The 56,370-nt window shown below is 57.4% G+C and carries 54 protein-coding genes and 5 pseudogenes (1 of these 59 only partly in view); 27 read left to right on the top strand and 32 right to left on the bottom strand.

The features are described 5' to 3' along the window. The 3 genes from GGQ85_RS12700 to GGQ85_RS12690 form a co-directional block, all read right to left on the bottom strand. Positions 1-1,685 carry the 5' portion of a di-heme-cytochrome C peroxidase gene (locus GGQ85_RS12700; protein ID WP_309774823.1) on the bottom strand. It extends 229 nt beyond the left edge of the window, so only the first 1,685 of its 1,914 coding nucleotides appear in the window; its start codon is at positions 1,683-1,685; its stop codon lies off the left edge, out of view. Positions 1,686-1,936: 251 nt separating this feature from the next. After that, the gene (locus tag GGQ85_RS12695; RefSeq protein WP_309774822.1) at positions 1,937-3,190 is read right to left on the bottom strand and encodes a cytochrome P450; all 1,254 of its coding nucleotides are present in this window, start codon (positions 3,188-3,190) and stop codon (positions 1,937-1,939) included. 149 nt (positions 3,191-3,339) lie between these two features. Next, complete coding sequence (locus GGQ85_RS12690; RefSeq protein WP_309774821.1) at positions 3,340-3,948, bottom strand: hypothetical protein; 609 nt, start codon at positions 3,946-3,948, stop codon at positions 3,340-3,342. Between the two features lie 221 nt (positions 3,949-4,169). On the opposite strand from GGQ85_RS12690, the gene GGQ85_RS12685 reads away from it, so the two are divergent. The 3 genes from GGQ85_RS12685 to GGQ85_RS12675 all read left to right on the top strand — a co-directional run bounded on the left by GGQ85_RS12685 (position 4,170) and on the right by GGQ85_RS12675 (position 9,448). Continuing rightward, positions 4,170-7,013, top strand: a complete 2,844-nt coding sequence (locus GGQ85_RS12685; RefSeq protein ID WP_309774820.1) for a peroxidase family protein — start codon at positions 4,170-4,172, stop codon at positions 7,011-7,013. A 929-nt stretch (positions 7,014-7,942) separates the two neighbouring features. Then, positions 7,943-8,731 carry a nodulate formation efficiency C protein gene (locus GGQ85_RS12680; RefSeq protein WP_309774819.1) on the top strand — a complete coding sequence of 263 codons (789 nt, stop codon included), beginning with the start codon at positions 7,943-7,945 and terminating at the stop codon, positions 8,729-8,731. Between the two features lie 402 nt (positions 8,732-9,133). Then, entirely contained in the window at positions 9,134-9,448 is a 315-nt protein-coding gene (locus GGQ85_RS12675; protein ID WP_244553412.1) for a hypothetical protein, read from the top strand. Between the two features lie 52 nt (positions 9,449-9,500). Here the strand turns inward: GGQ85_RS12675 and GGQ85_RS12670 are convergent, their stop codons facing one another. Beyond that, positions 9,501-9,704 (bottom strand): hypothetical protein, encoded by a 204-nt coding sequence (locus GGQ85_RS12670; RefSeq protein WP_309774818.1) that lies wholly within the window; start codon positions 9,702-9,704, stop codon positions 9,501-9,503. A gap of 339 nt (positions 9,705-10,043) precedes the next feature. Between GGQ85_RS12670 and GGQ85_RS12665 the strand changes: the two genes are divergently transcribed. After that, the gene (locus GGQ85_RS12665) at positions 10,044-10,394 is read left to right on the top strand and encodes a hypothetical protein (protein WP_309774817.1); all 351 of its coding nucleotides are present in this window, start codon (positions 10,044-10,046) and stop codon (positions 10,392-10,394) included. Positions 10,395-10,703: 309 nt separating this feature from the next. On the opposite strand, the gene GGQ85_RS12660 is transcribed toward GGQ85_RS12665, so the two are convergent. Together GGQ85_RS12660 and GGQ85_RS12655 are read right to left on the bottom strand one after the other, a co-directional pair. Further along, complete coding sequence (locus GGQ85_RS12660; protein ID WP_309774816.1) at positions 10,704-11,150, bottom strand: NUDIX hydrolase; 447 nt, start codon at positions 11,148-11,150, stop codon at positions 10,704-10,706. 421 nt (positions 11,151-11,571) lie between these two features. After that, a complete protein-coding gene (locus tag GGQ85_RS12655) occupies positions 11,572-12,033 on the bottom strand; it encodes a hypothetical protein (protein ID WP_309774815.1) in 462 nt (153 codons plus the stop codon). Positions 12,034-12,386: 353 nt separating this feature from the next. Here GGQ85_RS12655 and GGQ85_RS12650 point away from each other — a divergent pair, with 353 nt between their 5' ends. Then, the gene (locus GGQ85_RS12650; RefSeq protein WP_309774814.1) at positions 12,387-12,605 is read left to right on the top strand and encodes a VOC family protein; all 219 of its coding nucleotides are present in this window, start codon (positions 12,387-12,389) and stop codon (positions 12,603-12,605) included. After that, the gene (locus GGQ85_RS12645; RefSeq protein ID WP_309774840.1) at positions 12,571-12,828 is read left to right on the top strand and encodes a VOC family protein; all 258 of its coding nucleotides are present in this window, start codon (positions 12,571-12,573) and stop codon (positions 12,826-12,828) included. Before GGQ85_RS12650 ends, GGQ85_RS12645 begins: the two co-directional genes overlap by 35 nt. Positions 12,829-13,627: 799 nt before the next feature. On the opposite strand, the gene GGQ85_RS12640 is transcribed toward GGQ85_RS12645, so the two are convergent. After that, on the bottom strand, positions 13,628-13,819 hold the full coding sequence (locus GGQ85_RS12640) for a hypothetical protein (protein ID WP_309774813.1): 192 nt from the start codon (positions 13,817-13,819) through the stop codon (positions 13,628-13,630). A gap of 677 nt (positions 13,820-14,496) precedes the next feature. Here GGQ85_RS12640 and GGQ85_RS12635 point away from each other — a divergent pair. The 4 genes and pseudogenes from GGQ85_RS12635 to GGQ85_RS12620 form a co-directional block, all read left to right on the top strand. After that, positions 14,497-14,751: a hypothetical protein gene (locus GGQ85_RS12635; protein ID WP_079448348.1), complete on the top strand. Its 255-nt coding sequence runs from the start codon at positions 14,497-14,499 to the stop codon at positions 14,749-14,751. Between the two features lie 191 nt (positions 14,752-14,942). Beyond that, complete coding sequence (locus GGQ85_RS12630) at positions 14,943-17,276, top strand: Tex family protein (protein ID WP_309774812.1); 2,334 nt, start codon at positions 14,943-14,945, stop codon at positions 17,274-17,276. A 227-nt stretch (positions 17,277-17,503) separates the two neighbouring features. Then, positions 17,504-17,608 (top strand): annotated as a pseudogene (locus tag GGQ85_RS12625) (phosphate acetyltransferase); the annotation flags it as partial. Positions 17,609-17,613: 5 nt separating this feature from the next. After that, positions 17,614-17,975: pseudogene (locus GGQ85_RS12620) on the top strand (hypothetical protein); the annotation flags it as partial. Positions 17,976-18,580: 605 nt separating this feature from the next. Here GGQ85_RS12620 and GGQ85_RS12615 read toward each other — a convergent pair. The 4 genes and pseudogenes from GGQ85_RS12615 to GGQ85_RS12600 form a co-directional block, all read right to left on the bottom strand. Then, entirely contained in the window at positions 18,581-18,787 is a 207-nt protein-coding gene (locus GGQ85_RS12615; protein WP_087881223.1) for a hypothetical protein, read from the bottom strand. Positions 18,788-18,801: 14 nt separating this feature from the next. After that, a complete protein-coding gene (glgP, locus tag GGQ85_RS12610; RefSeq protein WP_309774810.1) occupies positions 18,802-22,452 on the bottom strand; it encodes a glycogen/starch/alpha-glucan family phosphorylase in 3,651 nt (1,216 codons plus the stop codon). Further along, positions 22,452-23,357 (bottom strand): annotated as a pseudogene (locus GGQ85_RS12605) (hypothetical protein). The gene glgP and the pseudogene GGQ85_RS12605 overlap by 1 nt, the downstream one beginning before the upstream one ends. A 35-nt stretch (positions 23,358-23,392) precedes the next feature. Further along, a complete protein-coding gene (locus GGQ85_RS12600) occupies positions 23,393-25,798 on the bottom strand; it encodes a phosphoketolase family protein (RefSeq protein WP_079448353.1) in 2,406 nt (801 codons plus the stop codon). A gap of 564 nt (positions 25,799-26,362) precedes the next feature. Here GGQ85_RS12600 and GGQ85_RS12595 point away from each other — a divergent pair. The 3 genes from GGQ85_RS12595 to GGQ85_RS12585 all read left to right on the top strand — a co-directional run bounded on the left by GGQ85_RS12595 (position 26,363) and on the right by GGQ85_RS12585 (position 27,973). Continuing rightward, positions 26,363-26,566: a hypothetical protein gene (locus GGQ85_RS12595; protein WP_309774809.1), complete on the top strand. Its 204-nt coding sequence runs from the start codon at positions 26,363-26,365 to the stop codon at positions 26,564-26,566. A 789-nt stretch (positions 26,567-27,355) separates the two neighbouring features. Beyond that, a complete protein-coding gene (locus tag GGQ85_RS12590; protein ID WP_079448356.1) occupies positions 27,356-27,667 on the top strand; it encodes a hypothetical protein in 312 nt (103 codons plus the stop codon). 135 nt (positions 27,668-27,802) lie between these two features. Then, positions 27,803-27,973: a hypothetical protein gene (locus tag GGQ85_RS12585; RefSeq protein WP_158081565.1), complete on the top strand. Its 171-nt coding sequence runs from the start codon at positions 27,803-27,805 to the stop codon at positions 27,971-27,973. A 533-nt stretch (positions 27,974-28,506) separates the two neighbouring features. Here the strand turns inward: GGQ85_RS12585 and GGQ85_RS12580 are convergent. Next, the gene (locus GGQ85_RS12580) at positions 28,507-28,662 is read right to left on the bottom strand and encodes a hypothetical protein (protein ID WP_309774807.1); all 156 of its coding nucleotides are present in this window, start codon (positions 28,660-28,662) and stop codon (positions 28,507-28,509) included. Positions 28,663-28,873: 211 nt separating this feature from the next. On the opposite strand from GGQ85_RS12580, the gene GGQ85_RS12575 reads away from it, so the two are divergent. From GGQ85_RS12575 to GGQ85_RS12555, 5 genes and pseudogenes are all read left to right on the top strand, one after another. After that, positions 28,874-29,137, top strand: coding sequence for a hypothetical protein (locus GGQ85_RS12575; RefSeq protein ID WP_309774806.1), 264 nt, complete (start codon positions 28,874-28,876; stop codon positions 29,135-29,137). Continuing rightward, complete coding sequence (locus GGQ85_RS12570; RefSeq protein WP_309774805.1) at positions 29,134-29,409, top strand: hypothetical protein; 276 nt, start codon at positions 29,134-29,136, stop codon at positions 29,407-29,409. Before GGQ85_RS12575 ends, GGQ85_RS12570 begins: the two co-directional genes overlap by 4 nt. 333 nt (positions 29,410-29,742) lie before the next feature. Beyond that, complete coding sequence (locus GGQ85_RS12565) at positions 29,743-30,045, top strand: hypothetical protein (protein ID WP_309774803.1); 303 nt, start codon at positions 29,743-29,745, stop codon at positions 30,043-30,045. Positions 30,046-30,772: 727 nt separating this feature from the next. After that, the gene (locus GGQ85_RS12560; RefSeq protein ID WP_309774802.1) at positions 30,773-31,123 is read left to right on the top strand and encodes a cupin domain-containing protein; all 351 of its coding nucleotides are present in this window, start codon (positions 30,773-30,775) and stop codon (positions 31,121-31,123) included. A gap of 1 nt (position 31,124) precedes the next feature. Continuing rightward, positions 31,125-31,583: pseudogene (locus tag GGQ85_RS12555) on the top strand (integrase core domain-containing protein); the annotation flags it as partial. Positions 31,584-31,700: 117 nt separating this feature from the next. On the opposite strand, the pseudogene GGQ85_RS12550 reads toward GGQ85_RS12555, so the two are convergent. The 4 genes and pseudogenes from GGQ85_RS12550 to GGQ85_RS12535 all read right to left on the bottom strand — a co-directional run bounded on the left by GGQ85_RS12550 (position 31,701) and on the right by GGQ85_RS12535 (position 36,192). Continuing rightward, a pseudogene (locus tag GGQ85_RS12550) lies at positions 31,701-33,394 on the bottom strand (methyl-accepting chemotaxis protein). Between the two features lie 522 nt (positions 33,395-33,916). Then, positions 33,917-34,285 carry a GlsB/YeaQ/YmgE family stress response membrane protein gene (locus GGQ85_RS12545; protein ID WP_374708886.1) on the bottom strand — a complete coding sequence of 123 codons (369 nt, stop codon included), beginning with the start codon at positions 34,283-34,285 and terminating at the stop codon, positions 33,917-33,919. Positions 34,286-34,900: 615 nt separating this feature from the next. Continuing rightward, positions 34,901-35,887: a DUF5996 family protein gene (locus tag GGQ85_RS12540; protein WP_309774801.1), complete on the bottom strand. Its 987-nt coding sequence runs from the start codon at positions 35,885-35,887 to the stop codon at positions 34,901-34,903. Between the two features lie 101 nt (positions 35,888-35,988). Continuing rightward, positions 35,989-36,192, bottom strand: coding sequence for a DUF2171 domain-containing protein (locus GGQ85_RS12535; RefSeq protein ID WP_309774800.1), 204 nt, complete (start codon positions 36,190-36,192; stop codon positions 35,989-35,991). A 562-nt stretch (positions 36,193-36,754) separates the two neighbouring features. Between GGQ85_RS12535 and GGQ85_RS12530 the strand changes: the two genes are divergently transcribed. From GGQ85_RS12530 to GGQ85_RS12510, 5 genes are all read left to right on the top strand, one after another. After that, positions 36,755-37,006: a hypothetical protein gene (locus GGQ85_RS12530; RefSeq protein ID WP_309774799.1), complete on the top strand. Its 252-nt coding sequence runs from the start codon at positions 36,755-36,757 to the stop codon at positions 37,004-37,006. Between the two features lie 131 nt (positions 37,007-37,137). Continuing rightward, entirely contained in the window at positions 37,138-37,380 is a 243-nt protein-coding gene (locus tag GGQ85_RS12525; RefSeq protein ID WP_309774797.1) for a hypothetical protein, read from the top strand. Between the two features lie 42 nt (positions 37,381-37,422). Next, complete coding sequence (locus GGQ85_RS12520; protein ID WP_079445839.1) at positions 37,423-37,671, top strand: hypothetical protein; 249 nt, start codon at positions 37,423-37,425, stop codon at positions 37,669-37,671. Positions 37,672-37,684: 13 nt separating this feature from the next. Further along, entirely contained in the window at positions 37,685-38,071 is a 387-nt protein-coding gene (locus tag GGQ85_RS12515; protein ID WP_309774795.1) for a hypothetical protein, read from the top strand. 439 nt (positions 38,072-38,510) lie between these two features. Further along, the gene (locus GGQ85_RS12510; RefSeq protein ID WP_309774794.1) at positions 38,511-39,746 is read left to right on the top strand and encodes a tyrosine-type recombinase/integrase; all 1,236 of its coding nucleotides are present in this window, start codon (positions 38,511-38,513) and stop codon (positions 39,744-39,746) included. A gap of 79 nt (positions 39,747-39,825) precedes the next feature. Here the strand turns inward: GGQ85_RS12510 and GGQ85_RS20870 are convergent, their stop codons facing one another. Continuing rightward, complete coding sequence (locus tag GGQ85_RS20870; RefSeq protein WP_374708887.1) at positions 39,826-40,452, bottom strand: trypsin-like serine peptidase; 627 nt, start codon at positions 40,450-40,452, stop codon at positions 39,826-39,828. Positions 40,453-40,657: 205 nt separating this feature from the next. Then, the gene (locus GGQ85_RS12505; RefSeq protein WP_309774793.1) at positions 40,658-40,951 is read right to left on the bottom strand and encodes a hypothetical protein; all 294 of its coding nucleotides are present in this window, start codon (positions 40,949-40,951) and stop codon (positions 40,658-40,660) included. A 287-nt stretch (positions 40,952-41,238) separates the two neighbouring features. On the opposite strand from GGQ85_RS12505, the gene GGQ85_RS12500 reads away from it, so the two are divergent. The 3 genes from GGQ85_RS12500 (at position 41,239) to GGQ85_RS12490 (ending at position 42,154) form a co-directional block, all read left to right on the top strand. After that, positions 41,239-41,496: a hypothetical protein gene (locus GGQ85_RS12500; protein WP_309774792.1), complete on the top strand. Its 258-nt coding sequence runs from the start codon at positions 41,239-41,241 to the stop codon at positions 41,494-41,496. Positions 41,497-41,573: 77 nt separating this feature from the next. Next, positions 41,574-41,816 (top strand): hypothetical protein, encoded by a 243-nt coding sequence (locus GGQ85_RS12495; RefSeq protein WP_309774790.1) that lies wholly within the window; start codon positions 41,574-41,576, stop codon positions 41,814-41,816. A 26-nt stretch (positions 41,817-41,842) separates the two neighbouring features. Beyond that, the gene (locus tag GGQ85_RS12490) at positions 41,843-42,154 is read left to right on the top strand and encodes a hypothetical protein (RefSeq protein WP_309774789.1); all 312 of its coding nucleotides are present in this window, start codon (positions 41,843-41,845) and stop codon (positions 42,152-42,154) included. 964 nt (positions 42,155-43,118) lie between these two features. On the opposite strand, the gene GGQ85_RS12485 is transcribed toward GGQ85_RS12490, so the two are convergent. Further along, positions 43,119-43,499 (bottom strand): hypothetical protein, encoded by a 381-nt coding sequence (locus GGQ85_RS12485; RefSeq protein ID WP_309774787.1) that lies wholly within the window; start codon positions 43,497-43,499, stop codon positions 43,119-43,121. A 673-nt stretch (positions 43,500-44,172) separates the two neighbouring features. Here GGQ85_RS12485 and GGQ85_RS12480 point away from each other — a divergent pair. After that, complete coding sequence (locus GGQ85_RS12480; RefSeq protein WP_309774786.1) at positions 44,173-44,520, top strand: hypothetical protein; 348 nt, start codon at positions 44,173-44,175, stop codon at positions 44,518-44,520. 316 nt (positions 44,521-44,836) lie between these two features. Here GGQ85_RS12480 and GGQ85_RS12475 read toward each other — a convergent pair whose 3' ends face one another. From GGQ85_RS12475 to GGQ85_RS12415, 13 genes are all read right to left on the bottom strand, one after another. Further along, positions 44,837-45,442 (bottom strand): hypothetical protein, encoded by a 606-nt coding sequence (locus GGQ85_RS12475; RefSeq protein ID WP_309774785.1) that lies wholly within the window; start codon positions 45,440-45,442, stop codon positions 44,837-44,839. Between the two features lie 14 nt (positions 45,443-45,456). Further along, positions 45,457-46,092: an HK97 family phage prohead protease gene (locus tag GGQ85_RS12470; RefSeq protein WP_309774784.1), complete on the bottom strand. Its 636-nt coding sequence runs from the start codon at positions 46,090-46,092 to the stop codon at positions 45,457-45,459. After that, entirely contained in the window at positions 46,089-46,382 is a 294-nt protein-coding gene (locus GGQ85_RS12465; RefSeq protein WP_309774783.1) for a hypothetical protein, read from the bottom strand. Before GGQ85_RS12465 ends, GGQ85_RS12470 begins: the two co-directional genes overlap by 4 nt. Positions 46,383-47,057: 675 nt before the next feature. Further along, complete coding sequence (locus tag GGQ85_RS12460) at positions 47,058-49,013, bottom strand: phage tail tape measure protein (RefSeq protein ID WP_309774838.1); 1,956 nt, start codon at positions 49,011-49,013, stop codon at positions 47,058-47,060. Positions 49,014-49,197: 184 nt separating this feature from the next. Continuing rightward, positions 49,198-49,365: a hypothetical protein gene (locus GGQ85_RS12455; RefSeq protein ID WP_309774782.1), complete on the bottom strand. Its 168-nt coding sequence runs from the start codon at positions 49,363-49,365 to the stop codon at positions 49,198-49,200. Positions 49,366-49,397: 32 nt separating this feature from the next. After that, a complete protein-coding gene (locus GGQ85_RS12450) occupies positions 49,398-49,676 on the bottom strand; it encodes a phage tail assembly protein (RefSeq protein WP_309774781.1) in 279 nt (92 codons plus the stop codon). A 175-nt stretch (positions 49,677-49,851) separates the two neighbouring features. Continuing rightward, on the bottom strand, positions 49,852-50,361 hold the full coding sequence (locus tag GGQ85_RS12445) for a DUF4376 domain-containing protein (RefSeq protein ID WP_309774779.1): 510 nt from the start codon (positions 50,359-50,361) through the stop codon (positions 49,852-49,854). Then, complete coding sequence (locus tag GGQ85_RS12440) at positions 50,361-51,803, bottom strand: phage tail-collar fiber domain-containing protein (RefSeq protein WP_309774778.1); 1,443 nt, start codon at positions 51,801-51,803, stop codon at positions 50,361-50,363. The genes GGQ85_RS12445 and GGQ85_RS12440 overlap by 1 nt, the downstream gene beginning before the upstream one ends. Position 51,804: 1 nt before the next feature. Beyond that, a complete protein-coding gene (locus GGQ85_RS12435) occupies positions 51,805-52,341 on the bottom strand; it encodes a hypothetical protein (RefSeq protein WP_309774776.1) in 537 nt (178 codons plus the stop codon). Between the two features lie 475 nt (positions 52,342-52,816). Beyond that, positions 52,817-53,101 carry a hypothetical protein gene (locus tag GGQ85_RS12430; protein WP_309774775.1) on the bottom strand — a complete coding sequence of 95 codons (285 nt, stop codon included), beginning with the start codon at positions 53,099-53,101 and terminating at the stop codon, positions 52,817-52,819. Further along, complete coding sequence (locus tag GGQ85_RS12425; protein WP_309774774.1) at positions 53,079-53,816, bottom strand: hypothetical protein; 738 nt, start codon at positions 53,814-53,816, stop codon at positions 53,079-53,081. Before GGQ85_RS12425 ends, GGQ85_RS12430 begins: the two co-directional genes overlap by 23 nt. Before the next feature lie 136 nt (positions 53,817-53,952). Continuing rightward, positions 53,953-56,016, bottom strand: a complete 2,064-nt coding sequence (locus GGQ85_RS12420; RefSeq protein WP_309774772.1) for an AAA family ATPase — start codon at positions 56,014-56,016, stop codon at positions 53,953-53,955. Next, positions 55,997-56,242, bottom strand: coding sequence for a hypothetical protein (locus GGQ85_RS12415; protein WP_309774771.1), 246 nt, complete (start codon positions 56,240-56,242; stop codon positions 55,997-55,999). Before GGQ85_RS12415 ends, GGQ85_RS12420 begins: the two co-directional genes overlap by 20 nt. Positions 56,243-56,370 lie beyond the last annotated feature (128 nt).

Genomic DNA, 56,370 nt, shown 5'->3' with positions numbered 1-56,370 from the left:
ATCTGATAGCCCATGCAGACGGGATCGTACTCTCGCCGACCCAGGTAGAAGGTCTTTGGCCGTTCCGAAACCGGTGAAAGTAGCGCGTAGATATTGGGGACAGCACCGTTATGAATGAAAGGCGGCGTTGCCCACACTCCGTTAAGTGGCCGCATCTTGTAGGCGAGCGGATGTTGGATCAAGTTTGGCCGAAACCCATTCAACTCGGGACGCTCGGATTCGGAAACGTTGTGAGCGTCATACCAATGAGTCACGACCTTCTCGACCAGTTGGCCGAGGGCCGGTCCAAACTCGTTTGTGGCGATTCCTAAACTGTCCGGAATCACCACCTTCCGATTCCTCATGTCCTCCGCCTGCGCTGGATCGGTACCGAGGTCGGCGATCGTCTTTGTTTTAATTTCAAGATAGCGCTGGTTAAAACTGTTTGGCGGTAACCACGCCTTCGAGTCCCAGAATGCCTTGGTGCCAACCGGCGGCAGATGGCAACCCTTGCATAAATCGTCATAAAGTGCCCCGCCTCTCGCGGCGAGTGCGGTGTCGATGGGTCCCAGAATCTCCTCTGGCCATTTCGGCGCTGTCAGCCCCGTGAAGCCGTTCGTTTCGCTTGGCTGATTCCCCGCGATTGACTTCTCAATGTTGGCAAGCGCCTTCACCTGAACCTCGGAACTGAACAGTCCTTTCCCGGGGTCGGTTAGATTGATCAACGCAGAAACCCCCATCGCCTCGCCCGCGTTGCGCACCATCGGCTGCATAATCGACGCATTGTACTGCACCCAATCGAACCAGGGAGTGGTCCAGATGTGAGGAAAGTTCACTGGCGCCGTGGTGGCGGCGTAGTTTTTCTCTCTGGCTTCAGGACCCAGGGAGAGCCCGAACACCTGGTTCCCGATGCGGTTCAAGGCGTCCAGACGGCCGTAGCCTTCGTCAACGCTCGTCTCAGCGACTTTTTTGTCGAGCTTCCTGATGACATCGAGCTGGTCCCACACTGCGGTCAGCTGTTGGCGCAATTCCGCCTTGTCTTCTTGACTAGCGTCCTCCCCGAGAACGTTTTTCGCAAATCGATCGAAGCGGTCGGAGAAAAGGCTCAGAAAGCGACCGGAAGAAAGCTTCGTAAGCAGAACCGAAATCCCGAGTCCTTGTCGGAACTTGCCGAGGTCGGTCAGAGCCGGGCCACCCTCTACGAGTACGGTCGTGCCGCGATAGGCGAGCCGGCCGGTGTGGCAGGCGGCGCAGGTGAATCCGAGCCGTGTCATGGGCTCTTTGGTTCGCGGGTTGAGCCACGGCTGCCCTGTCGCCGTGCGCATCGTCCCTGCTCGTGCAAAACCTACCGGTAACTGGTTCTCGCCACCCCTGGTAGCACCCGGGATGAATCCATATCGGTCGAGATAGGCCGGGTCGCTTAAGCGACCGACATCGCCCACGAGCGACAACCGCGGCTGCTCCAGCGCGATGAACCACTCATAGGGTATGTTGAGCGTCTGGGTCCCCTGATCGGCGTGATGAAATTTTTCACGTTGATTCTGGTCCCAGCCTTGATCGAGCCACACGGCTTTCTTAATCGGCGCGTAGTCCGGCAAGCTGACGGTCAGCTTATCTCGATAAAGCTTGAAGCCAATAAGCGACACGGCAACGATCACGACCGCGACGATACCGATTCCGGTTTTCACCCCACGTTTCGTAATCACTCTCCCCTCCCGCTCCACCACTGAAAGCCAAAATTCGATTCGTTACGACAGAATGATCTTCTAATCGACAATTAGACCGACGTGCGAGCAAAACGCCCAACCGGTGGCTTTGGCGCGCTGATCATCACCACTGGCGATGGCCGCGTTGCACGGGGCTCGTCGGAACGTGCAGCCGCAAAGAAGAGCAGCGTCCAACGAACCGAAACGGTATTCACCGTGCATGCAGCTCCCGCTAAGGGCTCGCGCCCCGTTTAAGCCTGCGCGCGTGCCCCGTGCCCGATGACGAAATGCTCGGCGAAAGGGCCACCGGCCATGTCGATGTGCCCGGCATCGCCCTCGATCAGCCGGACGCCAGGCAGCAGGAGAATCTGCCGGATCGTCTCCGGAATGATCGCATAGGCGACGAATTGGCCGAGGCATTCGTGCGGTCCAAAGCCCGTATGCAGATAAGATGTGCGGCGGCGGACACGAAATTCGTTCGGCTCGGGGAAAACACCTGGATCGAACATGGCCGAGCCAATGCCGACCGCAATAACCGACCCGGCCGCCACCGTGGTCTCGTGTGGGCTGCCCGGAGCGAGCACCGCCCGTTCGGCGGCGACGCGGGCGACGAAGGTGGTCATCGGGTTAAACCGCAGCGCTTCCCAGACGATTGCGTCGAATGCTGCGTTATCCGAGGATCGAGCCGCTTCGATCGCACGCACGGTGACGTCGTGACGCAACAGGATCTGCTCGGTGGCGTTAACGATAGCTTGCGACGTCGTTTCGATCGCGCCGACCAGCAGGCCACAGATGTTGCTCACCACCTGCTCAGTATCGAGGCCAGAGAGACCGCGCGAGGTCATTCGCAGCAAACGCGAGACGCTATCCTCGCCTTGCGCGTCGCTCCAAGGCTCACGTTCAGCAAGAAACGTACGAATCCACGTCCGCATCTCGGCACCGGCCGCGTTGCAGGCGTCAAGCAGGGAGCGGTCGTTTGTCGGGTTGTGGAACATATCGGCCTGCGTCGCCCACGACCAGCGCAACATGTGCTCATCGTCCGGCCCCGGGAAACCGAAGCTTTGCTGCACGACGCGCAGCGGCACGAGTCGGGAGACGGTCTGCACGACGTCAACCGTAGGCGGCGGCACGGCGGCGAGGGCTTCGGCCGCCGTGACTGCCGCTAGCGCACGGATTGCCGGCACGTCCTCCCAACGGAGCAGCGCGCGCATCACTGATTTGTCGCGCCAATTCTCCACCGCTCCGTCGCGAGCCAGCATGAACGGACCGACTGAGTCGTCCATATGCGGCGCGTAGGGCACGCGGAACGTCTCGTTACGGGAAAGCGTATCGACGACGTCCGACCAGCGCGCCAGAACCGTGAAGGGCGGCAGTGTCATGACCGGTCGGTTCTCGCGCAATTCGCTGAACAGCGCCCTCCAGTCGCGTCTGAGCCACTGATAGAACAGTTCGGTGCGGGCGGGATCGTTTGCGGGCAGAGCATCGAGCGCTTCGAGGAATGGCATGACGTCGTCACCAATTGCTGTGGCCAGAAGGCAAAGCTTGTGCCGATCGATTGCACAAGGGCAGATCTCAGAACTAGATCATGGTGGGCGCGTAATGCTTTCAGGCCGAATCAAATATTCCATACCTGCTTCGGGCTTGTCCGCACAGTCTAGAACACCGGCTTGGTTGGTGGATTATGTGGATCCTGAGGCTCTATGTTCACCTCATAGGCCAAAGGCCGAGTGGTAATGATTTGGAATCTGCCGTTGACGATTCTCATGGAATAGAGACCGGCGCTGGCGCCCCTCGGCGGTATGCAAGATTTGGTTTCGCCGACGCGACGGGTGTTCAGATCGACGGTTCTGAAGGTGCTATGTTCGTAATCGATGTTGTCCTTGGTCATGCGCGCTGTGCCGACCGCTTTCCCGAAACCTGCATTAGAGTCCTTCACGCACGCGCCATGATTGCCGACCTTGCGCGACGTCACATCTTCATAATGGCACGATCCGTCTCGCGATTTAGACCACATCTTGTGGGCATATTGCAGTACGCCGCCATCATACTTGATAAACGCGAGCGCCAGGCATTGGTAATGGCCGCCGACCCGCTTGGAGCGCGCATCGACGTCTCTAACCTCGCCATAGTAGACCGGGTCGCCCGTCTCCTGCGACCAGAGCTTGAGATGCGATACAACCTCGGCAGGGTCGGTGATAGTCTGCGCAGCAACACTCGACGACGCACCGGCAATCGCAATGATCGAGATCAATGCTCTCCACATGATCTATCCTCTCTTATAAAATCATGCACTAAGTTCTCACGGTCTTCGGACTTGAGCAAGAACTTCGGTATCGCAAGCCTAGAGCGGTAAACAAAAGCTTGCCGAAGCGAAAACGCCGGTCGACGCAGTTGCTGTTCGAGAAGTTGCGCGGGCTCGGATATGACGGTACCGTCGTTGGCAGACAGTCGCTGTTTGCATCGGGGCCCGGTAGGAGAAAAAATATGCGCCGGTCATATCTCGTTATCGGAAGCATCATCTGCGCAACCGCGATGGTTGCGAGCGTGGGAACACCAGCGCCTGCGCAGGAGAATAGGCTGGATGATCTTGGGGTTCTGCGGGCGTGCATCGCCCTCGGCCTGCAAAGCCTGGATGAGGAGAAGCCGCTCCGCCCGATCGCGACGCAACGCAGCGAGCGCTTCCAGGGGAAGGTCGCGGAGACGAACCGCCTGATGTGCCGCGGCGGATCAAGTGCGGTTCAACAACGGCCGACCCCGTGGGTTGACTGGTCGAACTATTTCGGCACCGCCTCGAAGAGATCGATGCTCGACGTCCGCGACCAACGCGGCATCACCGGCGCCTTGATCGATCTCGAATATCAGCGGATGGAGCTGATTAAATTCAATTTGTTCGACAATAAGACCTTTGCGCAATATGCCGGTTCTCCGACCGGGCCGGTGCTAAAAAAGTGGAGCGAGATGCGGCTCGAGCCGACGCATCCAAGCTTCGCCAGCGTCGGCGGCACTGGACCGCAGCGCTGCGACGGAGACTTGATCCGCCATCGCACACTGACCGGCATCTGCAACGACATCGAGAATCCCGCAATGGGAGCCAGCGGGCAGCTTTTCGCCCGCAACGTGGAGTTCGAAAGCACGTTTCCTGATATCGGCGCCAACGAGCTCGCCAAGAATCGGCACGGCGACCGACTCGGGTTGCTAAAGCCAGATCCGCAGCTGATTAGCCGCAAGCTGTTCACGCGCGACCAGACCGGGGCGCGGAATTGCAATCAAGGGCATGGCGCGTCCGATTCGGTCGACGCCGACTGCCCATACCGCAAGGCGCCGTCCTTCAATGTGCTCGCTGCCTTCTGGATCCAGTTCATGACGCACGACTGGTTCTCGCACCTCGACGAGTCGCGGAACGATCAGTCGCACATCATGACAAGTCTCGGCTGCGCGACGCCGGAGGCGGTCCAACTCGGCTGCCGCCCCGGCGACAAGATGGACGCAGCACTGATCGCCGACTCCACCGCTCCCGCAATGTTCAAGGCCGCGGAGACTGGGACCGAACGACCCGCGCGGTCCTACAAGACGACGCGCAACACCGTCACGGCCTGGTGGGACGCGTCGCAGATCTATGGCTACGACGAGCGCTCGGAGCGGCGCGTCAAGCGTGATGCGGCTGATCGCGCGAAGTTCGACATGAGGCCAGGTCACACCGGTGAGAAACTTGGGTATTTGCCTGTGTTCGGGAGCGCGTGCCCGCCTGGGGCGACGACCGGACAGTGCGACCCGATTCAGCCCGAATGGGCCGGCCAGGAAGCTACGGCCTTTCCGGACAACTGGTCCATCGGCATGAGCTTCTATCACAATCTGTTCGTGCGCGAGCACAACAGCTTCGTGGATGAATTTCGCAAGCAAGCGGCACTCACGCCGAACGCCGACTCGGGTCTGCGCAACCCCGCCAATCCGCAGCAAGTCATCACCTATTCGCAAGTCACGCCCGAGGAGCTCTTCCAGGTGGCGCGGCTCGTGGTGTCGGCCGAGATCGCGAAGATCCACACAATCGAATGGACGACGCAGCTTCTCTATAACGAGCCGCTATACCGGGCGATGAACTCCAACTGGTCCGGCCTTATCGATCAGGACAAATATCCCGTGATGAACCGGATCGTCGAGCGCATCCGCGACAAGTTCAGGGCGTCAAGCGACCCCAGGGACGCCAACGTGCTCGCATCGGCGGTGTCGTCGGGACCTGGGATCATCGCGACCGGCGCGAACAAGAAACTGGTCGACGAGGGTACGGGAAAGTGGGACCCGAAGATCGTGAACGGAGGCACCAGCCATTTCGGTTCGCCGTTCAACTTCCCGGAGGAATTTCCGACGGTCTACCGCTTGCACCCCCTCGTGCCGGACCTGCTCGAATTCCGCCAGATTGAGAACGACCCGAACCAGATCCGTAAGAAGGTGGCGGTCATCGACACCTTCCGCGGCAAGGCGACCGCCCGTATGCACGACGGCGGACTGGCAAACTGGGCCCTGACGATGGGCCGCCAGCGCCTCGGTCTGCTGTTCTTGCGCAATCATCCCCAGTTCATGCAGAACCTCGATCTTCCCCCGCGCCTCGACACCAAGATCGACGTTGCCGCTCTCGACCTCATCCGCGACCGCGAGCGTGGCTTGCCACGCTTCAATGAACTGCGGCGGCAGATCGGTCTGCGCCAGTTGACCAGCTTTGAGGACTTCATCGACAAACGACCTGACGTCTCCGAGGCGGACAAAAAGCTTCAGCGGGAACTAGTGGATTCTCTGCGGGCGATCTACGGCACGCACAAATGCGACGTGAGCAAGCAGATCACCTCAGCGCAGCGCAATCCCGACGGCTCGCCGATCAACGACTGCCTCGGCAATGCGAATGGTAGCGAGGTCGACAACATCGAGGATGTCGACATGGTGGTCGGATGGCTCGCCGAGACGACCCGCCCGCATGGGTCCGCCATCTCAGAAACTCAGTTCCAACTGTTCATCCTGAACGCCTCGCGCCGCTTATTCAGCGACCGGTTCTTCACGTCGAGCTACCGCCCAGAGTTCTACACGACCTTCGGGCTCGATTGGGTCAATAACAATGGCCCCGGCGGCAAGCGGATGGAGCAAGGCGAGCCGAACGGCCACGAACAGGAGGTCGCTCCGCTTAAGCGCATCCTGCTACGCAACGCCCCCGAGCTAGAGCCCGAGCTCAGGCACGTGATCAATACGTTCGATCCGTGGGCGCGCGATCGCGGCGAATACTACTCCCTCGAGTGGAAAGCGCGCGTAGACGCAAAGAGCGATCCGTCATTCAAAAAGTGACCCAGATCGCAGTGCTCGTGAATGCTTGGCAGGTCCGGTCGCACCAATCGGACCTGCCTTTTCGTTGCGCGCGTGTCACTCGCGGGAAGCCGGCGCCATCCTGGATTGGCCGGACGACCTCGCTGGACGAGAGTGCTGCGTTGCGCTCGCTTTCTCGCTTGCACAGGACATGCTCGTTCACCCTCTGACTTTGTTTCGTTCTCAAAGAACGAATCAACATCGCCATACAACCCGGCGTAACTCCTAACAGTCAGTGAAGAAGCCATAGAACCATTATCGCCCACATTCGCGAAAGCGACCGTTGGCGAAGCCTCCAGCTCACCAACAGGACGGCTGAGACTCCCGTTGACCAAAAGCACGACCTTGATCGCACTTAAGGAGACGAGATCTCTCCACCGCGCCATTTTATCAAACACTTGTTGGCTAACTAGCTCGCGCGAGACACGCGTCGTTGCCTTGCGCAAAACGCGCGATCTGCTAAACCGCGCGTTTTGCGATTGAAGGAATGAAGATTTGCCCAGGAAGAAAACAGCTGTTCGCCGCGAGTGGACGAAGGACGACGTTCGCACTCTTAAGGCGCTTGCGAAGCAGAAGGCAGGCGTAGCCAAGATTGCAAGAATGTTGAAACGAACACCGGGCGCAACGGCAGCCAAGGCGCATACCATAGGTGTGTCGTTAAGCACTCGATAGTGGTGCCAGCACTGAGCAACGGCTTAGATACTCTTACTCGTCCTGTTCATTCTTACGGTTGGGCCGCTTGGCTTGCGTCCGACGTTTGGGCATCCAAATGCTGAGCGATTACTGGCATTCTCTGTGCTGGGGTTTGCCTTCTCTCCTGCTTATCCCCGTCGACTCATTGTCATCTTAATTCTGCTTGCGGGGATGAGGCACGGTCAGATTGATTGCAACTCGCTGGGCGCAAAAATCCCATGATTCATCGTTGGCTGTTACTCTTTGCTACGTTCGCCATAACAGGTGTCATTCTTGATCGTGCATACGCCGAAGATGACGTGTTGATAAAACGCGTCAAGACCACGTGGCGGGCGCAAGATGGAGCGACGATAGACGATATACTGTCCCGCGCAGCCAAGATTGCCCATTTTGTCCCGAGAGGTTGGGAAGTCGGTCAGAAACATGACTCTGAAACCCCCGTGGTCTTTTCGTGGGCCAGAAGCCAAGGCGACAAGCCTGACGACGCATATACAATCTCTTGGAATATATCGGCCAAGGGCGACATGTCACTTGGCCCACCTTACGCGAAGACAATGCAACTCGGCTGGCAACCGTTCGCATTGTCTCTCATTGCCAGAGAGATGGCAGACGAATACCCGCAGCCTAACGTTGCCTTTTTACATGACACGTCCAACTACGACTTTGTTGTTACGGCGCAGGGTGAACTAGGCGATCTTCTGAAGAAAGGACGCTGCACAATAGGCGATCCTGTATCTCTCGACTACGTCGTTCTACCCAAGGAGGCCCCCAAGGAGGATGTTTGGCGGCTACAGATTTCGGTAAATTGCGAGATCGCCGGCCCGTCATATTTTACGCGCGACGGCGTCATTATCTTCAAAAAGACGAATAGCGACCCATGGCAGCCGGCATCATTTTTTGCCCGTCGCATCGCGAAGTATCCTCCCGGCCATTGGTTCGAACAGGTCGAACCGGATGAGCAAAAAGCGTTTGATGCGGTCCGCAAAGCGCTCAAAGGACCACGGTAGCGGTGAGAATCGGCATGTGCCGGACTTTTTTCTTCTTCCGGATTGTCATGTTACTCAGACACCACTCCGCATCCGCTCGTTCCTGACGATTGTCGTTCCTCTATTTCCTTTAGGTCTTGCGGTTCTCGACGCCGACTGTGTGGCGTAGGTACCGAGATGCCGAGTGATTGGAGCGTGAAGATCATGGGCACGCTTGTGTTCCAGCGATCATTCAATCGCGCGTCACGAGGGTGATGCAACTTCCACTCACCCTTGCAGGAGATAATAACGCAATCCTGACTGCTTGCATCATAGTGCCGTGTTCACGCCACCGCGAAAACAAAGAAGCGGAGCACACTACCGGGCGGCGCCCCCGAACGCTGAAATTGATCCGGTTACCGAAAGACGAAGAGAGCGCTTCCAATGAGTACGACATCACTACACAAACAAATTGCCATCACGCTCGTTGATAACGCGGTCAACGACGGCTTTATCATCTCCATCAACAACGGGGACGAGACGATCGTGGACCAGTCACGGAATAGCGGCGAGATCATCGGCGCGATGTTTCATGCCGAAATGGACACGCTCACGCTAAACGTTGAAGAGCGGCGCGTTGGCTTCATCACTTTAATCTACGACAACGAAAGAAACGGGCTCGATGTGATCAGCGATCACACTGACATCCCCCACATTAATCGTCTGGTTGAGCACACCATGAGGGAGTTCGAGCGCTGACCTCTGCGCCGCGTATCTCGTCGGTGATTCCACGCGCGCCAGCGGCATTTTGTCAAAGTTCGCGACGAGCGGGCTTCTTGGTTTCGCTGGCCTTACGCTTGCGCGGCTGTCTTTGCTCGCCGATCTCGGCAAACGGATTTGGCAGCATTATTTTCATCTCGATCAGACGAGACGCGGGAAAATGACTGCGGTCGGCCCGCGATGTGTGGCGTCGCGCCGCCATCCGATCAGCTAGATCATTCGGGGTACTAAGCATCGCGATGCTCCACGTGCGACACTTGAAATGTAACTCTCGCGCCGGAGATTGGGAGTTCAGTATTGCGTGATCGATCGGTTCAGGCAGCACCAACACCACCCGGTCCGTCGGTGCCTGGCATCTTCCCGGACTAACCAACCCCGATCGCGCAACGCGCCGCAGGGACGTGAGATATCGTGCGCTTGGGTCATTCTAAGCACCCTGCGCAGGCCCGCCCTGTACGCCTCCATATTCGAATATGAACAGATGTTCAGCCACTTAGCGCAAATTCTGGGTGATGCGCCGGAACCCAAACCGTCCGGGTTGATTAGCTCTCCACACGTTGAAGGGAGTTTTCTTATGAAGAAGTTGATTGCGGCAATGGCGATCGGAGCAGCTGCATTGTTAAGTGTTTCCGCTGCAAACGCAGCAAATCAAAAGGGCCTGACCGAGGTCGCCCAGTTGTCAACCGGCAGCAAATCACAACATCGGCACTATGGACACTCTCATGGTCGTCAGCACTACGGCCACCGCCATCACCGGCACTATGGCCAATCTGGCCATCGTTATTACCGTCAGCAAAGGGGCTACGGCTACGCTCCTCAGTATTATGGCGGCGGCTATGGTGGGCCAGGTTACGGTGGAGGATATGGTTATGGTGGGCCGAGCATAACGTTTGGCTTCGGCGGAGGTGGATACAACGGCTGGTAAAACAAAAGCCCGCAGCGATGCGGGCTTTTTACATCAACGCCCTTAGGGACGTACAGGCGAGATCGCTATGAAAAGGATCATGGTCTCAGGCTTGACCACTTTCTTCTCAGCCATTCCGTTGCTTCCCGCTTCGTAGAAGCGGGCGTGGATGGCGACGTACAGAGGCAAGGACAACGCCAGCGATCACGCACCGGCCTGGATCAAGCTAAACTTATGAAGCCGAAAGGGTACACCAGAATCGATCGTCCAGTTACCACTGCTCATTGGTCATAATAGATAAATCCGAGATAGTTGCCGCCACGATCACTCTCATCGGCCGGCCGGAGAGATTTGACGACTCATGAAGGCATTCACTGCCAGTAGAGTTGTTGGTGTCAGCTTCGATTGCATTTTCCTAATGGCGTCTGGATAAACTATCAAAAGTTTGCCTTCGGTAATCACTAAGGCGTCGGTCGGAACATCATAAGCAACGAAAAATTCCCCTTTCAGGTGACCGCCCGCCCTCTCCGGATCAGCGCCGTCCAAGCTGAATAGATGTTGAAATCGTTCGGCAGGGATATGCTGGCTGATTTCTTCGGCGATCTCTCGGACAACACACTCCAAGAATGTTTCCTCGCCTTCCCTGTGCCCCCCGAAGAGGCCGACTTTTCCGGGTTGAATGATGTGGGGAATATTATCGCGCTGCTGCAGGAGCACGTTGCCGTTAACATCGATCAGGAGCGCCGCTGCGATTTCGCGGGTATAGGAATTGTTCATCGAAAACCTAAGGACAGGACTTTACGACTTCGGGCTATGTGAAAAGCTGCACACTGGGGCGACCGGCGAGTTCATGGACTGCAATATTGGGCGTGACAGACAAAGCCAATGCGGTTCATCAACAAGCCGCATCGCTCGGATATGCGAGTAAGGTTTCATCCAGACTTCATCCAGAAAATCCGTTTCATCTGGAGGGACGAATTTGGGAACATCCGAGTTTCGTCCAGAGGGTTTCTGGACGAAACTCGGTTCTAAAAACACCATAAAAATAATTCGAACGGTCACAACATGTTCTGCGTAAAGACTCGCAATATACAACGCTCGCAACGAGCGTGAGCCGGCAGGTCCCGCTGAGCTTGCATGGGCAATATCTCGCGTGAACCCATGGCTAAACTTCTACCCGCCGGCTCTCATGGCCGTATCAATACCAACCATAGGGCTGGTAACAGCCGTTCCACCCGTACCCGTAACCGCCCCAGCCACCACAACCATAGCCATACGGATAGCCACCGCCCCAGCCACCGTACGGATAGCCCCAGCCCCCGCCCCAGCCCCAGCCACCGAGGCCAACAGCAACAGGAAAGCCCCATCCCCAGCCGCCGCGCCGCCATCCCCAGCCTCCTCCGGCCCAATGTCTACCCCCCCAGCCCACGCGCCTGAACCCGCCGCCGGCGAACCCGCCTCTAAACCCGCCGGGCATCCCCATTCCAAATCCACCGCCCCGAAAACCGCCAAATCCGCCGCCGCGGAAACCACCGCCTCCAAATCCGCCGCCACCCCTGAAGCCCCCTCCTCTCTGCGCCGACGCCTGATCCGGCACCAGCGTGAGAACCGATGCGGCGATTGCTACGCCACTCAAGATGGTCAACACTTTCTTACGCATTGCACACTCCTTCGGGTTGAGCGTTTCGCACTTGCATCAGGCCGGCTTTGACTGCGTCAATGGCCCAGTACGATCCGCCCAGGACGAACACTCGACGTGCAGTCACACATCTCCCGGCCGCACCAATAACGTTAGCACTGTTTTCTCGTTCCTGCGCGGGTAGATCGCAGGTCGTGGTCCGATGGCGACTTCCGGTCTCGGCCCGCGACCTCGCGCACGAACCGGCGCAGTGAAACATTGAGCCAGCCTTGCCTACCGTGTGGTGGGGCGAGCTGATAGTCTCGCAAAAGCGGTGAGCCGGATGCCAGTGGTTCGCGCGCGGAGATGTGCGGCGCTAGTGACGCGGAGTGATGATGATACTCAATCCGGATCATATTGCGATTGCGGTAGCAGACGCTGGCCCGGCGATCGACTTCTTCGCTCTTCTTGGCTTCAGAAAGGATCACGTCGCGATAATCGACGGCGGACTCCCTGCCCGCTACATGGGCATGCCGGACATGAAGGCGCAGCACATCACCCCCGCTCTCGAAGGAGCCGATCCTCAAATTCGAGATTCAGCTTCTTCAGTTTGAACCCACCCCAGGGGCCGATCCGGGTGCGCACCCAACGAACCTGCGACGACGAGGCTTCAATCATCTCGCCTTCCGCGTCGACGACCTTGAGGCAACCACTGCACACCTCGTGGCTAGTAGCGTGACGGTGCTCAGCGACGAGATGAACTACGTCAACCGAAAGCTGCGGCTCTTTGAGGGTCCCGAGGGCATCACTGTCGAGTTGGTACAGCGGGACAGCTAGATGCTTCTAGCTTGGACCCCAAGGCACGTCGGGTACTGGCATGTCAAAATCGCGAGCGTCTAAGGGCGGAGCGGCTGGCTCGTGCGCCCGTCGAGCCACCCTCGTCTCCGAAGCGAGGCTGAAGGCGAAGCGGTAGCTTCGCGTCCCTTTTCTCGCGGTACAATCCGAGCTAGGTTCTGACGATCCGAAGACGTTACCGGCATCAAGAGAAACGCCCGATGCGAAGGAAGTTGATCGCTACGGCCCTGTTCGGGTTCACTGCTTGGGCGATCGTCACGTTTGCCATGATGGTAGCGAAGTGGACCAGCCAAGTGCAGTCCAGATCCAGCGTTACTCACACGAGCCCTAGGTGAGGGTCGCAGAGCCAGAATTAAACTCTCTGATCATGCCCTTCTTGAGTGCGTCGGATGCAACCTGGTCACAGCCTTGTGACCCATAAATTTGCAACCAGGGGTTCAAAAGCAACGATAGCAAATCGGAGAATGCGTATGTCAGACGCAACGGGAGTAGGCAGCATTTCGGGCGGAACGCTCGACGCCGATGCGAAGAAGAAGACGGGCAAGACCAAGGAGCAGCTCACCGAGGAGAAGTGAAAGGAGCTGGACGAAAAGATCGCGAAGAGCGGCGACGCGAACATGGCGACGCGAACATCAAGTACGCCAAGCCGGGCCGCAGCGACATCTGGCCGTAGGATTGCGCGCTAGGGACCCCGCCATCCCCCGAAGGCCCTCGACCCTAGTCGTGCACGCCGCCAGCTCCTTAACGGGCTGGCGGATTTCGTTTGGGGCGCAGCTCATCCCTAGGGCTGTGCTTGCGTTGCGGGGTGCGGCGGATTCTCGGCGGACTTATCGTGCGTGTTGTGGCCGGGGGAGATCAGCAGGAGGCCAAACAGCACCAGGATGACCACCCCCGCGATAGCCCAGCGGGTGGCTTTGGTGCGCTTCGCATCGCTTGTTGCCCTGGGAGGCTCGTCGTTATTGGGGAATGCCATGGCTGCGCTCCATGCCTGTTCGGGATAGCAACCTCACCGGGCCGTGACCGTTCCCGGAAGGCCGCACACGGGCGCGTGATAGTCGCCTCCTCTCGTTACAAGGCTGCTAGAGACATTCTGCGAGGAGATAAACGGCGGCGCGTCGATTTAGAAATACCCGCATGTCGGTTTGTCAAAGACGGGACACGATAGTAAGCCTCTCGATCGGAGAGATGTTATGTTGAAAGGATCAATGATCGCTGCGGCGACTGCCGTTTCTGCGCTGGTGACGTTTCTGGCCATGCCCGTTATTTGTCCTTTGGAAGGCGCTCCGTCTTGGCTGGGCGTGTTAGTCTCAAAGTGAGCCGGAGGGTTTGCCGCCCGTCCATTTCAATCCGAGCAACGATTCCGTGCGCCGTGCAAGTCGGTATCCTTCATAGCCTAGTCGGCTTATCCGGGGCCGCTGCGCGGCGACCTCATAGACCACGACGAGGATGTGCGCCTCACGACGCGGTACTTCGACCTCCTCATGCCGTGCGCCATCGCGTGGCCGATGCTCGGCTTCGGGACTCAGTCGTATTGGTGCTCCGCCTCCCGCAGCGAAAGCACGCAAGGGCCGCAGACACAGGATTTCGAGGTTTACTAGCCGGACTCAACGAGGTACGCGTTCTGCCTTGTTTAAACGGAGAACGGCTCCTATGAAGAGACTCGCGCTGAGCGCGCTTATTGCGTTTGCGGCCGCGCCGGCGTTCGCCGAGACGGTGGTCCATCACGAGGAATACTACGTCATCCGCGATGCCGCGACGAAGAAGTGCACCATCGTGGACAAGAGGCCAGCGACCACCACGAACATCCCGACAACCCCGTCGACTATCGTCGGCCTCGGCGTCTTCAAAACCCGGTCAGAAGCGGAGGCCGGCATGAAGAAGATGGAGGTTTGTGACGACGACTAATGCGCTTCGCTAGGATTTCGACGTATCGGATTCGCACTGAAATTGTGGCCACGCCCATCATTGCGATCGAAGTTCGTCCCCAGACTAATTTGTTTGTTCCAAGAGGTTGATCAGTCAGTCGACGGTAGTTCATAAGCGTCATTTCGCGGCGAGACATTTTTATTCGTCGCGATGGTTCAGGATGATGGCGCGTGGCAAACATCAATCGACGGATCGCGGACGAGCTCGGCGTTCACGAGCAGCAAGTTGAAGCGACGGTTGCGTTGCTCGATGGGGGCGCAACCGTTCCTTTCATTGCTCGTTACCGGAAGGAAATCACGGGTTCCCTGGATGATGCTCAATTGCGGGCACTCGAAGAGCGTTTGAATTATCTGCGTGAACTCGAAGACCGTCGTGCCGCGATTCTCAATTCGGTTCGCGAACAGGGAAAGCTCGACGCCATATTGGAAGCAGCAATTCTCGCTGCCGATAGCAAGGGGCGTCTGGAAGACATTTACCTTCCGTTCAAGCCGAAGCGCCGCACCAAGGCTGAGATCGCCAGAGAGCGCGGACTGGAGCCGCTGGCTCAATTGCTGTTGGCGGAACCGCAGAATGATCCGAAGACGGTAGCAGAGCCGTTCGTAAACGTCGACAACTCGATCGCCGATGTCGCGGCTGCGCTGGACGGCGCCCGCGCCATTTTGGTGGAACGTTTCGCGGAAGATGCCGACTTGATTGGCGTATTGCGGGAAAGGATGTGGTCGAACGGCCTGATGTCATCCGCCGTGCGGAGCGGCAAGAAGACCGAGGGCGGAAAATTCAAGGACTATTTCGAATTCAGCGAGCCGCTCACCAAGCTGCCGTCACATCGCATCCTTGCAATGTTTCGCGGTGAGAAGGAGGATATTCTCGACCTTCAGATATTGCCCGAACCAGCTACGGCTACGCCAGCTGCGGTCAGTACCTACGAATTGAAGATCATGCAGCGTTTCGCGATTTCCGATCGTGGACGGCCCGGCGACCAATGGCTAATAGAAACGGTGCGCTGGGCCTGGCGGACCAAGATTCAGGTTCATCTCAATATCGATTTGCGGATGCGGCTTTGGAACACAGCCGAACACGAGGCGGTACGTGTGTTCGCGTCGAATTTACGCGACCTGTTGCTCGCGGCGCCAGCGGGCGCACGCGTTACCATGGGGCTCGACCCCGGATTCCGCTCCGGAGTCAAGGTCGCTATTGTCGATGTGACGGGCAAGGTGGTGGCCACCACGGCGGTCTATCCGCACGAGCCTCAGCGGCAATGGGATGCGGCACTCGCCACGCTCGGCAAGCTCGCCGTTCAACATGGCGTTGACTTGATCGCGATCGGCAACGGTACGGCGTCGCGCGAGACCGACAGGCTCGCTACGGATCTGGTAAAATCCCTACCCGATATGAAGATGTCGAAGATCGTGGTGTCGGAAGCCGGCGCATCGGTTTATTCAGCGTCGGCTTTTGCGTCAGAGGAATTGCCCGACCTCGACGTCACGCTACGCGGGGCGGTATCGATTGCGCGGCGGCTACAGGATCCATTGGCCGAGCTGGTCAAGATCGATCCGAAGGCGATCGGCGTGGGCCAATATCAGCATGATCTTGGCGAGAGTAAACTGGCTCGCTCCCTTGATGCGGTGGTCGAGGATTGTGTTAACGCGGTCGGAGTCGATGCCAACACGGCGTCTGCACCGCTCCTCGCACGCGTATCAGGAATCGGCGCAGGGTTGGCGCAAGCCATTGTCCAATACCGTGATAACAACGGGCCGTTCAAGGCACGTAAAGGGCTAAAGCAGGTGCCTCGACTGGGGCCGAAAGCGTTCGAACAATGCGCCGGCTTCCTGCGGATCACTGGTGGCGATGATCCGCTCGATGCCTCGGGAGTCCACCCGGAGGCCTACCCCGTCGTACGCAAGATTCTTGCTGCCACCAAAAGCAACATCAAGGCGCTCATCGGAAACACGGATATCCTCCGCCAGATCAAGCCGCAGAGTTTCGTTGATGACACCTTCGGTCTGCCGACCGTGGTCGACATCCTCCGCGAGCTCGAAAAACCCGGCCGCGATCCTCGGCCGGCGTTTAAGGCCGCGGTCTTCAAAGAGGGAATCGAGACGCTCAAGGATGTCAAACCGGGCATGATCCTCGAAGGCGCCGTAACCAACGTGGCCGCCTTCGGCGCCTTCGTCGACATCGGCGTCCATCAAGATGGGCTGATACACATTTCGGCGATGTCGAAGTCTTTCATCAAAGACCCGCGCGATGTCGTCAAATCAGGTGACGTCGTCAGGGTGAAGGTGCTGGAGGTAGATGTCGCCCGTAAACGGATCGCATTGACTCTCCGCCTCGATGATGAGCCCGGCGGCATGAGCGAGCGGCCAGCGCAAGGCACCCCAAAAGACAAAAGCCGGCGGATGACGTCGACACCGAGCAAGCCGCATCAGCAATCCGGCGGCGGAGCGCTTGCTGAAGCTCTGAGGCGCGCTAACGAGAAGAGCGGAAACGGTAAGACTAAATAACCCTACTGCGCTCTCTGCTGTCCGCCGAAACCATGCATTTCATCTAGACAAATCGGAGCTAATGCTTCGAGATGACCGCTGCGCGCTGAAGCTTTCCTCCAAAGCGCAAGCAAATCATTTTCAAGAAATCGAGGCCGAACGCTCCGGACCTAGCTGACTTCAAAAGTGGAGAGCCGAGGCGTCGCCCGAAATCAATCCGTTACGGTCAGATGGATCGAGACAGATTCTTGACGTCTCGTGCAGACTCGGCGCGCGCTCGGATGGCCTCCTGCGCGGTCGCGGCTCTCTACGCGAATGCAAGGCATCAACGGGCTCCAACAGTTTCCGCGTGATCGCTATGGATACTATCCTCGTCGTCAATGCAGGCTCCTCAAGCGTCAAGTTCCAGATCTTTTCGGTCGAGGGAGAGGGAGATCTGCAACGCCAGATCAAGGGCCAGATCGATGGCATTAGCAGTCGTCCTCGCCTGCGGGCGAGCGGTTCCGACAACGAACCTTGGCTGACCGCGTCTATGCCGAGGGTGTGCGGCGTTACGGATTTCACGGTCTCTCATATGAGTATATCGCGAAGACTTTGCCGCACGTCGCGCCCGAGATCGCCAACGGGCGGGCAATCGTTGTCCATCTCGGTAGTGGAGCCTCGATGTGCGCGTTAAAGGGTGGACGCAGCATCGAGAGCACGATGGGATTCACGGCGATGATCGCCCAGCACACCCTGTCACTGTTGATGGAGAGGCCATCGCCGAATGCCAGACATAACAATGTGTCGTGATACCAGAACTCCGCGACACCAACGCTTTCCTTGAAGCGCAAGAAAGACCTGATCGTCGTTGATTTGAATCAAGGCTGGAGGTGCTGGCGCTTGTCACGGTTCCCGCGGAATTGTCACCATGGCAGCTACCTTATCTGTCGAGGGCCTGTGGGAGATTCACCATGAAGGCAGGTGCAGCCCGGAAAAAGGAAGCCAAGGCCGGAAATTGCTGGAACGATTTTCAGCCTGGCGATTGGCTCAGTTCCATCGACGTTCGTAATTTACGACGGGGCTCGACTACAAGCTGCACAACACCCCGCCCGCCAGCAAAGACCTTGTGAGCCGGGTCATCGAACAGTTCCGCGCGGCAGGTTGCCACGCGCGTTAACAGGCTCCGGTCTCGCAGAGCGTCCCAGCGATAGCCAAATCGTCATTGACATCATTCCACTTCTGAAACACTTCCTTCGAGCGCCCGCGCCAGAAGGACCATGGACCGTGGCTGCGCCAGATACGTCGCCGGCCTTACGACAGGTGCGCTCTCCCAAGGGGATATATCATCGGGCGAAGCGAGCGAGGTGCGTGCGATGTTTAATGGCGTCGAGGGGGATAATCCGTGACGGCTGGGCGGCATTCTCACTATCAAACAGAAGCAACTCGAGCATGACAGCATGCTTCGAGAATATGCTGAAATTAACGCCGCCCGGAAGAACCGTCGCACCGAGAGGAGCGCTCGTACCCGATGTGACATCACCGGCGCTCATCGTCCGCATCCTGCTCATCTCTCGTCAGGAACAATTGGCCTAACGTTCCAGATGTCGCGGCAGTACTCCCGGATCGAGCGGTCGGATGAGAAGCGACCGACTCGCGCGCAGTTCAGAATGGACATGCGCGTCCATGCGCTCTGATCGGAGTACGCTCGACTGACGCTTTGTTGGCATTCCACGTAGGCCTGATAGTCGGCTAGCAGCATGTAGTCGTCGCGGGTGATCAGCGATTCGACGAGGGGCTGGAAGAGTGCGCGATCACCGTTCGAAAAGAACCCCGAACTGATGAGATCGATCGCTTCGCGCAGCTCCGGATTTGACTCGTAGAATTCGCGCGGCGCGTAGCCCCCAGCCTTCAATCGCTCGACCTCTGCGGCCGTCAGACCGAACAGGAAGAAATTCTCGGGACCCACGGCGTCGCGGATCTCGACGTTGGCGCCGTCCAGGGTGCCAATTGTCAATGCCCCGTTCATGGCGAATTTCATATTGCCTGTGCCAGACGCCTCCTTGCCTGCCGTGGAGATCTGCTCCGACAGATCCGCGGCGGGGTATACGCGGTGACTGTTTTTGACGTTGAAGTCCGGCAGGAACACCACCTTGAGAACCTGAGAGACGACCGGGTCCTGATCGATGGCTGTCGCGACTGAGTTAATCAGCTTGATGATGAGCTTGGCCATGCGGTATCCGGGAGCAGCCTTGCCGCCAAAGATGACCGTTCGGGGAATTTCCGCGGCGCTGGTAGCACGCCTTAGTCTGTTGAAAAGAGTGATCAGGTACAAAACGTTCAGGTGCTGACGCTTGTACTCGTGCAGCCGCTTGACCTGAATGTCGAAGAGCGAGCGCGGATCAACGATGACGCCGGTTCGTTCCTTGATGAGAGCCGCCAGCACACGTTTGTTATCGGCCTTAACGGCTTGCCAATCTTTCTGGAAGTCGGCGTCTACAGCTAACGGCTCGAGGTGTTCGAGCTCCTTCTCCAAATCTGCTAACCATCGGTCACCAATCTTCCGGGTGATCAGAGCGCTCAGGTTCGGGTTGCTCAGAGCGATCCAGCGGCGCGGCGTCACACCATTAGTCACATTGAAAAATTTTTCCGGCGCCACTCTGTAGAAGTCGCTCAGCACCGTCTGCTTCAGAAGTTCGGTATGGAGGGCCGCGACACCGTTGATCGCGTGGCTGCCTACGCTGGCGAGATGCGCCATGCGTATATACTTTCCTCCCGTCTCGTCGATCAGCGAGAGCCGCCGGAGGAGCTGATCATCGCTCGGATAACGCAGCCGAATATCGTCCAGGAAACGACGATTGATCTCGTAAATGATCTCCAAATGGCGCGGCAGCAGTCGGGCAAACAACGGTAGCGGCCATCGCTCAAGCGCTTCGGAAAGAAGCGTGTGGTTCGTGTAGCCGCAGGTCTGCTGGGTGATCGCCCAGGCCTGATCCCATTCCATCGCGTGTTCGTCCACAAGGAGCCGCATCAACTCGGCGACGGCGATAGAGGGATGCGTATCATTCAACTGCGCGGCCCAGTATAAGTGGAACTCGTGGAGCGGCTTGCCGCGCAAGATGAGCAATCGGATCATGTCCTGGAGCGAACAAGACACAAAGAAGAACTGCTGCGCCAGCCGCAGCTGCTTCCCGGATTCGGGCTCGTCATTCGGATATAGAATCTTGGTGATGGTTTCCGATGCAATCTTCTCGTCAACCGCCCGGTAATAGTCGCCGACGTTGAATGCTTCAAAATCAAAAGATTCCGTAGCTTCGGCTTTCCATAAGCGCAGCAGATTTGTGGTGGGCGCACGATAGCCTGGGACCGGCGTGTCGTAGGCGACGCCCTTGACCACTTTCTCAGGAATCCAGCGTACGCGCCAGGATCCGACCTCGTCGCGATAGCGCTCCGTGCGCCCGCCAAGCTTCACATCGAACGCGATCTCGGAGCGAATGATCTCCCAGGGATTACCAAAGCGTAGCCACTTGTCCGTCAGTTCGATCTGCCAGCCGTCACGGATCGCTTGATCGAAGATCCCGAACTCGTAGCGAATGCCATAGCCGATCGCAGGAACGTTGAGCGTCGCGAGCGAGTCCATGTAACACGCGGCCAATCGGCCAAGACCCCCATTTCCTAACCCGGGTTCCTCCTCTTGATCCAAAAGGCTCGATAAATCGCCCTGCCCCACTCGCGACAGCGCATCCTCTACTGCTCGCCAAATACCAAGATTGACGAGGCTGTTTCCAAGATGCGGCCCGGTCAGAAATTCCGCAGAAAGATATGCAACGACCTTGGCGTCCGGATTCGTTTCGGTAATGGATTCTAACGTTGCTACGTAGCGCTCCATCATGCGATCGCGAACGGTGTAAGCGAGGCACATGTACCAGTCGTTCCGTGTCGCGTATCGTGGCAGTTTTCCAAGAAGGCAGTGCAAATTCTCGATTAAGGCTGCGGCGATCGCACCCGCACCGAGTCCGGTGCGAACGTTCGTGAGAGCGATCGGACTGGACGAGTTGACTCCGGAACGACTCGCGGTTGCAGATCCCATAGGTTCGTCCTCCATGCTGGCCCAATCGCATTCTGACTCACGAAACCGGATCGCCTTTCTGGTCATCTTGGCGCACATCGATTTTTGCCGACGGAGCTCGCCGATCCAACAATCTGAACTCTCAGTTGGAAAAGCATCACCCAGCAGGAACATCGCTAGAAGCACGTCCGCCTGTTTGATCACTCGTTTTCGATAAATGTTCAGTGGATGATAAAACAAGAGCAGCGGATAACGCTCGCGCGGCGTATTCTGAAGATCCCACGGCTCTCGGCCCAGAAAGCTGTCGTCCTGAGGAATGATATCCAGCTTCTCGTCATATGGGACATACATGTTTTCCGCCGCGCGAATCCATGCTGTCACCTCAGAGGGTTCGAGTGCCGTTTTGTGCACAAGAGTATTGTATGCGTCCGGTTCTATCTTGCGCATGGATTCGACGTAGCGCAAGTTTTCGCGGACCATCAAGTTCGTGTATGCATTGTTGTTTACGACTGCATTGTATTCGTCTGGCCCGGTGACGCCGTTGATACAGAACCTGTCGCCTTTAGTATCCGAGTAGAAGCCCAAGTCCGCCCACAGACGTGCGGTTTCGACGAGCATTTCGGCGCCGTAGTCCCGCAGAAACGATTCATCGCTCGTTGCCTGCACGTACTTGCGCAGCCCGTATATAATGTCTGCGTTGATGTGATATTGTGCGGTATCTGCGGCGTAATATGCCGATGCTTCTTCGCCGCTAATGGTGCGCCACGGAAACATCGCTCCCCGGTGGCCTAACTCCTTGGCGCGGGCCCGTGCCTGAGGCAGCATCTTGTAGCGGAGTGCCAGCAGGTTCCTGGCGATGCGGGGCGAGGTGTACGTCAGAAACGGCAGAAGGTAGATTTCGGTGTCCCAGAAGTAGTGCCCTTCATAGGCCTGTCCGGTTAGGCCCTTCGCCGGCACACCCCTGTCTTCGGTACACGCCGAGGCCTGCAGGATGTGAAAAAGATTGAACCTGATTGCCTGCTGGATCTCGGCGGTGCTGCGTTTTGTTCGATCTTCTCTGACGTCCTTGATCCGAACATCGCTTCTGCGCCAGAAATCGTCCATGTACTGCTCCTGGGAGGCGAGCAAATTCTGGAAGCCCTGGCTCATCACGCGATCCATTGTCCACCCAGCACGGCTGCAGATCTGTTCGGGAGAATCCGTCTGCGAGGCGTGATAGGCCATGAATTTGGTAAGCTGGATGGAGCAGCCCGGCCGCGCTTCGATTGTGAAGGCGACTTGGCCGGAGTCACCACTATGGGCGACTTTGTAGGAATACGGCAAACGCTCTCTATCGCATGGTCAGTCGCGCATGCGAGGACGAACCGGCTTCTTTCGGTCGAATGGCACAGCACGATGCGGCGGTCTTTGGAATAGGTGGACCGCTGATGCAGCACGCGGCCTGGATGGGCTTTCGCCAGTCGTGGATCGTCTTCCCTGCTGCGAGTGCCGCGTTCGTCTGCGGTCATCTCCGAAGAGATCACGACAAAAGCTTGTGCATTGAGTATTGTTACACGATAGGAGATGGCGGTCACATGCCTATTGACGAAGGAGACCAAACGTCGGGATATAATGGACACCTGTTTGCCAGATGGAGTTTCCCAAACAATCTCCCTGTCTAGTGTTCCCGTCTTCATATTGAGTCGTCGGTCGTAGTTCAAAAGGTGCGCATGGGGCAGCCAGAACGGCTCGTCGTCGACGAAAAGTTTGATGACTTTTCAGTCGGTCACGTTACAGATCGTCTGACCAGTCCTTGCGAAACCGTAAGCTTCTTCTCCGTAGATGATCGACCACGTTTCATAGAACCCATTAATGAAAGTGCCGTTTTCAGAGTTTGGGCCGCTCTCCTCCGGGCACCCCCGTATGCCGAGGTACCCGTTACCGAACGCTAGCATCGTTTCGAGCTGAGCCCGCAATTCGGGATGAAACGCTTTTTCGACGACGTTCCATTCGTCGGCCGGATAATCGTGGGATGGCCGGCCATTGAGGCTCCACGCTGTCTTCTCATGTCTCATCGCGCAAACGTTCATTTTCGGCTCCGCCGGCACCTTTAGACGTTGTCTGCCTCGGTCGAGTGAACGACCGCAGAAGACGCCTCCTGCCCCCATCTCCAGCCAGTGATCTCCGGCATGTCGTCTCCACACCGGGCGATGAAGGTCCTGTGGTCGATGAGCTTGTCGCGGATGGCCTGCTTGGCGTAGGCAGCGCGCGATCCAAGCTTCGGCACGCGATCGATTACGTCGCTGACGAGGTGGAAGCGATCTAGCTCGTTAAGCACGCACATATCGAACGGTGTCGTGGTGGTGCCCTCTTCCTTGTAACCCCGCACATGCACGTTGTTGTGGCTCGTGCGCCGGTAGGTCAGTCTGTGAATCAGCCACGGGTACCCGTGGAACGCAAAGATGATCGGCTTGTCAGTCGTGAAAAGCACGTCGAAATCATGATCAGTCAGACCATGCGGATGCTCGCTCGAAGGCTGCAGCTTCATCAGATTGACGACATTGATGACGCGGACTTTTAGATCGGGCGCGTACCTTCGAAGGAGGTCGACAGCGGCGAGCGTCTCCAGCGTTGGCACGTCACCACAGCAGGCCATTACGACATCGGGCTCGCCACCATGGTCGTTGCTGGCCCATTCCCAAATACCCAATCCAGCTTCGCAATGCTTGACAGCCTCGTCCATCGTCAACCATTGAGGAGCGGGCTGCTTCCCCGCGACGACGACGTTGACGTAGTTTCGGCTGCGCAGACAATGATCAGTGACCGAGAGCAAGCAATTAGCATCAGGGGGGAGATAGACGCGGATGACCTCAGCTTTTTTGTTGATGACGTGGTCGATAAACCCTGGGTCTTGATGGCTGAAGCCGTTGTGGTCCTGGCGCCAGACATGGCTCGACAATAAGTAGTTTAGCGAGCCAATAGGCCGCCGCCATGGAATGTGATTGCAAACCTTCAGCCACTTGGCGTGCTGATTGAACATCGAGTCAATGATGTGGATGAACGCCTCATAGCAGGAGAAAAAGCCGTGCCGGCCGGTCAGAAGATAGCCCTCGAGCCAGCCTTGGCATTGATGCTCGCTGAGCATTTCCATAATCCGCCCATCGGGTGCTAGATGATCATCCCAGGGGAAAGTATTTGCGGCCCAGGCACGATTGGTGACTTCCAGTACATCCTGCCAGCGGTTCGAGTTGTTCTCGTCCGGACTGAAGAGCCGGAAATTACGGGCCTCCATATTTAGCTTCATTACATCGCGAAGGAACCGACCCATGACTCTCGTAGATTCGGCGGTTTCGACGCCGGGTGCGGTCACGTCAACAGCGTAATCGCGAAAATTTGGCAGCCGCAGTTCGCGCAGGATCAACCCGCCATTGGTATGTGGGTTGGCGCTCATGCGACGTGCGCCTCGAGGGGCGAGGTCGGCCAACTCGGGGAGGAGCTGGCCGCTGTCATCGAACAGCTCTGAAGGTCGATAGCTCCTCATCCACTCTTCGAGGAGACGCACATGGGCCGCGTTCCGATGCATCTCACCCATCGGCACCTGGTGAGATCGCCAATAATCCTCTGTGCGCTTGCCATCAATTTCCTTCGGACATGTCCAGCCTTTGGGTGTGCGGAGTACAATCATCGGCCATAGTGGGCGCTCCTCAAATCCATCTTTGAGTGCGGCGGATTTAATGCGCTGAATTTCCCCGACAACCTTATCCATGGTTGCGGCCATCAGCTCGTGCATTTTTTCCGGCTCATCCCCCTCGACGAAATATGGCGTATAGCCGTAACCGCGAAATAGATGATCCAATTCATCATGACTGATGCGCGCGAGAATGCAGGGATTGGCGATCTTGTAGCCGTTCAAGTGAAGTATCGGCAAGACCACTCCATCGGTCGCCGGGTTCAAGAACTTATTGGAATGCCAGCTCGTTGCCAGCGGTCCAGTTTCCGCTTCGCCGTCGCCGACGACACAGGCCACGATTAAATTGGGGTTGTCGAAGGCCGCTCCGTAGGCATGTGAGAGGGCGTAGCCGAGTTCCCCGCCTTCGTGAATCGAGCCAGGGGTCTCCGGTGCAACGTGGCTCGGGATACCGCCCGGGAAGGAGAATTGGGTGAATAGTCGCTTCATTCCCTCTTCATCGGGAGAAATGTTCGGATAGACCTCGCTGTAGGTCCCCTCCAGGTAAGCGTTCGCGACCAGCCCGGGACCACCGTGTCCGGGGCCGGTGATGTAGATCACGTCGAGATCGTGCTTCTTAATCACCCGGTTAAGGTGGACATAGATGAAGTTCAGGCCTGGCGTCGTTCCCCAGTGGCCAAGAAGCCTCGGCTTGATGTGATCCTTTGTGAGCGATTGCTTAAGCAGCGGGTTGTCGTAGAGATAGATCTGGCCGACCGAAAGGTAATTGGCCGCCCGCCAGTACGCATCCATCATCGCCCGCTCTTTGCTAGAAAGCGTGCTTGCCATCCCTATCTCCCAGCGATACCTGCAACGTTAGAGATGTTGTCAGTCCTCACCTAGAAGCTCCGATCCGCATTTCCATCGGCCCGCCCTCCCCCAGCATCACTTCCGTTCCCGGAAGATTGTCGCTGTGAACTCGGATGCGAATTCCGCCAGCCTTCCATACCTTTCACCGTTCGATGGTCATCCCGAGACCGAACAGCCAGTTTGATCTAGATCAAGAGCTGCCGAGCGGACGCTGCAAAAGCGTAACCTGTATACGCTGTAGCATGAGTGCACAGACTGGCCGCCCGATCCCGTGAACAATTGGCGAAAGCAATCGAACCGCGCATCGTGGGGGCGCTTTGATCGGCTATCAGAGAAGGGAGCAATTCCCTTTGGTCACCAGGCTCGCGTAGGTTCCTCCGCGGGGTAATCAAGAGCGCTTCAAAACGATACTTGATGGCAATCGTGACGCTGCAGTCAAGTTGACTCACAGATTCGGTGATCCATCATGGCTCGGCGAATACTTGGCGAGTGAAAGCAAACCAATTTTGAACTGACAGTCTTTTTCAACGAGAAGGTTTTTTTATGAGTAATTTGAAACTTCAAGGTCCGAACTTCAACTTTGAAACCTTTAGTGAGGGATTACGCATTACGCGAATTGCGGACAGTGAGCAACGCGCTTCGAACAGCGCTGAAGCGGTCGCTATCTTTGCAAAGATGGTCACGACGGAAATGCCGGATGCGTATCGAGAAAGGCTGTTTGGATTGATGTTCGACGCTCTGGCGTAACCGCGCCGATCCAGACAGTGCCTTTTGAGGAAAGGGGGATTTTATGGTGGACGATTTGAAACTCGAAACACCTGATTTCATTTTTGAAGCTTCGAGTACGGGCATTCTCATGACGCGCGTCGCCGATGGCCGATGGGTAGCGGGCACAAGTGCAGTCGCGGCGGCGTTTTCGAAAATGTTGAAGGCCGCTGACCCAGCGCGGCGGCCGATGCTTTTGGATTTGATGTTTCGGGCGCTTGATCCGGACACCTAGACGCGACCCGGTTCAACCTATTCTCAGATTCGGGAAACCTATTCTCGGAAAAAGGCTACCTAAAAATCATTTAGGTTTTTGTTGGCTATATGCCTCGCTTATTGGCGCGCTTTCGAGCCCGGTGTTTCAGCCGCTGAGGCCGCGTGACGCGGCCGAAGCCGTCATCGTTTAGGCGGCGGAGAATGCGACGCAGGACGGCAACCGCGCTAGCGCAATGGCTGGTGCGGTCGCATCGGCAACGTGGTTGTAGCCATGATCGCTCCTAGACGGCGGTTGCGGTTAGAGCCGGACGCGAGGTCGCCACTTTGCTCCGGCCTGTTTTCGTGATATCATGGTTGCATGAATAATTCAATTCGTGATAACATGAAAACACCAAAAAAGAGGGCGCCTGCAACTGGCGATCTAATCGGCGTTCGCGTCCAGCCCGGTATGGCCAAGGCCCTCGACGACTGGCGTCGGAAACAAGACGACCTACCTGGCCGTCCGGAAGCGGTTCGGAGGCTGGTAGAGATTGGGCTGAAAGCGAGGAGGGATAGATGAGCGAACCTACGGATTCTGAGCTAACCACGATCTTCCTCGTTCTGAACGAGGGCAGCCCGGATGAGCATGGTGTGCGCGTAGGCACCGTAAACTTGTCGTCGGAAGACGAGCGTATGCAGGAATTGATCGGGACCCCAAAAGTGTATGGCCTGGTCCAGGAGGCGCTAACGGCAGCGGGCGAAACAGTGGGCGCTGAGAGTTGCTTTGCATTCATCCCGGCTACCGACGAGGAGCGTAAGGCTTGGGAACAGGAGCGCCTGGGCGCTCGCGAGGGTGTGTACTTTCTGCCCTACGAAGCGAGGAAGTGAAGGCAAGGTGCCGCCTACAGACCTAAGCCGGACGAATGCAAGGCAGGCCCGCCGCCGTCAAGGGGGATGCTTTTCATCTCGCAAACGGCGGGCATTTTTTCGTCCTTCAAATAGAGAACCTCGCCGGAGCGGCTCATGTTGACCAAGTCAGAACAGTACAGAGAAAATGCCCGCAACTGCGGTGAACTCGCCGACGATGCGAAGGACCTGCCTTCGAAGAACCGCTATAGACGCATGCAGGATGCCTGGCTCGCACTTGCCGAGGAGCAAGACTGGCTAGATGGACAGTTGCCAACTCACAAATAGAAAATCTCGCCCGAGCAATGCATTAAGCGTATGGCGGCACTTCGACGAGTGTCCCAATCAAACGGAGCAATGCCTGCTGTTCTGGGCCTTTCCCACTCCGTAGGAATTCTCCCAGTTCAATATGCGACAACCGTCCGCCGGATGGGGAATTAGGCTGGTGAATGATAAAGGCATGCCCGTCTGTCGGCTCGCGACCTAAGTACCAGGAATCGCCATTTGGGCTTCGATATAGTTCGCGGCGTTCTGTCATGACTTGCCTCCTCCTGTCTTGAGGTCAGTCTATCACAGGGGGCGCGGAGAAAGCCTTTCGGAATGGACTCTACAAGACCAAGCGACGGCCCCGGCAGCCTGCAAATGCCGGGACCGCCACAGGCGGGGTGTCATGGGCAAACACCCCAATAGCCAAACTCCCAACTGGCATAAGGTTGCTCTTCCAAACGAGGATTATTTACATCGTCCCTAAGAATATTGGTGTAGCCTTCCGCGACGGGGCGTCTGCCCACCAAACTCGGCCATAAAACCTTCTTTTCTTTCTAAGTTTGGTTGTCATCGTTGGAGCGTCGGAAAGTACCGCCGTCTTCGACGAGGGTCGTAGCCTTGTTTTTTGTCGTATCCAAGGCTTTCAATGCCGCGCGGTCAGCCGCAAGAGCGGCGGACTCTGTGGTGTTGATTTTCCAGAAACCACTCATTGATTTGAAAAACTCCGTTATTGAAAATTGCCGCGCGCGAGTTCATCCGAGGGCGCGGTGGTGATGGTAATGTGAATGGTCAATCACTTCGTCGTGTGACGATGTGACTCAACCTGTCCGAAGTTTAATTCGCTCGACTCATCATCGTCAGAGTTCCGCAGTACAGCCGTCACCGATGCATGGTACAGCGCTGCCAGAACGGAGATTCAAGATGTTTGATGCAGAGCTAGTTACGATAATGCGAGGCGCGCTTGCGCAAGCCACACTGGACGTTCGCCCTGATCCATCAACCAAAGCGTTGATGGCCGAGCGGATTCTACAGTCAGCCGCGAATGGCACCCGCTCGCAAGAAACATTTCGGATTATTGCGAACGAAGCCGCGGCAGACAGCGAGCGATTACGACTCCTTAACCCGCCTCACCCGAGCGAGGTTGCTGTTGACGACTTCGATGCAAACAATTTTAAGCATCGGTGAAAATTGGTCTCAGTAACTTTGAGTCACTTTCAGGCATCGGCTGGAGCCTGTTGGAAATGCCTACGCTGCTCGAAGATCACAAGTTGCCATTAGTTCAGTTGAAGGAACGGCGGCGTGACCTGATTGTCGGTCTCATGGGACACCAAGGACCGTTGTCAAAACAGCAGATTGCAGAAATCGCTGCCATCCAAACTGTCATCTCGGCTATCGAGGCGGTTCTCGACGACCTGGACGCTGAGGCGGAGGTCGCGTTACGAGACCGCGCGGCATAGCAGCAGCGTTGGTCTTACCCAGCAGCCTCATAGGCGGCGGCCGTGGCTGTAGGCTTGTTGTCGTTGGCGGGGACGACCGTGCAGGACCTCGCCACTCGTCCAACGCTTCGGTGGAATACACAATCGCGCGCTCGAACCGCATAAACCGCGGCCCGCCGCCGTAAATGCGCGCTTTATCCAAAAAAATTCTTCGACACGCCGAGATGCTCGGCCGCCTCCACTACCCTTACGTTTGCCATCAGCACCTCCCGTTTGCCGGTGTTGCTCCCTTAATTAGGGGTCTACGCGCAGTTCAGGGGCGGGTTGCTTTGCTGGGAATAAATTGGCCGGAGGATGCTCAGCCCGCGAGCGGGCAGACACGGCCGCTACCGCACCAATGTGTGGAGCTACGCCGGCGTGAACAGTTTCGGTAACGATCGTTCCGACCTTGCCCTTCATCCGACGGTCAAACCGGTCGCGCTGGTGGCGGATGCCATGATTGCGACCGAGCAGACGGGCCGCCGCGGTTACGGGATCGAAATCGACCCGCTCTATCGTGACGTCATTATCCGTAGCCTGCGCATAGCAGGCCGCCTTGAAGCCATCCTCGAAAGTGCAGGGAAGTCCTTTCAGCAGATCCAGGTCAAAACGCTCTGAAGGGACATGGATGGATTTTAAAGAAATTGTTCTGCACCAGGCGAGATACAGTTCACCGCACGACGGCAGATATCATACCGCGCGACCATGGACGTACTGGCGCGCGGTATGTGTGCTCTACTACGTTGTGCTCAGCGAAATATCCAAGGCGCACGCCTTCGCTGCCGTTGCACCGGGAGTACGGTTTAGCTTTTGAGCGATCTTGGCTACGTCAGCCCTCTGCTTCGCGAGCGCCTTGAGAGTGCGAACGTCGTCGTTCGTCCAGTAAAAGATATATCCTTGATATTTCTTTTTAGAGGTGTAGATTTTGACTCGTGACGAGGGTCCTAGTCCCTTCCTTCGCCGCAAACTCCGCGATCCGGTACAAGTACCGGTAGGTACCGGATCGCTCCACTCTTTTTCTGTATCCAAAACCACGAAGGTAGAACGGTCCTTGATTTTGGTTTTGTGCACTCACCAAACCAACGAGGGGCCGGGAAAGGTTTCCAATGACGACCGTAAAGCCAGTTCAAGAAGCAGCCCAATCGCAAAAGGACGCCGAAGACTTCGCCAACAGGCAGGCTGATCCACGTTCCAGTGAGAGCCTAGTGCCAATGCTTGTCGCCGGGGTTGCTCTAACTTTTGGAGGGATGATTGCCGCCTTGGCCTTTACTTCGGTGACTTAAAATATGGGTCAATATCGAGGTCGGTCACCTGTGACCTGCTCATGCGGAGGGAGACGAGTGCAATGGCCATGCACCACGCCAGCCCCGAAGAAGTTTTTGATCTCGCACCATTGGGGCCGAAGCTGAAGGACGCGCGGACAACCGCCGTCGTAAAATCGGAAGCGTTCGAGGTCGTGCGCCTCATCGTTCACGCTGGCACGGATATCAAGGCGCACCAAGTTGATGGTCCCATCACGCTGCATTGCCTGGAAGGTCGGGCTCTGCTCGGCTTACCTGAAACGTCACTTGAACTTTCGGCAGGTCAATGGGTGTATCTCGAAGGGGGCGTCCCGCACTCGCTCAGGGGAATCGAGGATACGTCGTTACTGCTCACGATTCTTTTCTTCTCCGGAAAGTTCCAACCCTCTCAGTGATCGCAAGCTCCGCCTGATGACCCTGATCGATGAGCTCACCCGGGAATGCCTGGCCATCCGTGTGGCGCGTCGTATCAACAGCTTCGGCGTCATCGAGACGATGGCCGACGTGATGCTCACCAGGGGTGTCCCCGAACACATCTGCTCCGACAACGGCGCGGAGATGACGGCCAAGGTGGTTCGCAACTGGCTTGGAAAACTCGGCGCCAGGACGCTCTACATCGAGCCGGGCAGCCCGTGGGAGAACGGTTATTGCGAGTCCTTCAACGGCAAATTGCGCGACGAATGCCTCAACCAGGAAATCTTTTACAGTCTGAAAGAAGCTCAGGTCGTGATCGAGCAATGGCGCAATCACTTCAACACGATACGTCCGCACTCATCGCTCGGCTATCGACCACCGGCGCCGCAGACATCCACAGCCCAACTGCTTCAACTGGATCAGTGTGCTGCCGTGCAGTAGTCTCTATCCCGCTGGTGCAAAATATCCGTCAGGTCACAATAGAACTGAGAGTCTGACGAGGGCACGCCGTATCGCGCACTGCTGGGTTTGAGGGGGAGATGGATCCGGGCGCGCCATCTATGCCACCCGGACGGAGTCCAGGAACTTGTTCACCTCCACCTTGAGCCGGGCGCTGTCGCGCGACAGCGTTTGCGCCGCAGACAGCACCTGGGACGAGGCGGTTCCGGTTTCCGCCGCGCCGCGCTGGAGGTTGCCGACATTCGAGGAGACTTCCTGCGCCCCCTGCGCAGCATGCTGCACGTTGCGAGCGACTTCGTGGGTGGTCGCGCCCTGTTCCTCAACAGCAGACGCGATCGCGGAGGAGATTCCCGAAAGCTTTTCGATGGAGTTACGAATATCGTTGATTGCCGCGACGGATTCCTGCGTGGCGGATTGGATGCCGCTGATCTGCTGACCGATCTCGCCGGTGGCCTTGCCGGTTTGCTCGGCGAGCGCCTTCACTTCCGAGGCAACGACCGAAAACCCGCGACCGGCTTCCCCGGCGCGCGCCGCCTCAATGGTGGCGTTCAGGGCAAGAAGGTTGGTCTGACCAGAGATATTGTTGATGATCTCGACGATGTCGCCGATGCGCGCCGCCGCGCTCGACAGCGCACTAACGCGCTCAGTCGCCGAATGCACCTGTTCGACGGCATCGCCCGCCATGCGCGCCGATTCCTGCACCCGCTGGCTAATTTCGCGAACCGAGGCGGTCATCTCCTCCGTGGCCGAGGCCACCGAATTGACGTTCGAGGAGGCTTCGTTCGAACCGTTGACGACGCGTGCCGCAAAATCCTTTGCATGGTCGGCGTTCGACGCGAGCGTGGTTGCGGAAGCTTCCAGTGCGGTCGCTGACGTCGCGACAGCCTGAACGATTTCGCCGATCGCCGCTTCGAAAGAATTGGCGATCTTTGTCATGTCCGTCTTGCGCTGAACCTCGGCCTGGCGTTGCATGGAGTTGACTTCTTCCCGGCTGAATCGAATCAGCGTCTGCACGTTCTGAAGGTTGCGAAGCGCCACGCCGATTTCGTCGTCGCGCTTGATTTCGATCCGATTGTCGAATTTGTCGTGAACGAGGTTCAGCATGGTCTCGTTCAGATGATGTATCGGCCCCTCAAACGCGCGAAGCGTCTGACTCCCGACGATCCATCCGACGGCGACCCGACAATGGCAAGAAGGCCGAGGACGAGCCCCCACGTCCCGCCAACCACGACTGTCCCCAGCACACCACAGGTGAGCAGAAAAGCAGCTTGCAGCGTGATCAGCGTCGTTATTCGCGCCCGCATGGTGCGGGTGAAAAATCCGAAACGGTCGAAGAACGATCGCTTCCGGATGATGCCGGCATCAATCCGGTACGGATGCGGCCGTTTTTCGCGGATGGCTGCATAAACTTCGTCTGCCAAGGCGCGCTGGTCGGCGGCAAGCTTGGTGCGGATCGAAGTATAGCCGGTGACTTGCCCGTTTGTGCGAATCGGCGAGGCGGTCGCCAGCACCCAGTAGAAGCCGCCGTTCTTGCGGCGATTCTTGATCGCGCCGACCCAGGGCTTCTCGGCCTTCAGCGTGTCCCAGAGATTTTCGAACGCCTCCGGCGGCATGTCCGGGTGGCGCACGATGTTGTGCGCCTTGCCTATCAATTCCTCGGGCGTAAATTCCGCTGCGTCGATGAAGTCCTCATTGACGTAGGTGAGACGACCTTTGAGGTCGGTCCTGGAAACGATCAGCGTTTCGTCGGAAACGGGATATTCGGCGTCGGTAACCGGAAAATTCTTGCGCACGGGGAAACTCGTTGATCTGTTGCGGTTGAAGCAAGCATCACGCCCGATGCGATACTATGACGCGCTTCGCTACGGGCCTCTCAGCCACGGCCCCCTGTGGGAGGGGGCCACTGCCGATGATAGAGTGAAAAGAATCATACACGGTATTTGTTTAAAATCGATTTAGGACACCGAGCTTGCTGACAGCCGTCGTCGAGCAGTTTTTTTCGCCGGCTGTGCTGGACGATCCAGGAGGAAATAGTGTCTCCGGATATTTTCAGATAATGGTCAGAGGGCCGGGAGACGTTCGGCTGGGGGTGTGCCTACCGCAAATTAAATCTGAAGATATTGATGGTGCAGTCCGCCAAGGGTTGGACGACAAAGAATGTGCCCGTCGAGATCGACGGCGCGCGAGATCGGTGAATCTTTCTCCAGGTTTGCGATAGGGACTAGTTGTGCTCTAGCCGCTGGTCACGGCGCCGGGCGGCGTCGAGCAATCCCGACTTTCTTCCCCACCGTGAACCTGATGTGAGATGATTGAACTCAGGCGACAAGCCGAGCAGCCAGTATCACCAGCACCGCACCGATAGTTGCCGTGACAATCCGGCTGGTGAGCGGGTTCCGGATGCCAAGTTCGATGCCTAGACGGTCTAACAGAAACGCGCCTACAAAGGAGCCGACAACTCCAGTGAGCGCGTATCGCAGCAGCCCACTACCGCCGACGATCCAGCTTGCCAGCCAGCCTGCGACGAGGCCGATGCCGAGTTGAGCGGCAAGGGCTTGCTTATCTAGGGCGGCAAGTGCCTCGCGGTTGACGGTGATCCGAACAAGCGGACGGTGACACGGCGGCTCAGGTGAGCCTCCCCCATTTGGACGCCGCTTGGTGCGACCGCCGCTCGAAGTAGTAGTCATGGCGGAGTTACGGTGCCTGCTTTGATGTTGTAAAGGCTCGCCTGAAACTTGGAAATGACGAAAGCAGCTGACTGCGGCGGTATTTGGTCGGGGAAAGCGAGCAGGTGCCAGGCATCGTGTAGAGGGGCGGCATCTGATATTCTCCTTCAGCGCTTGTGTTCTGGATGCGCGGGCTACGCCAGTCGGTCGTATGCCAGAGCCAAAAATCTAAACGAGGCCATTGCTGCGCGGTTACGCTAGCCCGTTTGAAAACCCAGCGACATCTTGCCTCTTAAGTTAACCACCGCATCCACGTGAATGGAAGGCGATACAGGACCGCTCCCGCCGGATGTTCGACATTGGTATTGTTGAGATTCCTGCAGAAAGGACTGGCATTCTCGGGCGAAGCGAGCATTGCTGTGGCGTGAGATGACCCTTGGATCGGCCTCGCAGCGCAACATCGCTGACGGGGCCTCGGATGGCGACACTGATGTCGTATCATTTGACGGACTCGACGACAGATAGAGTCTCCGCGTTCCCAGGAAGCGAGGCCCTCTCTCTATGTCAGATCCGGCTAAAAGTCGGCTCGGCCGTGAGGTCCTCCAAGGACAAAAATGAAAAGTCAGCAAGCGCAAACTAAATCTGATTTTTGGAGATCGGCGATGGATTGTGATGCGCTTCGGCATGACCAGTGGGAATCCGCGGGATGCCCAAGTCGCATTCGAGCGCCTGCCGGTCCCACCCGGCTAGGTCCGCCGCCGCTTCGTACGTCGATTGCAGGAAGCTCGTGAGGTCTTCCTGAGGATCGGCGCTGGTCCGCACCGACTCATAAGGCAGCAGGAACTCTCCAAGCTTCTGGTCGAAGCGGGCGGCCGCCGGCTTGACGGAGCGGCCGGCGAAGCCGTCGGGCACCGGATAGGCGTAGGAGTAGAACATCGCCTCATTCACTCCGCCGCCGCCGGGCCAGAAACCGGCCGAAGATACTTCGTGGCTATAGGCTTCCTGGGTAATCGAATCGGGAAGCGCGGGAATCCCGCCGGGATGGAGCGGCGCTTTGCGGCCCGAGAACCGCGTCACAGCCAGATCGAACGAACCCCAGAACAAATGCACCGGCGAGACCTTGCCAAGGTACCCAGTGCGGAAGCGTGCGAATACGCGATCGATCTGCACCAGCGCCCGATGAAACCGCTCGACCGCCTTACGGTCGTAGGGCCGAGACGCGGTGTCCTGCGCGAACGGCTTCGCATCGGGGATCTCGTTCGGCACACCATGAATGTCCATCCGGCCGCCAAGCCGTTCGACCAGCGTGGTCGTCCGGCTCAGGAAGTCGGCTACGCTCATCGCCTCCAGCGGAAAGCTCTCACGCATGTCGGCCGTTTCGGCGATCAGCGCATGGTCGTGGAAGTCAAAGGTCAAGGTGATGGCTGACTTGCCGTCGGGCACCATTCCCGTCGTCAGACCGCGCGGTGTCACATAAAGTGTGGCGTGCCAAGAGTGATTGACCCAGGGTGTGTGTGCGAGCCGGTACTTGCCGACGATCTGCGTCCACAAATGGAGCGCGGAGCATGTTTCGGCCCAATCGCCATAGGGCAAGGCCGGCCAGCCGGTTTCTTCCTCGCTCATCCGATCGGCTCCATGGCTTGCCGCGCGAGTACCTGTCACACCCTCGTCCGCTTCCATATACGCGCGGCTCGCCGCGCAAGTGGTCGCCCGGTCCCGCTCCGTTAGCGCCTCTTGACCTCTTTCGCTTCCACAGAAAGCTTTACCGTGCTGCCCGCGATCTCTGCGACCAGCTGCTTGTCGACGTAATGGTGCTGGTTGTCAGAACCCTGCTCCAGCTTGATGCGGTCACCCTCGACCTCGTCAACGATTCCGACTTCCGCGCCATGCTTGTCGACAACCTTCATACGCTCTCTGATTTCAGACATCGGCATTATTCTCCTTTGGACGAAAATAACTCCGATGCGCGTTGAATGGTTGCATCGACCGACGGAGCCGCTTGGAAGGAGAGCTGAGACGTGCTCGCGACCTCGTGCGACCCTCCGGGGCTCTTTTCTTTGCAGGTTGCATGGGACGTGGAGGTGTTCCATGGCCCACACGTGAAGCTTGAGGGCTTCATCGACAGCTTCTTCATCATCCAGCCCGCCTACAGCGGAGCGGAGTTCGGCCGGCTCACGACAAGCTGGCGCCCGCGGCGGGACCCAAGCGGGAGCTGGAACAAACACCGGAAGAGCTGGTACGGGAGAAAGATAAGGGGTCGGACAAGTGTCGCATCATCCCGTTCCGAAAGAACCGATGATGAGGCGTTAAGCGCCGGACTTGGCGCTCAGAGCTGAGTGGAGAAGAAGCCGCCATCGCCCGTGAAGGACTTGGCGGCTTCGTTTTTGCGAAACCAGCTCAACTCACTCAGATTGCGCTGCGGTAGTCCCGGCGGGCCGGTAATGCGTGCCCGTTCCGTTGTAAAAGGAGGAAAAGAGGACCAGCAGCACGATGACCGCGCCTCCGATAACCCAGCCTTGTCTTACGCTACTCATATGTTCGACCTCCGAGGGAATGCAGTCCGATACCATGGGCGCACGGCCAGGAATAGCAACCCGACAAGGCGCCCGTTCACGCGCGCGTGATAGCATTGTGAAGAGCCTGAGGGTTCGCTGCCCGTCCATTCTGACCGAAGCCGAGACCGGCATGAAGACCATGGAGGTCTGCGAGACGGACGAGCCGGCGCGGGACCACGACGATTGATTCAGTTCACTCTTATTTAATATTTAAGCCCCGCCGGAGACAGCCGCCGGGACTTTTCGCGCGTTCATTCCGCGGAGGAATGATAGGCGCGGCGCCCGGTTCTTGCCTGTCCAGACGGAGGAACGATTTCCATGAAGAGGTTCGCATTGAGCGCGCTCATTGCCCTTGCCGCTACATCGGCGTTCGCGCAAGCGGTGACGGTCGACGAATACTACGTCGTCCTTGATCCCGATTCGAAGAAGTGCACCATAGTGGAGCAGAAGCCGGCTGTTGCGACCAGCATCGTGGACCATGGCGTATTCAAGACGCGGACCGACGCGAAGGCCGGCGTTAAGACCATGGAGGCCTGCAAGTCGGACGTGGACGACGATTGATCCAGACAAAGCTTACTTCCCCTTCTGGCAAAGGAGCATTCTGTGAAGATATTTTCCTTAAGCGCGCTCATCGCACTCGCGGCCGCGCCGGCCCTGGCCCAGACTTCGGTTGACGGGGAATACTACGTGGTCCGAGATCCCGCGACCAGGAAATGCAGGGTCGTCGACGAGAGGCCGGCCGTCGCGGCGGACATGGTCGGCCGCGGATCCCTCAAGACTTGGGCCGAAGCCGAGAAGGGCATGAGGGACTCAAAGGTCTGCGCGGCAGCAGAACACGACAACGACGATTGATTCCGCGCGCCCGTTGCCGCCACCTGCTCTTCACCGTATTTCAGACCCTCTTCGCCGCGCCTACGACGACAGGCTCAGCGTCGAGTTCGAGGGCAAAGAGGAGGGCGATACCGACACGGCCGAGAACCTGACCGACCTCGCCGAGCACGACTACTGCGTCATGCAGAAGGACGAGGCGGACTACGAGTGGATATGGGACGCCTGCTTCTTCAGCCGCGGCCTCCAGCTCCTCAACGACAATAGGTTCGTGCACGGCACCGCCTTCGATGACGACGCGGTGCACCTCGAGAAGCACAAGGACGCCGCTCCGACGCCCGCCACGATTCTGGCATTTCCCCAAGGCACATTTCAAGAAGACGGGCAGACCACCACCGTCCAAACTCTAAATAAGGTAGCATAACGCCGGCTATGTCCCGTTGAACCGACTGGTTGCAGAGCGTTGAACTGGCTGCCTCACCCAGTCAACGAACCGGTCTCCGCCGCTCGGCCAGGAACGAGAATTTTCGATGCAGAGACAGAGCGCTCTTTGGCAAGATTTTTGAGGCCAGAGACGCGCGCAGAGACTCAACGCATCGCCAAAACCCCGCAATATGCGCGACAAATTGACGGATGTGCCACCGAGTTCGATCCCTACGAACTGGATGGTGGGCGATGTAGGGCTCGAACCTACGACCCGCTGATTAAGAGTCAGAAACAGCCTGTTTTATAGCCATTCCTGACGTTGGATGGCATTACTGTAATTACCGTAAATCCAATGCTATCTAACCCATGCCCTCTTGATTTATTTCGCTCGGTATCAAGAATGCTGGCTATATAGTGGCTATAAATCTCGGTAGGTCATGACTAAGCTAAAAATCACAGGGCCGGCGGTCGATACCTTGATGAGGTCGGCGGTGCCGAACAAAACGACCTATTACTTCGACGACGATCTTGCCGGTTTTGGCCTCTATCGGACGACCACCGGCACTGGCACCTATTTTGCCGAGTTTCGTCCCGTTGCAGGCGGCTCTAAGAAGCGGTTGAAGCTAGGCCGGGTTGGCACGCTCAAGCCAAGCGCCGCCCGTGAAGCTGCACGTAAGGCTATCGCCAATGCAGCCCTTGGCCGAGATCTTGCGAGCGAGCGCTCAGACGAGAGAGCCAGCATAACCGTTGCAGAGCTGCTTGAACTCTACATCAGGCGAACTCGCGAGAAGCGCAAGGAGCGTACGGCGAATGGGTACGCCTCGCTCGCACAAACCAACATCGTTCCTCAAATTGGAAATATGAAGGCCGTCACTGTTACGCGCATAGACGTTCAACGGATGCATTCGAAGGTCGGTGGAGCGAAGTATGCCGCCAATCGCTCGGTGGTGTTGTTAAAAGCGGCATATAGCTGGGCGGCAAAACAAGGCTATCTGGCCGCGGTCGAAAATCCTGCGTCGGGGATCGATATGAATCGCGAGAAATCGCGAGAGCATTTTCTTAACGCGGATGAAATGCGCGCGATTGGTGAGGCCATGCACGAAGCCGAAACGGTCGGTCTGCCGGTTAATGCTGGCGACGCAAAGCACTCGCCAAAAGGCCAGATGATCGTAATGTCACCTCACGTCACCGCCGCAATAAGATTGCTGATGCTGACTGGATGCAGGCTGCGGGAGATTTTGGATCTTCGATGGAAAGAGGTCGATCTCAATCAAGGCGTGTTGCGCCTGGCAGACTCGAAGACGGGAAAGAAGGTAGTGTTCCTGCCAAGCGCAGCGATCGACATCCTGACGAACATTCCGCGCATCGGTGCATTTGTGATCGCAGGAGATTCAGCCGGCACTAAGAAGGAGAAACCACGCGCTGACCTGAAGAGACCTTGGCAAGCCATTCTCAAACGCGCTGGCGTGAAGGAGGCTCGTTTGCACGATCTGCGACGCTCATTCGCAGCAGTAGGCGCTGGGCAAGGGCATGGTCTCCCAGCCATCGGCGCCCTCCTCGGCCATGCTAACGCAAGCACCACCAAGCGCTACGCCCATATCGCCGATGAAGCATCGCGGCGAGCTGTCGACGCCATCGGTGGCGAGATCGCAAAGGCGATTGGTGGGAAGTGAACCGCCGTAGAAAGATCCGCGGCCCGCCGCAAACATGCTGATCGGGCCGCGGCGGTGAGCGGCTTTGGACGTGTTGCGTCTACCGGCTGAGCGCCGTTTTGACGGCGGCTGCGAAAGTGCTGGACGGTACTGCCAATGACGGTGTCGCGCTTTCGCTTTTAGAGCTGGCGACAAGGATCCCAACAATCTCCGGCTCACCGTCGCTCCCCACCCTCAAGAGAGCCGACCCAGACTCACCCGAAACCGAGCTGCACGTATGAAGCAGGAGGGCAGCGGGAGTAGAGATGGGCCTGACCGAGCAGTCCTGCTGAACGGTCAGAATGTGGGCGCGATCACCTCGATAACCAGCCCTCACGATCCCGGACGATGCAACGTCACCTTCGCTCGCAGGCTGAACTCTGATCGGTTTGAGGTCAATCGTCTCAGCAAGCTCAATAACCGCCCAGTCTCGAGACGCCATCGCGGGCTGTAGCGGCGGCGTCACCTCAAACTCCTCACTCTTCACATAAGAGGCTGCTAGAGAGTGAGCCTTAAATTCACCCTTCGCGTAACCGGCCACAAAGTGGATGGAGGTAGGGTGAGCCCACGTGCCTCGTGCGGCATTGAAGAGACAATGAGCCGCGGTGAGGACGTGACGAGAGTCAATTAGGGTTCCGGTACATTGAGACCGGCGTCCTGCTCCGGTTATGACGTTGACACGCCCCATCGACGTAAACGGCCATTCGGAGGGATCAAGCCTTTTGCCTTGGCTGAGCGCAGCGGTAGGAAGTTGCAGAATGGCAGCGACCACAAAGATGAGCAGCTTCCATCGGTGAAAGGGCAATCTTCTCGTTTGCATCATGAGGCAGGTCTTTTCTCCAACGCCCCCGCGGAGGAAGCCCGCCCCGTTTGCGAGGCGGGCTTAGTGGTGGCTATTCCGCCGCTTGCTTGAATTTTACAATACTGGGCTGGTCGTTGTCCTGATCGAACTCATGCCACACAGTATGGGCGTCTTCGTCGAGGCGCTGCGCAATCCACTGTGCTGCCATACACTCCTTCATAACGTCATCGCTCTCTTTATGAGTGAGTTCGAGTCCGGCATCAAAAATCCTGTCTAGGTGATCGATCAGCATCTTGGTCGCAGTCGTGAGTTCGCACATCCTGTCATCGAAGGACTTGGAGTTATGGGCGTCGGTGGCGGGTGTGGTATTGGATTGGGTAGCCATGGCGCAGAAGATCCTTTCGCGCTGGGGTTAGGGCCAGGACAAGGCTGCAACCTTGTTCTGGCCTGTCTTTTCTGATATCAGGTAAGAATGACTAAGTCAATAGTTTCTAGTATCAGAAAACGTCCGCAGGGAAGACCGCGCGTGGACGCTGTGCCTGTAATGGTGCGGATGCCTCCGGACGAGATGCAGGGCGTCGATAAGTGGATTGAGAAACGACCTGAGCCAAAACCATCACGGCCGGAAGCGATTCGGCGGTTGGTGGAGATGGGATTGAGGGGGAAAGGGAAATGAGCGACGACCCGAAGCTCATCGACTCTCCGCTATCCGGCTCGTTTACGCGCGACGAAATCACGGTCCAGGTTCACATATATCGTCTCGAAGAGGACTCCCACTGGGTGCTTGAAGTCGTCGACAAGGATGACACATCAACCGTTTGGGATGAGAAATTCGAAACTGACAAAGCTGCCTATGATTTCTTTTTAGCGAGCGTGGAGTCCGAAGGGCTCGCGCAAGTTATCTCAGATGATTATCCGACGCTGCATTGAGCCACGCGCCAGCCCGATAAGCCATCGCGCAGTGAGGCTATTCGGAGGCTGGTTGAGTTGGGACTGAAGGTGAAGAAGTGAGCGAACGCATAAAACTAAGGGCATCGTTCTGGAATGGACTTGCGATTGCGGCTGCCGTGGGCGGCATTATCGTGCCGGCATTGGACACCTATCGAGATCCAGCAATTTACAATTCGACGGTCTATCCAGTTCTCTCTCCCCTTGCATTCAAGCATCTAATCTCGATCGCCGCCGGTTGCTTTGCGGCTTTTATGCTTCGCCTCCATGCGGATAGCATAATCAGCAAACTGGATGAGTGAGCATTAAACTCGGTTGTGGAGAAACTATGTGGGAGCAAGTGCGCGCTGAGTCTGGCGTATTGCGGATCAAACCTCTGAAAGGCGCCGATCTTGATCCTGCTTTGGTGGATCGCATGACTGTACTTGCGAAGCGGCTGATATCGGACGGCAAGCTGCACCGCGACAAGGACATCACCATGGCAGTCGAGGAGCTTCAGCCCAACACGACCGAGACGGTCGACGCATTCATCATTGTGGCGAGCCATGTAGCTCACAACTTCGGCTCGAAAAACCTTTTGGCAGTGGTTAGGCTTCGAGAATGGGCGGAAAGGAACCGCGCGCCGATTATGGTGCCTTAGTCCATTCCATTATCTGACGGATAAGGCGCCCACCGTCGGTGTACGTCTGCCTGAAGATATCAGTAGCGCAATTGAGGAGTGGCGCGCAGTGAAGCGGCCCTCCCGTCTGTACCGGAGGCTATTCGCGGTACTAAGGAAGGCAATGCGTATGGGCTAAACCCATAAGCCGTCTGACTGGCAGCGCCGTCAAGACGACCTGGCGAGACCGGCCGGAAGCAATCAGGCGGTCGTGGGAAAGGCCCTTTCAAAAAAATGACCCGCGCAGAGGGGATGAAACACGTTTACTAGCCTCACGAAATCGATCTGAAACGTTGAGCAGCTACGTTTTCCCAAAACGATTAAGGGAAGCGTCATGGAAACCGCAGTCGCCGCACTGTTTTTGGTCAGCGCCGTCTTATTCATCGCTCACGCTTACGACGCGATGCGCTCGTATTGACGCGCTGCATCATAGTGATGATCGAAAGCCCGCAATCGACAGGAAAGACAGCAATGTGGTGAACTGGTCCCACCGCTTCGCTGATCCGATTCCTATGCCAGATGGCAGCACGATACGGACGTTTGGCGAAGCGGCGGAATATGCGATTAGCCAAAGAAAGAGCGCAACACCGAGCCATGGCAGCGCGCCGCAAGAGTGCTCCACGAGGCTGCCGAGCACGGCGGCCCCTTCGTATTCATGGCACGGATCAACTTCTATCGGGCCGTCTACGGCGACACTCCACCGCCGATCGGCAACCCGGAAGAGCCGCAATTGGGGGAAGAGAAAACTGGCGAGGGATCGGTGATTTGCCGTCCACAAGAATCGTGAGGGGCGAAATGACGCATTTTAGGTTCAATTCAATTAATTTAAGGAACCAACATAAGGGAACTGAGTTGGAAGCGCGCCGGTCAGGCCGCGGGCTGCTGCTGCGCCCGCTCCTCAGGATCCATAGCCGTCATGCCCATCGACCAAGCCAGTAAGACCTTGCTACCTTTTGCGGATATAAAAGCTGGCTTTGAAGGCACCCGATGGGGATGGCTTCTGATTGCGATAATCGCCGTTGTCGCTGCGGACACCCTGCTCGCGACCGGAGCTTGGGTCGCTGTCGGATACCTCATTGGAAAGTAGATTGGCTGCCGGAGTGAATATCTGGACGATTATATAGGCTGCCTGGTTCACGACCAGACACGCGATTATAGTGGCAATGCCGCTCTCGGCCCCGAAATCGTTCTTGTGTAGGACGGCGGCAAAGGCGAGAGCGATCAATATCGCTACGGGCACAAGAGCGTAGACTTTAAAGCGCGATCCTGCGGCCGCACCTATCAATGCGCTGGTAAATAACAAAACAGGGACGATAACCTGGTCCATTGCTTGATGCTGCTCGCCCGTTGAACTAGAAAATCTCGTGATCGGGCTTGCGGCTCTCCTATCCGAAGCGTTGCCAGTAACCTAGTGACGTAAATATTAGGACAACAAGTACGCGAATCCGTACCTTGATTTCGCGGAACCGGATTATACTTTAGCGGCCGCCAGGACTTGCTCGATAGTTCGTCTTTTTGATGGTCCCTGCCTGCCCTTCCTCGCGCGAGGCGCAGAGCGTGGACCGACGGTCCGTAACGTGCTTCTCGCAAGCACGGGCATGGTCATGGCTGCGTTCGTGGTTGTCTATATCGTGTACTTCGCAGCCTAATTTGTAGGGATCAAAAGGGCCGCACGGCAACTTAACTGTGCGGCCCTCCACCTGTTTATCGTGTCGTACCTTCGATCGGCGCAGCACGATCGGCTCACCGAGCCGGTCCTCATTCCTATATGATCGGCCTTGTCGTCAGTCAGATTTGCCAACGCGTGGTCCATTTGACGCGTTACGGCGAAAATCGATAGTAGTTAACGGCGGTCCTGGATGTTGGACACGATACCAAAGTGGGTTCGCTTTGCACATTGCGGTCACATCGGGTCCACCGAATTGACGTATGATCCTCTGACGTTCGACATTTTCCGACGATGCATTTCGTATGCATCGTCACCTAAAACGGGAGTGATCATGCGAACGTCCACATTTTTCTCAACAGTCCTCGCTTTGCTTTTGGCTGGACCGCCCTTGGCAGCAGCGCCTGCGCCTTCACAGTCCCAGACGAAGTCCGAGGAAGGTGTAGCGATTCGAAGTATTCAGGTTGTTGATGTTCAAGAGTTGAAAGGAGATGTGCGCTCACAGGTCGACGACCTTGTCGCGCATACGAAGCAGGAGCAAATGAGCTCCCTGCGGAAGACAATCGAGGCAACGCCTGAGGCCATATCCGCACTTAAGGCAAAAGGTCGTAACTCGGCTCAGGTTGTAGCTATCAATATCGACAAGGAAGGCGTTTTGACCCTCTTCACGAAGGCTACCTAATTTCGTACCGGCGAGAGCGGGTCGGCGTCGTCGCACATCCACCGCGCAACCACACACCTAATGGTGCTACTGGTGCGCGGTGGATGTGTTGCTCCCTCACCTCATCCCCTCGCCACCAATCGTCCATCTCGGTAACAAACATCATCAATTACGAACTGGTGCACGTCTTCTACCTCCCTCCGCGTTGCTCCAAGCTTCTCGGCGCATCCACCAATAGTGTCCGGCAGGATCTCCAATAGCCTCGGCGCTAACACCTTCAATCGCGCAAGAGGCGTTGCAAGTTCGCGAGAGCGGATAATGGCGCGGTCGTTTATCTTCATAATGCGCCTAACTTCTCATGCCACCGTGTAGGATCGCCGACGCCAGGAAACGTCCCGATTGCCGGCAACGATACCGACCCACCAAATTTGTGGTGCGACGAAAACTTCTCCGCCCAACCCAAATGGTCGTGAACGAACTTAACGAGTTCGAGGCTCTCATAATTGCCGCCACGGAATATTTCGTCATTGACCGCATGCACCGCCGAGTCGGCAGCAACAGCCTCTTGAACCAAGGAGGCGATTGCGCGCGCGAGGCTATCGTACTCGCTATGGATCCTTGCAACCACCCTATCCACAGCAGCAACGGCTTCATCCCGATGCTTCTGCGCGGCAGCACGCGCCTCTGTCTCCCGCGCCTCCTTCAATCGCCGGGTCAATTCAGAAACCGCGGCCACAGCGCGATCCAGCGCGAGGCGTGCTTTCGTTGCCTCGCCTTCAGCTGCGAGGATCTCCGGATCCGTTCCAGTTAGCAAAAGATCGGTGCGGCGCTGTTGCGCGCCGGCAAGGCTGGCCTCAAGGGTGGCGATGTCGTACTCAGCGAGCGCGGCCTCGATATCGGCCGCAGTGCTGATGTCAGCGAATTTCTTCTTCCGGGCAATCATTTCGTGAACTCCTTTCAATTGAGGCCGGCCATACGCTGTCGGCATCGCATACGTGCCAGCACCGCCTCATTACGGCTTGTGGCCGTTCCGCTAACGAACTCACAAGGCATCTGAGCCCTGTCATCGTTCTTGCGAATCTGCGAACCGGCGTCTGCCGGAATGGGAACAGCGCTAATCTCAAGCGGCTCCCAATCCACCACACGCCATTCATCATCCGCGCCATCTACGTTTTCAGTTTTCTCAACACGATGAATGATGTAGCCAACCGACACGTTGCGAATGATGCCATCACGAATCTTGGACACAATGTCCGCATCGCTAGATGCGTTCGATAAGCGGATACGGGCAATACCCTTGCCGCCCTTAAGTTTGGCGGACCCAGGAACAACGCTGCCGATTACATCGCTCAGGTCGGAATCTGAATGCGTGTTGAGAAATGGCGCGCCAGCGTTTAAGCGATCGAGGCGAACGGCGGATGGTGTGACAACGAGGACTTCGGAGTAGAAGCGATCAGTACGCCAATCAAAGCGTCGAACTGTCGCTCCGGTAGTCCAAACAACCTCAACGCTATTGTCTTTCTGGTTGAAGCTCGCAGCGCGAACCTCAGCCGCGCGCCCGAATTTGGGGAGGCTCGTAATATTCTTGTTCATTCGTCTTGATCCTTTGATTGGCGCAGCGACCTAAACGGCAGGTGCTTTTCGATTAGGTCATGGCAGGTGGCGCCGTCGATTATTTCACCCTCGGATAGCTTGTCGGCGAGCGAGCTGATCGCCGTGCGCACGGCGCGGCTATAGAGCAACTTCAAAGCGAGCAGCTGGCCCTCACGAAATACAGCCCGCGCCGCCTCGATACCGGCGTCGAGGCCGTTCGCGGTCCATGCCGTCAATGCCATCTGGCATTCGTCGCAACCGCCGAACGAAAGCTGGCGAACGCGGTTCAAGTAATCAGCCTCGTCAAGTGTGCTCAAGGTAATGCGACAATTCATTGCGGCGGCCTCTGCTGCTGGGCCGGACCACAGAACTGCAATACGCTCGACGGGAGATAGCGCGCAGGGCGTCGAGTAGATCACCTGCGCTGGCGGTTTGGCCGACGCCGATGCAATTCGCAGCGAAAAACCGTGAGCGAAAACGGCGTGTGCGGCTTCGTGAATACAGGTGGTCCGTTGGATCTGATGATCTTCAATTTCGGAAATGATAGGCCCATTCACGCCAGCGATGTCGAACGACACATCCACGTTAGAAGGTGCGACGTATCCTCGTCGGAGGGATGCGCCAACCCCACAACATGCTCGCTGAACCAATTTAGGCTTGCTCATTCAAAACCATCCGATTTCCTTTTTCGCGAGTTGCGCGGGTAATCCGAATGAGCGCACCCCCTTTGCTCGTAGAGGATCCGCGCGGTCTTCAAAATCATCAACCATCTCAATAGGAAGGAAGCGGCCTACAGAAAAATTTGCAACGAGCGAAATTCCGGGGTGGCGCGCCCCCGCATGGGTGGCGGGGTACTAGAGGAACCTAGACCGGGGGGCGTCGGTGCGATTGATTGCGATCACGTTGCAAGACCGCGCCGCGCTGAACGCGCACCACGAGCCAACGTCGTGGCCGTGGGAGGCATCCTAATAAACTCCATCGCTGAAGGCGCCACGCGATAACGCGTTCAGCTTTTCTGACATGCGTCGCTCAACCGCCGAGGCGATAGCTTCGGGCGACTGGCCTGGCGCAGCGTGTACATTAATAGAGACGTTGTTACTCACCGAGCCACCACCTGCACCCGACAGCGCATTCGCCTTGATCGCGCGCACTGTATCAAGCGTACTGCTTATATGCCCCGAGGCAGGCGATCGAAACAATTCAGGCCCCCGCTCGCCAACCCAGTAGGAGCCGCCGCTGCGAACAGGCCCGCCGAGGGCGCGCTTCGAAATAGGAACGGATGGCATCGTCGACGCTGCGGACTTAGGTGCGCCGCCTGGTCCGTTAGCCATGCCGCGGACAACGCTACCAAACGAGGGCAGTTTGATATCTGAGAATAGATTGCCAATTTGAGATTTTATGCCAGCCCAAATTTTACTACCAATCGTAGCGCCAAGGCCGGCCCAGTCTCCTTCTCCTAACTTCGCGATCACAAACGCTACCGCTGCGCCGGCGCCATCTCCCCAACGTCTCCACACGTCGTCGTCTATCTTGCCGGTGATGCTATCGAACATGCCGGACAACTCGTGGAATTTGTTTAGAATCCAATCAACAGATTGCGTGGCGCCAGGCCCAAGGTTGCGCTTAAGGCTTTCGCCGAACGAATCGAAGAACTTTCCAATTCCGCTCCAATTGTTCGCGATGAACGCGCCCGCGGTGCCCAGCAATACTAACGCGGCACCGACACCTGTGCCGATCAAGGCAAGCCTCAGTAGCTTGGTCGCGCTAGTCACTAGTCCGATTGCGCCAGCTACTAGGCGTAGCGATCCTGCCGCAGTCGCGAGCGCACCTCCCCACATCCAACGCAAACCGAACGCTGCAGCAAGGCCAGCGAGGCGCAAGCCGATCAAGCCGGCGGAAACGGACGCAACACCACTCACGAGCCGAGGATGCGTTTCGGCAAACTTCGCAAATCTGTTTGTTAGCGGAGTGAGCGCACCGTCAAGCAGCCGATTGAAGGTCGGTAACAGCGCGCTGCCGAGTGCGATATTTAGATTTTGCACCGCGGATTTGAACCGGGTCATCCCGGCCTCTGCAGTTTTGATGCGCTCGGCGAAATCCTTCTCGGTCTCGCCGCTCGCCTTGAGCGCCGCGTCACGGATCTTCCTATACTCTGCAAGATTCTGAAGCAGAGGCCGCAAGAACTTTTGAACCTGCGCGTCCTCGAACAAGTCTCCTATTTTCGAGAGATCGCCCTTTGTGGCACGATTAACCGCGCCAGAAATCCATTCGAAGATATCGCCACCCTCTTTCTGGACTTTCTTCAATTCGCCGCGAATATCAATGCCAAGTTTCTTAAACTTCTTGGTTGTCTCCTGCGAGATGACCTTTTGCATCAGGTTCGCGGTATTAGTGGCGGCCTCAGAACCATCCGCAGCGCCCTTTCTCGCTATCTGTAGCGCAGCAGCGAGTTTTGCCACGCCATCAACACCGTTCATTTTCAGAGCTTGAGCGGAGGCCGTTAGCGACGGAAATTCCTTCGCCATGTCCTTAAGCTCAAAGGCGCCGGCCTTGCCGGCCGACGCCATTGCATCAAATGCGGCGCCAACCTCCGCCGCGGGGACTTTCAGATTCATAAATGCGGCCTGCCCAGCTCTCGCGACATCGTCACTGCTGGCCTTATAAGCGGTGGCAACCCGATTTATCGCCGGAAGCATGGCTAGTGCGGCCGTAATGTTTTCCGAGTCAGAACCACCTAGGCCGAGCCCCAGCAATTCGCTAAAGCTTTTTACTGTGTCGAGCGGAAGTTGGTTAGTTGCGGAAGCGATACCGCGCAGACTTAGACCGAGCGCCTTCAATTCAGGCGCCACCATGCTGCCTTTTTGTCTGATATCTTCGAGGAGCGATTCGAATTGAGCGCCGACTTTTATCGGAGCCGACAAACCTTTGCCCCAGGGCGAAAGCTGCGGCGCCCGTGCCAAGAAGTTTGCCGCTGATTGCAGAGAGCCGCGCCGAATTGCGCGCGCTCGCGGCAGTCAATCCATTCAACGCGGCGCTAACTCTTCTTGCCGGGCCAGTCACCCTATCGAAAAGTTCAACAATAAGTTTAGAAGTAAGGGTAGCCACTCAGGATTCCTTGGCTTTTGTGAACGCAGCGTCGAGGGCGGTATTGGCGTCGCGCGCGAGTTTGGACTCGCGCTTCTCAGGCTTACCTTGCTTGGCTTCAAGCAATCGGATCGCGGCTTGATAGTAGCGAACTGCTTTCGCTGTACTCCAGCGCTCGATAACATCCACGCTAGTGTGTAATTCAGACGCGACGAATGCGATCAGGTCGATCCACCCGCCGCAGGCGCTTCCCCCATTAGAGGCCCTACCTTTGCGGTGATCGCGTGCACGTCGCGCAGTGACACATTCTTCATAAGAGGAAGCGACACGTTCGCCATACTTGCCAACAAGGCCAACGTGCGCTGGAAATCGCCGGTGACGATCTCAGCGGCGCAGGCATCTCCCGCGGTCGCTTCTTTGAATGTCAGGCTGGCGACTGTCTTATCACCGTGGGTGACGGGTTTTGACAACGCGATCGTGATGGTGTCGGACTCGCTCATTGGTGCCCTCTTGGCTTTGCCGCTTGGATTGCAGCGCGCGCAGGCGCAGTAATGCGCTTCAACGCTGCTGAAGTGACGCGCATTGGCGCGGTTGCTTTGTCGAGAACCGCGCTAGCTGCGCGGATTGGTTTTAAACTTTCTTCGGTGAGTTTCGGTGTGGCTGGCATCTTTCCTCCTATTCCGAAAACGCCGCATCAACATCTTCGCGCGTGGTGATAGTGCCGGACTCGATCTCTGCCACGGCTGCCGCCTCCTCAGCGAAGCACGAGTTGACGTAGCCACCGACCGCGGCAGCAATCGCGATCATCTGAGCTGCTGACAACTCATCGGAAAACGATCCATCGGCCAACTTCCATCGAAACATCTGAGTGTTGTCGACCTGTGCGAACAACGCTGCCGCCGTCAGCTTGGCTTGCGTGTCGCGGTCGCTCGGATAGGTGACACCGCCGACCGCGCAGCCCGCGATCTCCTTGGCGTAGCGAACTGCCGCGGCATGGGTCTTAAGCTCATCTTTAGTCGGGTCAAAGCCGGAAGCAATGATCGCCTGAGCAGCGGTTGCGAACTCATCAGCAACGGTAGCCGTGGATTCATCCGGATCGTAAGCAACTATCGCGCCAGGAAAGGCATCGGTAAGGCGTGTTGAGAGGATGCCTACATTTTCGGCGGATATTGAAAACGTCAGCATTATCTGACCCTCACTATTGACATCGCAACGCTGGTGGAAAACGAAGCCGAAGACGCGCCCGCGCTCCCTTGGTATATCGCGGCGTCGAGCAAATCGTTGGCCGCGAAGTCAGCCACAAAAACATTTGATCCGGAAACTTCTTTTACCTTGGCGGTGTCCATCGCGAACCCGGATCCGTTCGACAGGAGCGATGAATTCTTCAGGATGGCTGAAGGGTACTGCCCTACGACGGGGTAAGTTGCTGGATCGGACCCACAGATCGCCGTCGTGGTCACAAAATATCGTCCCGCCGTCAGGATCTTGCACGAGCCACTCACCAATGAAACATCGCCGTGCGCGCCGATCGTCGCCGACGTGAACGATCTTTTTGTATAGGTAGCGTGCGGAACCGTCAGAGTTCCACTTCCTCCGAAAAGGTTAACCTCTGAAAATGGACCATTCGCCGCGTAGTTGCCGACAAAGTTCACGACGACCCATTTATTGATCGTCCCGTCGTAATGCGCAGTAATCGGCATGTTCGCCGGTAGGTCGTCGGGACGCATGTCTGAACCATCAAGGCGCGCGACCGCTTTCGCACCAAGACCGTTCACATTCAGAGTGGTAGCGCCCGTGTTGGCGTTCGCCGACTTCTTGACTCTGACAATCATGCCAGATGTTAGCGCGGCCGGTACCGGATCGAGGGTGACGACCATAGCATTTGCCGTGCCGCTATCCGCGGCATAGACCCACTTCCCGCTTTGCGAATCCAGCGCGATCTTTTCTACATACGTACCAGACACGCGCTCGAACACGCGTCCATCCGGCAAGCTGACGCCGTGTCCATTAGGCGGCGCGATAATCGCCCATCCCGCGGTCGTGTATTCCGCGATTTTACCGGCCTGCCCAGACCACGAACCAGTCGGCGATGTTGCGATTACGTAAGTATCGCCAGCAACTGGAGACGCGGGCGGAGTTGCCAGCGACATCGAGATAATCGGTATCCACCGCAATACTGTGAGCCGTTGCAATGCAACCTTCATCGAAGGATCAATCGAAATGGTGATATTGGCAACGTTGCTAAACGCCACCTCAAGCCGAATCGTGCCTTCGACAGTTTGGCCACTCGCAGGAGTAGGCTTACTAATCGGAGGATCGTAATGGGCAATCGCGATCAGATCCCCATCGACATCGTATAGACCGGCCTCGCGGATAGTATACGGGCCTTCGGCGGCTTCCAAAAAACAATCGAAGTAAGCAACGTTGGAAGCACCAACTACAGTGCCATGATCGCTGATCGTCTTAAGTGCCAACTGATTATAGAGCGCAGTTTCACCGCCGCTCGGCACCGTTGCGCCGTCGCCAATAGCAATGTGCGTGATCTCAACAGTCGTTGAATTGGCGAATGCCGCCGCCTCCTTGGCGCGGCCGAGATTGGTAAGGAGGGCGAATGATGTTTGTGGCAATTTAGGCGGCCTTTGTATGGGCGGTTGCGGATATGCGAGCTGCTACTGAGGCAAGTGGCGGTGCCGGATGCAGGGCGTTGCCGCGAAATTCGGCAATGATTGCGCGTAGCGCGGCGCCGGGAACAGTAATGATGCGAGAGGCAGCGCTCTGCTCGCGTTCGGGGCCGTAGCTTAGCCTACCGCCGTCCGTGACGACGGTTACAGCGGCTGGATCTAGTTGCGCGATCAAACTGTGTACGCCGGCCACCGAGACCGCACCCGACATTAAGCCTTCAATCAAATCGAGCAGGGTCGTGCCACCTTCGTTACGCAGCGCCGCAAACTCTCGAACGCTGGTGGCAGCGTTGCCCAGCCCGCGGTCTGCAATCGCACAAAGTAAAAGCTTTGCCAGGCCAGCAGGCGACAGATCCGGCACAGCTCGACCGCACGCCCGCGGCAGTTCACCCGCCTCGGCGGCACGTTGCGCGAGTGCCGCCAGCCGACCTGCATTGAGACTCAGGTGTCGTGCGATGATTTCGATCGCATTCGATCGAACCATTGTTGTGACCTCACATTTTTGAAAACAATATTCAGGAGTGCAAAAAAGTGCGCACGGGTTCGTCCGCGGCTGCGCAAAGTTTGCACATCAAGTCGGAAGGCAACGAACGCCTTCACTTGAATACGGTCCAACCCCTCGGACGAGGGACGGGTAAGTACGTTTTTTCTATTGAATGAATGTTACGCCGAGTCGGCGTTCGTCCCGCCAGATGACTTGACACGTCGCATCAATATCTGCACTTGGGACGCGCAAAGCAAACATTGCTGGCATCGAAGGCGCTTCCAGCGTTTGTATCGTCGCCGACGTGGCCGTTAAGTGACGAACCTTGCAGCGCATGGGAGATCCATCCAGAAGGATTTGTCCCTGCTGAACGCCGAGCCGATGTGTCATACCCCGCCCCTCAATAGCGCGTCACATTTATCACTGTGTTATTCGTGCCGCAAATGTGGCTAGCGGGATGGCACTAGTTGTCAACTCAAGCTGCCAACTTCTCCACATCCGCCAACGCCGCTAGTGCTGCATTTTGCGCAGCCACAGCCTTGCGCTCCGATTGCTTAGTATCGCCAAAGCCCAACTCGGCAGCTATCTCGCGCGCCGTCAGACCAGCGATGCTCAGATCAAGCACGCGCGCATGCTCACCCAAGGCGGCATCGATCCGCGGTGCGTCAATGGTCTCAACGATTTGCCGTTCGACCAGATCGTGGCCGCCCTCCGCGCCTCCCTGCATCGCACGCGGATTAGAGTGAACGCGGTAGGCCATAAACTCGGCGCCCATCGCTATCACAGTAGTGTGCCGAGGGATTCGACACACGGGATAATCCGGCGTTACTCCGAGCCTCATCAAATGAGTGCCGGCCACCAACGCCTATACGATCGATATCAACCCTAGCGTTATCATTCGCGACGCCCATTGCCTGAACCCAATAAGCTGCCCTCAATCGTCGGAAATCCTCGCCATAGCTTGGTGTGGCACTGCGCTGCATTCGTTCCGGAAAGCCACCGCTCCCGCGAATGGCTAGATGTCTCGCATTGTCATCCTGACGCTCCTGGTCTGATTTCCGTCGTTTACCCTTGGGCTGCCTGAATAACTCCGCAGCGGCGTGCCAGCGCTCGTCAGAACCGCGCCACTCTGTAACAACACCGTTGGCGTCGAACCGCAGGCGGGCGCGCATCGGCGCATCCAGCTCCGCTGAGGTGATAGGGCCGTAGCCGTCACGGGCGCCGATAGCATCTTCTGCTGCAAGCCGCACCATCTCGTCCGGCGAGGGCCGCAATTCCATTACGCGATCTGGCAACGGCCCGCCTTCCACCTCGGGAAGATTGCTCGCGGCAGAAAGCCAGGTCGGGTCAACAATGACCGTGCCGTAACTGATAAGCCGCTTCAGATCCTCTTTTCGCCCCGAGCGGGCGAGGCGGATCGCGAGCGGAATGGCTCCAGTGGTCTTACGCGGCTGGTTGTCATTGGCGTGGTTCATGGCGTTCCTCTAAATTCTATAATCTTGAAACCGGACAGGACACCGGACAGCGGACAGTTCTAAAGAACTGTCCTGTCTGTCCGGGTTGATGTCGGGCGGACATTTTAAATTTGTCCCGGACATGTCCGCTGTCCGGCTATGCCGCCCAGAACCATTGTCCGATCTGGTTCACTTGGCCTTTTGCGATAAGGTCAGCTTTAGCGCGGACGAAGCGCTTCTGAAGGGTTCCGGTCGCTGTGCTGGCAGCGGCCTCATAGTATGCGCCGCGCCATTGCCTTTCCTTCACGACCATGGTCCGGGTCGGAAAGTCTGGACCTTCCGCCTCAACACCATCCTCCTCGACAGCAGTTCGCAGCGCAGCCAGAACGTCTTTAGCATGGCCCTTCGATACCAGCTTAGTCGCAACGCTTTCACCGGGCACAATCACGGGTGCCGTCGTCGGCTCGCCGTCCTCATCCTTCGCCAGTTCGACAGACTGCATCGTGAACGTTGCAATGGTGCCTTCATCACCGTCATTCGTGCCGTCGCACTTCAAGGTGTACGTGCCTGCGTTCTTGACGACCAAAAAGCTGGCATCGACCGCGCCATCAAGATCGATAGCGCCCTTGCCACGTTCGCCGGACCATGCGGTGTGGTGAAGGACAGTGACGTGCGCACCGGTCAGCCGGATTAGCTCATCGCACGCCTGAATAAAGCGTCCCATATCTTTGCTAGTGTTCTGGTCGCCTCCGCCGAATACCCGGGTCAGGGTGTCGATTACGATCAGGACACACCTGTGGCCGCAATCCCACTCCGCCTGCTTAACGACGGCCGCGAGTGCCTTCGCGTCAACGAGCGAGGACGTCAGATCGAGCCGGCCACCTAGAACGAGCAGCGGAACATCTGTGACGCCATGATGTTTGCGAAACGCCATCATGCGACGTTCGGTTAGTGCTTTCCGTTCCGCAGCGATATATAGCACAAGCCCCTGCGTCACCTTCCTTCCGAACCAATCAATACCCGACGCGACATGACATCCGATGTCAGTCGCTGCGACGGACTTACCTGTGCCCGGCAGGCCGGAAATCGTCGTATGCTCACCTTCGCCGAGAACATTTTTTATGACCCAAGCCTTAGGTTTTTCGGCTTCAATGTCATCGAACCATGTCAGATTGAAGCGCGGCTTAGGCGCGTCATCATTCGCCGCGAGGGGGGTATCCTGCGACTTTCGCAGCAAGCCGTCGACGTTAACCGGACGTGTACCGTCGTCAGGTTCACCAACACGTTCTTTCAGCCAATCAACGGCTTGATGATCCTGCAGCCTCAGGCACACCGCCACCAGATCGATCGGTGAATAGCCGGTGTTGTTGTCGGCATAATCAACGATGCCAATAGACTGGATATTAAGAGCGCGCCCGCGCTTTTTTGCAGTGGTGCTGTTGGTTGGCCTAAAGCTGGCAATGGAATGATAGCCGTTGCGATATCGACGAAGACCTTCGAGCCCCAATTGCGGCACCCATGCGTCGAGGTTGTCATACGCACGCTGGTTGAGTAGCGACCAGGGATGGTCGCTGCAACCTGAGGTGCGCTCGTTGTCGTTCGCGTGCGATTTGCTGGCTGGCTTTACCAACTCGCCCCGCTTGGCGAAATAGGCCTCCGCGCGCGCCAAAGCATCAACCTCGGCGTGGTCGATCTCGGGTAGATGTGAAACGGCAGTTTCGGCCGGACTGCCGTTAAACCACACATAATCGCGTAGCGTTTCGGGATGCGTGCCGAAGGCGACTACCTGCTGGCCGGTCCCCATCGCCTCAACTTGGCATTTATGGCCATTGATGATGTAGGCACCAGTTGCACTTTTCGCCCGCGGTGAAGTTGTGCGGAAAAGGTAACATCGTTTCGGAGCTTTGCCGATGCGATATGGAGCATCCGTCGCTGCCGGCAGTTCGGCAATCATGGCGTTGATGGCGTCAGCTACGCCGGGATCCGGCGTGTCGACGTCAATCGCAACGACTTCTCCCGTCAAAATGCCGGTATTGGTGGCGTACGGGTATAGTCTTGCTAAACCTTCCATCTGGTCGGCAGACCAGCGCGAATGCGTCCAGTTCTTTCCTTGCGCACGCTTGCCTTCTGTCACGACAACTCGATAGCCGTGCGTAATAAGGCCGCGTCGAAGATGGATTACAGATTCGAGGGGATCGGTTTTAGCGGCTAGTGCATTCATGCTGCGACAGCGCTCCAACGGTCAGTTTTGCAATCTGGTTAGCGACGTCATGATCGAACGCACACGTGCGACCACGATCGTTCGACGGCCCGAAAGCCCGATAGGTGCCGTCATCGGCGCGAGTGACGCGAACGCCGTAGATGCGGGTGCCAGGCGATGGCTCCACGTCAACGCGCGCAAGCGTCGTCGAACCCGGAGGCGCCGGGCGGATAGAAAGGATTTTCAAGGCTGAGATTCCGTTTAAGTGAAAGGTGCACCCTGTGCGTGGCGGTGACAAAGTAGGCCACGGAGCGCCGGCGTGATGTCGGTGCGGGCGGAGTAAAAACCGTCCAGTGGCTAGGTTGATCCCTTTGG

Origin of the sequence: Nitrobacter vulgaris (assembly GCF_031453995.1) — a bacterium.
Lineage (GTDB): Bacteria > Pseudomonadota > Alphaproteobacteria > Rhizobiales > Xanthobacteraceae > Nitrobacter > Nitrobacter vulgaris.
Note: the sequence above shows the minus strand (reverse complement) of the source record. Positions and strands in the feature narration are given on the sequence as shown.

What these genes read in the sequence shown, in the direction of transcription:
- GGQ85_RS12450 (WP_309774781.1), bottom strand. Translation starts at nt 49,676, where the DNA reads ATGAGCGAGTCCGACACCATCACGATCGCGTTGTCAAAACCCGTCACC.
- GGQ85_RS12640 (WP_309774813.1), bottom strand. Translation starts at nt 13,819, where the DNA reads ATGGCATTCCCCAATAACGACGAGCCTCCCAGGGCAACAAGCGATGCG.
- glgP (WP_309774810.1), bottom strand. Translation starts at nt 22,452, where the DNA reads ATGAGCCAGGGCTTCCAGAATTTGCTCGCCTCCCAGGAGCAGTACATG.
- GGQ85_RS12505 (WP_309774793.1), bottom strand. Translation starts at nt 40,951, where the DNA reads ATGGCTACCCAATCCAATACCACACCCGCCACCGACGCCCATAACTCC.
- GGQ85_RS12510 (WP_309774794.1), top strand. Translation starts at nt 38,511, where the DNA reads ATGACTAAGCTAAAAATCACAGGGCCGGCGGTCGATACCTTGATGAGG.
- GGQ85_RS12565 (WP_309774803.1), top strand. Translation starts at nt 29,743, where the DNA reads ATGCTCAGCCCGCGAGCGGGCAGACACGGCCGCTACCGCACCAATGTG.
- GGQ85_RS12435 (WP_309774776.1), bottom strand. Translation starts at nt 52,341, where the DNA reads ATGGTTCGATCGAATGCGATCGAAATCATCGCACGACACCTGAGTCTC.
- GGQ85_RS12650 (WP_309774814.1), top strand. Translation starts at nt 12,387, where the DNA reads ATGATACTCAATCCGGATCATATTGCGATTGCGGTAGCAGACGCTGGC.
- GGQ85_RS12655 (WP_309774815.1), bottom strand. Translation starts at nt 12,033, where the DNA reads ATGCGTAAGAAAGTGTTGACCATCTTGAGTGGCGTAGCAATCGCCGCA.
- GGQ85_RS12500 (WP_309774792.1), top strand. Translation starts at nt 41,239, where the DNA reads ATGAGCGACGACCCGAAGCTCATCGACTCTCCGCTATCCGGCTCGTTT.
- GGQ85_RS12690 (WP_309774821.1), bottom strand. Translation starts at nt 3,948, where the DNA reads ATGTGGAGAGCATTGATCTCGATCATTGCGATTGCCGGTGCGTCGTCG.
- GGQ85_RS12490 (WP_309774789.1), top strand. Translation starts at nt 41,843, where the DNA reads ATGTGGGAGCAAGTGCGCGCTGAGTCTGGCGTATTGCGGATCAAACCT.
- GGQ85_RS12420 (WP_309774772.1), bottom strand. Translation starts at nt 56,016, where the DNA reads ATGAATGCACTAGCCGCTAAAACCGATCCCCTCGAATCTGTAATCCAT.
- GGQ85_RS12470 (WP_309774784.1), bottom strand. Translation starts at nt 46,092, where the DNA reads ATGAACAAGAATATTACGAGCCTCCCCAAATTCGGGCGCGCGGCTGAG.
- GGQ85_RS12600 (WP_079448353.1), bottom strand. Translation starts at nt 25,798, where the DNA reads ATGGCAAGCACGCTTTCTAGCAAAGAGCGGGCGATGATGGATGCGTAC.
- GGQ85_RS12585 (WP_158081565.1), top strand. Translation starts at nt 27,803, where the DNA reads ATGTTGACCAAGTCAGAACAGTACAGAGAAAATGCCCGCAACTGCGGT.
- GGQ85_RS12545 (WP_374708886.1), bottom strand. Translation starts at nt 34,285, where the DNA reads ATGACTACTACTTCGAGCGGCGGTCGCACCAAGCGGCGTCCAAATGGG.
- GGQ85_RS12475 (WP_309774785.1), bottom strand. Translation starts at nt 45,442, where the DNA reads ATGATTGCCCGGAAGAAGAAATTCGCTGACATCAGCACTGCGGCCGAT.
- GGQ85_RS12660 (WP_309774816.1), bottom strand. Translation starts at nt 11,150, where the DNA reads ATGAACAATTCCTATACCCGCGAAATCGCAGCGGCGCTCCTGATCGAT.
- GGQ85_RS12540 (WP_309774801.1), bottom strand. Translation starts at nt 35,887, where the DNA reads ATGAGCGAGGAAGAAACCGGCTGGCCGGCCTTGCCCTATGGCGATTGG.
- GGQ85_RS12430 (WP_309774775.1), bottom strand. Translation starts at nt 53,101, where the DNA reads ATGGCCTACCGCGTTCACTCTAATCCGCGTGCGATGCAGGGAGGCGCG.
- GGQ85_RS12695 (WP_309774822.1), bottom strand. Translation starts at nt 3,190, where the DNA reads ATGCCATTCCTCGAAGCGCTCGATGCTCTGCCCGCAAACGATCCCGCC.
- GGQ85_RS12665 (WP_309774817.1), top strand. Translation starts at nt 10,044, where the DNA reads ATGAAGAAGTTGATTGCGGCAATGGCGATCGGAGCAGCTGCATTGTTA.
- GGQ85_RS12525 (WP_309774797.1), top strand. Translation starts at nt 37,138, where the DNA reads ATGAAGAGGTTCGCATTGAGCGCGCTCATTGCCCTTGCCGCTACATCG.
- GGQ85_RS12425 (WP_309774774.1), bottom strand. Translation starts at nt 53,816, where the DNA reads ATGAACCACGCCAATGACAACCAGCCGCGTAAGACCACTGGAGCCATT.
- GGQ85_RS12530 (WP_309774799.1), top strand. Translation starts at nt 36,755, where the DNA reads ATGACCGCGCCTCCGATAACCCAGCCTTGTCTTACGCTACTCATATGT.
- GGQ85_RS12445 (WP_309774779.1), bottom strand. Translation starts at nt 50,361, where the DNA reads ATGCTGACGTTTTCAATATCCGCCGAAAATGTAGGCATCCTCTCAACA.
- GGQ85_RS12635 (WP_079448348.1), top strand. Translation starts at nt 14,497, where the DNA reads ATGAAGAGACTCGCGCTGAGCGCGCTTATTGCGTTTGCGGCCGCGCCG.
- GGQ85_RS12670 (WP_309774818.1), bottom strand. Translation starts at nt 9,704, where the DNA reads ATGCTTAGTACCCCGAATGATCTAGCTGATCGGATGGCGGCGCGACGC.
- GGQ85_RS12615 (WP_087881223.1), bottom strand. Translation starts at nt 18,787, where the DNA reads ATGAGCGCCGGTGATGTCACATCGGGTACGAGCGCTCCTCTCGGTGCG.
- GGQ85_RS20870 (WP_374708887.1), bottom strand. Translation starts at nt 40,452, where the DNA reads ATGGGGCGTGTCAACGTCATAACCGGAGCAGGACGCCGGTCTCAATGT.
- GGQ85_RS12485 (WP_309774787.1), bottom strand. Translation starts at nt 43,499, where the DNA reads ATGGACCAGGTTATCGTCCCTGTTTTGTTATTTACCAGCGCATTGATA.
- GGQ85_RS12535 (WP_309774800.1), bottom strand. Translation starts at nt 36,192, where the DNA reads ATGTCTGAAATCAGAGAGCGTATGAAGGTTGTCGACAAGCATGGCGCG.
- GGQ85_RS12580 (WP_309774807.1), bottom strand. Translation starts at nt 28,662, where the DNA reads ATGAGTGGTTTCTGGAAAATCAACACCACAGAGTCCGCCGCTCTTGCG.
- GGQ85_RS12575 (WP_309774806.1), top strand. Translation starts at nt 28,874, where the DNA reads ATGTTTGATGCAGAGCTAGTTACGATAATGCGAGGCGCGCTTGCGCAA.
- GGQ85_RS12480 (WP_309774786.1), top strand. Translation starts at nt 44,173, where the DNA reads ATGCGAACGTCCACATTTTTCTCAACAGTCCTCGCTTTGCTTTTGGCT.
- GGQ85_RS12590 (WP_079448356.1), top strand. Translation starts at nt 27,356, where the DNA reads ATGAGCGAACCTACGGATTCTGAGCTAACCACGATCTTCCTCGTTCTG.
- GGQ85_RS12685 (WP_309774820.1), top strand. Translation starts at nt 4,170, where the DNA reads ATGCGCCGGTCATATCTCGTTATCGGAAGCATCATCTGCGCAACCGCG.
- GGQ85_RS12675 (WP_244553412.1), top strand. Translation starts at nt 9,134, where the DNA reads ATGAGTACGACATCACTACACAAACAAATTGCCATCACGCTCGTTGAT.
- GGQ85_RS12595 (WP_309774809.1), top strand. Translation starts at nt 26,363, where the DNA reads ATGAGTAATTTGAAACTTCAAGGTCCGAACTTCAACTTTGAAACCTTT.
- GGQ85_RS12680 (WP_309774819.1), top strand. Translation starts at nt 7,943, where the DNA reads ATGATTCATCGTTGGCTGTTACTCTTTGCTACGTTCGCCATAACAGGT.
- GGQ85_RS12560 (WP_309774802.1), top strand. Translation starts at nt 30,773, where the DNA reads ATGGCCATGCACCACGCCAGCCCCGAAGAAGTTTTTGATCTCGCACCA.